We start from the raw sequence: 54,207 nt of genomic DNA, 5'->3' as shown, positions 1-54,207 counted from the left end.
TCGAGGAGGGCGGCCTCCTCGGTGGTGGCGGAGCGGGCGCCGATGGTCTGGCGGGCGCTGTGCAGGGTGATGCCGGCGGAGCGCATCAGCCGGTACAGGCCGGTCGACTCGAGCCGCGCGGTGTCCAGGTCGAGGAGGCCGGCCGGGAGGTAGTTGCACAGGAAGGCCACGGGCTGGCCGTACGTCGAGCGCAGCCGCTCCAGGACCGTGACCTGGCCGCCCTCCGCGAGGCCGAGGGCGGCCGCGACGTCGGCGGAGGCCGGGACGGTCTCGTTGCGCACGACCTGGGTGGCGGGTGCCTGTCCGGCCGCCTCCAGGTCGTCGTAGAGGCTGCTGAGTTCCAGGGGGCGCTTGACCTGGCTGTGCACGACCTGCGTGCCGACCCCGCGCCGCCGCACGAGCAGCCCCTTGTCGACCAGGGACTGAATGGCCTGGCGGACCGTCGGCCGGGACAGCCCGAGGCGTACGGAGAGGTCGATCTCGTTGCCCAGCAGGTTGCCCGGGGCCAGCTGGCCGTGCTCGATGGCCGCCTCCAGCTGCTGGGCCAGCTGGTAGTACAGCGGCACCGGGCTGCCCCGGTCCAGGGCGAAGTCCAGGGAGCTGAGTGCGGGGGTGGTCGCGGCACGTGAGTAGCCGCCGGTCTTCGCCATGGGGTACCTCCCTCGGAGGGTCGGGAGCGGGGGTTCGGAGGTGGGGGTGGCGGGCGGCGGCGTGGCGGTCGTACTCCTCCCGTGCCCGTACGGCCGGCTCGTGGGGCGCCACTCCGTCTCAGACGGTCGTACTCGGTTCCGATGCCGCCGCGAGCAAGGTCTCGATCTCGGCCGCGGTCGGCATCGCGGAGGAGCAGGCGAGGCGGGAGGCGACGTGGGCGCCGGCCGCGCCCGCGTACCGCATGGTCCGCTCCGGTTCCCAGCCGGAGAGCAGCCCGTGGCACAGCGCGCCGCCGAAGGCGTCGCCCGCGCCGAGGCCGTTGACCACCTCGACCGGGACCGGCGGGACCTCGGCCGTCGTACCGTCGCGGTGCACGGCGAGCACTCCCTTGGGCCCCTGCTTCACCACCGCCAGTTCCACGCCCGCCGCCAGCAGCGCCTCGGCGCACGCGTGGGGTTCGCGCACGCCGGTGGCTATCTCGCACTCGTCGAGGGTGCCGACGGCGACGGTCGCGTGCCGGAGTGCTTCGGCGTAGTAGGGCCGGGCCTCCTCCGGATCTCCCCAGGCCGTGTCGCTCCACAGCGCGGGCCGCCAGTCGAGGTCGAACACCGTCGTGCCCGCCTTGTCCCGGCACTTCAGGGCGGCGAGCGTCGCCGAGCGGCTCGGCTCCTGGCTCAGCCCCGTGCCGGTGATCCAGAAGATCCGGGCCGCGCGGATGGCGAAGTAGTCCAGCTCGTCGGTGTGGACGGCCAGGTCGGGGGCGCTCGGCCGGCGGTAGAAGTACAGCGGGAAGTCGTCCGGCGGGAAGAGCTCGCAGAACGTCACCGGGGTGGGCAGGCCGTCCACCGGGGTCACCCAGCGGTCGTCGACCCCGAACTCACGTAGTTGCTGGTGGAGATAGACTCCGAACGGATCGGCACCGGTGCGGGTGATCACCGCGGTGGCGCGCCCGAGCCGGGCCGCCGCGACCGCCACGTTCGCGGCCGAACCGCCGAGGAACTTCCCGAAGGTCTCCACACGTGCCAGGGGCACGCCGGACTGGAGGGGGTAGAGATCGACTCCGATACGGCCCATAGTGATCAGGTCGAAGGACTTGGCTGATCCGGCCATGCGCGACCTCCTCGAGCTGCGGGGGGAGGTGGATCCCGAAGGACCTACCGCCCCCAGGTGTAGGCCGCGGAGGGTGACACTGTCAATAGTTTGTACTTACATTCGGACCTGCTTGTGAAATGATGTCTTAACAAAGTATTGACAGCGGGCAAGCCGAAGGAGTTGGATCCGGACCCAGCGAACAAGCCGTGTTCCCACGGCGTACGACCCGGGTCTTCCGAGGTCCCGGGCCCCTGACAATCCCGTGATTGCCTTTCCCCCGTAGCACAGTGAGGTGCAGGAAAGATGGACCGCATTTCTGGCTTCCGCTCCCGCAGATTCGCCCCCGCCGTGGCTCTCGCCGCGGCCGCGGCCCTGACCCTCGCAGGCTGCTCCAGCAGTTCCGGCGGCAAGAAGGCCGAGGAGAGCGAGGCCGGCGCCTCCGCGGGCAAGGCCACCACGCCCCGGATGACGGTCGCGCTGGTGACCCACCAGTCGCCCGGCGACACCTTCTGGGACATCGTCCGCAAGGGCGCCGAGGCCGCCGCAGCCAAGGACAACATCAAGCTGATCTACTCCGCCGACCCGAACGCGGGCAACCAGGCCAACCTGGTGCAGAACGCGATCGACCAGAAGGTCGACGGCATCGCCATCACCCTCGCCAAGCCGGACGCCCTCAAGGACGTCGTGAGCAAGGCGAAGGCCGCGAACATCCCCGTGGTCGGACTCAACTCCGGTGTGAGCGAATGGAAGAAGCTCGGCCTGATGGAGTTCTTCGGCCAGGACGAGACCGTGGCCGGCGAGGCACTCGGCAACCGGCTGAACGCGGCCGGCGCCAAGAGCGCCGTCTGTGTCGTCCAGGAACAGGGCAACATCGGCCTGACCCAGCGCTGCGACGGCGTGGAGAAGACCTTCTCCGGCAAGCTGCAGACGCTGTTCGTCAACGGCACCGACATGCCGTCCGTGAAGTCGACGATCACCGCCAAGCTCAAGCAGGACAGCTCCATCGACTACATCGTCACCCTCGGCGCCCCCTTCGCGCTGACCGCGACGCAGTCGGTGTCCGAGGCCGGCAGCAAGGCGAAGATCGCCACGTTCGACCTCAACAAGCAGCTGACCAGCGCCATCGATCAGGGCTCCATCGAGTTCGCCGTGGACCAGCAGCCCTACCTCCAGGGCTACCTGGCGATCGACTCCCTGTGGCTCTACAAGAACAACGGCAACTACATGGGCGGCGGTGAACAGCCGGTGCTGACCGGGCCGGCCTTCGTCGACAAGACGAACGTCGACGCCGTGGCCGCGTTCGCCGCGAAGGGCACCCGGTGATGAGTATGACCCAGCATGCCGAGCCGGCGGTGACCACACCGCCGGCCTCCGGCCCGAACAAGACCGACGGCCGGACCTCTCAACGCCCCCTGGCCCTGCGGCTGTTGGCCAGGCCCGAGGTGGGTGTCTTCCTCGGCGCCGCCGCGGTGTACGTGTTCTTCCTGATCGCGGCACCGCCGGTGCGCGACGGCAGCTCGATGTCCACGATCCTGTACCAGTCGTCGACCATCGGCATCATGGCCCTGCCGGTCGCGCTGCTGATGATCGGCGGCGAGTTCGACCTCTCGGCCGGCGTCGCGGTGCTCACCTCGGCGCTCACCGCGAGCATGCTCAGCTACCAACTGACCATGAACGTCTGGGTCGGTGTGATCGCCGCGCTGGTCGTGTCCCTGGCGGTCGGCTTCTTCAACGGCTGGATGGTCGTCAAGACCGGACTGCCCAGCTTCCTGGTCACCCTCGGCACCTTCCTGATCCTCCAGGGTGCCAACCTCGCGGTCACCAAGCTGGTCACCACCAACGTGGCCACCGACGACATCAGCGACATGGCCGGCTTCGACCAGGCGAAGAAGATCTTCGCCTCGTCCTTCGACATCGGCGGCGTCCAGGTGAAGATCACGGTCTTCTACTGGCTGGTCTTCGCGGCCATCGCCACCTGGGTCCTGCTGCGCACCAAGTACGGCAACTGGATCTTCGCGGTCGGCGGCAACAAGGACTCCTCGCGGGCCGTCGGTGTGCCCGTGACCTTCACCAAGATCTCCCTGTTCATGCTGGTCGGTTTCGGCGCCTGGTTCGTCGGCATGCACCAGCTGTTCACCTTCAACACCGTCCAGTCCGGCGAGGGCGTCGGCCAGGAGCTCATCTACATCGCCGCGGCGGTCATCGGCGGCTGTCTGCTGACCGGCGGCTACGGCTCGGCGATCGGCCCGGTCTTCGGTGCCTTCATGTTCGGCATGGTGAACCAGGGCATCGTCTTCGCCGGCTGGAACCCCGACTGGTTCAAGGCGTTCCTCGGCGTGATGCTGCTCGGCGCCGTCCTGATCAATCTGTGGGTCCGCCAGTCGGCGACCCGGAGGTGACCCCCATGACAACCACCAACGGAACCGGCACCCACGGCGCCGTCCTGCCCGAGAGCGACGCCGCGCCCGCCACGGACGCGCCGATCGTCGAACTGCGCGGTGCGGGCAAGTCGTACGGCAACATCCGTGCCCTGCACGGCGTCGACCTCCAGGTGCACCCCGGCAAGGTCACCTGCGTGCTCGGCGACAACGGCGCCGGCAAGTCCACCCTCATCAAGATCATCTCCGGGCTGCACCAGCACACCGAGGGCGACTTCCTCGTCGACGGCACCCCCGTGCGCTTCTCCACCCCGCGCGAGGCCCTCGACAAGGGCATCGCCACCGTCTACCAGGACCTCGCCGTCGTCCCCCTGATGCCGGTCTGGCGCAACTTCTTCCTCGGCTCCGAGATGACCCGCGGCCCCTGGCCCGTCCGCCGCCTCGACATCGAGAGAATGAAGAAGACCGCCGACGAGGAACTGCGCAACATGGGCATCGTCCTCGACGACCTCGAACAGCCCATCGGCACCCTCTCCGGCGGCCAGCGCCAGTGCGTCGCCATCGCCCGCGCCGTCTACTTCGGCGCCCGCGTCCTCATCCTGGACGAGCCCACCGCCGCTCTTGGCGTCAAGCAGTCCGGCGTGGTGCTCAAATACATCGCCGCCGCCCGCGACCGCGGCCTCGGCGTCATCTTCATCACCCACAACCCGCACCACGCCTACATGGTCGGCGACCACTTCAGCGTCCTGCGCCTGGGCACCATGGAACTGTCCGCCGACCGCAGCCAGGTCAGCCTGGACGAGCTCACCAACCACATGGCCGGCGGCACCGAACTCGCCGCCCTCAAACACGAGCTGGCCCAGGTCCGCGGCGTCGACGTCGAGGAACTCCCCGAGGAGAAGGACCTCACCGCACCCGTCGCGACCACCGGCGAAGGGAAGTCCTGACATGGCCTCTGCGCTGGACCGTATCCGGGTCGGCTCGGCACCCGACTCCTGGGGCGTCTGGTTCCCGGACGACCCGGCGCAGGTGCCCTGGGAACGCTTCCTGGACGAGGTCGCCGAGGCCGGCTACTCCTGGATCGAGCTGGGACCGTACGGCTATCTGCCCACCGACCCGGCCCGGTTGACGCACGAGATCGCCCGGCGCGAGCTCAAGGTCTCGGCGGGCACGGTCTTCACCGGCCTGCACCGCGGCCCCTCCGTCTGGGAGGCCACCTGGGAGCACGTCAGCCAGGTCGCCGCGCTCACCCAGGCGATGGGAGCGAAGCACCTCGTCGTCATCCCGTCCTTCTGGCGCGACGACAAGACCGCCGAGATCCTGGAGCCGCCGGAGCTGACCGGCGAGCAGTGGGCCCACCTGACCAAGGGTATGGAGCGGCTGGGCCATGAGGTCAAGGAGACGTACGGCCTCGACATCGTCGTCCACCCGCACGCCGACACCCACCTCGACACCGAGGACCACGTCGAGCGGTTCCTCGACTCGACCGACTCCGACCTGGTCAACCTCTGCCTGGACACGGGGCACTACGCCTACTGCGGCGGCGACAGCGTCAAGCTCATCGAGACGTACGGCGAACGCGTCGGCTACCTCCACCTCAAGCAGGTCGACCCGGAGATCCTCGCCGACGTCGTCAAGAACGGCGTGCCGTTCGGGCCGGCCGTACAGCGCGGAGTGATGTGCGAACCGCCGTCCGGTGTACCGGAGTTGGAGCCGGTCCTGGTGGCCGCGCAGCGGCTCGGCGTGGAGCTGTTCGCGATCGTCGAGCAGGACATGTACCCGTGCGAGCCGGACAAGCCGCTGCCGATCGCCGTGCGTACCCGCAAGTTCCTGAGGTCCTGCGGCGCCTGAAGGGGACGACCATGACCACCCGTGGCACGAGCGAGGAACTCCGCGTCGCCGTCATCGGCACCGGCCGGATGGGCGCCGATCATGTCCGCCGTATCCAACAGGTCACCAGCGGCGCCCGGGTGACCGCCGTGGTCGACGTCGACGCGGAGCGCGCCAAGGCCGTCGCGGCCCGCGTCGACGGCTGCACCGCGTACACCGACCCGGCCTCCGCGATGGCGGCGGCCGACGTCGACGCCGTCCTGGTCGCCTCCCCGGGCCCCGCCCACGAGGCCGCCCTGCTGGTCGCCTTCGAGCGCGGCCTGCCGGTGCTGTGCGAGAAGCCGCTCACCCCCGACGCGGCCTCCGCGCTGCGCGTACTGGAGGCCGAGCGGACGCTGGGCCGGCGGCTGGTCCAGGTCGGCTTCATGCGGCGCTACGACGCCGAGTACGTCAGGCTCAAGGCGCTCCTGGAGACAGGGCAGTTGGGCCGCCCGCTCATGCTGCACAACCGGCACCGCAACGTCGCCAGCCCGCCCGGCTTCACCAGCGCCATGCTCATCAGCGACTCCGTGGCGCACGAGACGGACGTGACCCGCTGGCTGCTCGGCCACGAGATCACGGCCGTCACCGTGTGGCGCCCGACCCCCTCCGCGAGCGCGCCGGACGCCCTCCAGGACCCGCAGTTCGTCGTCTTCGAGACGGACGGCGGAGCGGTGTCCGACGTCGAGATCTTCGTCAACTGCGGCTTCGGCTACCAGGTCCAGGCCGAGATGGTCTGCGAACGCGGCACCGCCCGCGTCGGCGACGGCCACGCCATGGTCACCAACATGGCCGGCCGCTGGGGCGGCACCATCGACCAGGACTACACCGTGCGCTTCGCCGACGCCTACGACCGCGAGATCCAGACCTGGGTCGACGCCACCCGCCGCGGCGAGGTCACCGGCCCGAGCGTCTGGGACGGCTATGCCGCGGCGGCGGTGTGCGAGGCGGGGGTGCGGGCGCTGGATGAGGGCGGCCGGGTGGAGGTCGATCTTGTGGAGAGGCCCGCGCTGTACCGGTGACCGAAGCCGTGGAGGCGGCGACGCCGGCCCGCTCCTTCCGCGGGCGGGCGTGCAGCCTCGTGCCTCAGCGCCCGGCCGTCATCCGGGGCCGTACCTCGAACCCCGCCGCCCGATAGCACGCGTCGATCAGCGTCATCGTCGCCACCGCGTCGTCCGCGTCCAGCGGCAACGGCGTGCCCTCCCGCACCCGGTCCGCGAACGCCTCCAGCTGGTACGTGTACGACGACCGCGTCCCGAGCCGTTCCGTCCGCTCGCCCTCCGGGGTACGCACCACGACCCGGTCGTCGAGGTGCGGCAGCACGAAGTTCGGGGCGCTCGCCTCGCCGCGGGTGCCGATGATCCGGCAGCTCATCTCCAGCTCGTCGTAGGCCATGTGGCAGCGGGCCGACGCGGTGGCGCCCCCCGGGTACTCCAGCTCGGCGTCCAGCCACTCGTCGACGCCGGGGGCGGCCGCGCGCTCGCCGCCGCGCGCGGAGACGAGTCGTGGGGCACCGCCCGCCCAGGGCGCGAGCATCCGTACGGCGTGCAGGCTGTAACAGCCCAGGTCCATCACCGCTCCGCCGGCCAGCGGCAGCGACCAGCGCGGGTCGGAGTCGTCCGGGGCGGGGATGGCGACCAGCGTCTCCACCCGCCGCAGTTCACCGAGCTCGCCGCTCGCGAGGATCTCGTGCAGACGGAGGGTGAGGGGGTGGAAGAGGTAGTGGAAGCCCTCCATGAAGACGGTCCCGGCCTTCTCCGCCGCCTTCCGTACCTCGGCGGCCTCCTCGGCGTTGCTCGCCGAAGGCTTCTCCGTCAGGACGTGCTTGCCGGCCGCGAGGGCCGCGAGGTTCCACGGCCCGTGCAGGCCGTTCGCGAGCGGGTTGTAGACGGCCTCGACCTCGGGGTCGGCGATCAGGTCGGCGTACGAGGTGGCCACCCGCTCCACGCCGTGCGCCGCGGCGAAGGCCTCGGCGCGGGAACGGTCGCGGGCGGCCACCGCGACGAGGCGGTGGCCGGTCGCCCGGGCCGGGTCGACGAGGGCGCGTTCGGTGATGCGTGCCGCGCCCAGTACTCCGATGCGCAGTGGTTCCCGGCCCGGTGTGCTCATGCCTGCCGTACCTCCTCGATCGTCACGGGACGGTGCTCGCCCAGCGACAGTGTGCACGCCTCGGCGATCCAGCCGGCCTCCAGGGCGTCCTCGATCGTGCAGGGGGAGGTGCGGGTGCCGGCCACGACCTCGGTGAACGCGGTCAGTTCGGCGCGGTAGGCCTCGGTGAAGCGGTCCATGAAGAAGTCGTGCGGGGTGCCGGCCGGGAAGGTCACGCCGGGCTCGACCGAGCGCAGCGGCAGCTTGTCCTCCAGGCCCACGGCGATGGAGTCGGTGAAGCCGTGGATCTCCATGCGGACGTCGTAACCCCGGGCGTTGTGGCGGGAGTTGGAGACCACCGCGATCGTGCCGTCGTCCAGGGTGAGGATCGCGCCGGTGGTGTCGGCGTCGCCCGCCTCCTTGATGTAGTCGGCGCCCCGGTTGCCGCCGACGGCGTACACCTCGGTCACCTCGCGGCCGGTCACCCAGCGGATGATGTCGAAGTCGTGCACCGAGCAGTCGCGGAAGATGCCTCCGGAGGCGGCGATGTACGCGGCGGGCGGCGGCGCCGGGTCCAGCGTGGTCGACCGTACGGTGTGCAGCTTGCCCAGCTCGCCGCTCTGCACGGCGGCCCGCGCGGCGACGAACCCGGCGTCGAAGCGGCGGTTGTAGCCGATCTGGATCGGCACGGCACTGCCCTGGACGGACTTCAGCACCTCGACGCCCTCCCGCATGGTGCGGGCGACGGGCTTCTCGCAGAACACGGGCACGCCCGATTCCACGGCGGCGCGGATCAGCGCGGGGTGGGCGTCGGTCGCCGCGGCGACGACGATGCCGTCCACCCCGGCGGCCAGCACGGCCTCGGGGGAGTCCGCGACCTCGGCGCCGAACCGTTCGGCGGCGGTCTTGGCGGCGTCCGCGAAGGGGTCGGCGACGACGAGCGAGGCGACCGCGTCGAGTCCGGAGAGGGTCTCGGCGTGGAAGGCGCCGATGCGGCCGAGGCCGAGGATTCCGATGCGCATGGGGATTGCTGCTCCTTGGGTGCGGATGCCTGAGCGGATGTGGTGCGGGGAGGGGAAGGTCAGTCGAGACCGCCGAGCACGTTCTGGTCCCAGTCGATCACCGAGCCGGTGACCACACCGGACCGGTCCGACAGCAGGAAGACCACGAAGTCGGCGATTTCGTCCGGCTGGCCCAGCTTGCCCATCGGCAGCCGGGCCGCGGCCTGCTCGCGCCAGTCGTCGCCGGCGCCGTGGAAGGCCTTCTGTGTCGCGTCCTCGCCCTCGGTCGCGGTCCAGCCGATGTTCAGGCCGTTGATGCGGACCCGGTCGAAGCGGTGGGCGTGCGCCGCGTTGCGGGTCAGGCCGATCAGTCCGGCCTTCGCGGCGACGTACGGGGCGAGGAACGGCTGTCCGCCGTGTGCCGAGGACGTGATGATGTTGACGACCGTGCCGGGCGCCTTCCGGCCCACCATGTCGGCGACGGCGGCCTGCATGGCGAAGAAGGGCGCCTTGAGGTTGATCGCGATGTGCTGGTCGAACAGTTCGGGCGTGGTGTCCAGGAGCGTGCCCCGTGTGGTGAGGCCGGCCGAGTTCACCAGGCAGTCGACGCGGCCGTACGCCGCGACGACCTGTGCGACGGAGGCCTTGGCCTGCTCGGCGTCGGCCAGGTCGGCCCGTACGAACATGGCCTTGCCGCCCGCGGACGCCAGCTCCGCCACCAGGGCCTCGCCGGGTTCCGGGCGGCGGCCGCTGACGGCGACCACCGCGCCCGCGCGGACGGCGGCCCGCGCGATGGCGGCGCCGACGCCCTGGCTGCCGCCGTTGACCAGGACGACCTTGTCGTCGAGAAGTCCCATAAGTTTCGGGTCCTTTCAGCTTGAGCGGCGCTCGGCGCCGGCCCGCAGTTCGTCCCGCAGGTCCTCGGGCGTCCACGTCTCGCGCAGGGCCCGCCGTACCGCGTCCGCCTGTGACGGCGGGGCGAGGCCCGCGACCGGCGGATCGCTGTCGAGGTTGGTGGGGAAGGGGTAGCTCTCCGCGCTCGCCGCGATCACGTTCTCCAGCCACTCCTGGCTCGCGCCCTCGGCCCGGCGCCTGAGGAGGACGGGGAACACGGCGTTGGCGACCGCCTCGCGGTCCACCGTCTCCATCGCCCGCCCGAACGCCGAGGACACCTGGAGGAGGTTGGCCGTGCGCCGGATGTCCGTGGAGCGGTTGGTGCCGGCGGCGTGGAACAGCGCCGGGTTGAAGAAGGCCGCGTCGCCCTTGGCCAGCGGGAGCTGGATGTGCCGCTCGTCGAAGTACGCCTGGAACTGAGGGAGTCGCCACGCCAGATAGCCGGGCTCGTAGGTCTGCGAGTACGGCAGGTACAGCGTCGGCCCGGACTCGACCGGCATGTCGCAGTGCGCGACCGCGCCCTGGAGGGTGAGCACGGGGGAGAGGCGGTGCACGTGCGCGGGGTAGGCCGCCGCGACCTCGTTGGACAGGAAGCCCAGGTGGTAGTCGCGGTGCGCGGTCTGCGCCGCGCCGCCCGGGTTGACCACGTTGACCTGCGAGGTGACCTGGTAGCCCGGACCGAGCCAGGCGGCCGAGACCAGCGCCAGGAGGTCGTTGGCGTAGTAGTCGGCGAACGCCTCCGGGTCGTACAGGGCCGCCTTCTCCAGGGCGTTCCATACCCGGTCGTTGGCGCCGGGCGCGGCGAAGTGGTCGCCGGCCGTCGCGCCCGAGGCGTGCTGCTCGGCGATCAGCGCGTCGAACACGGCGGATTGCCGGTCGACGACCGCCGGATCCGGGAAGGCGCCCCGGAAGACCACGATGCCGGGACCGTCGGTGAGTGCGCGAACCAGTTCGGCCTGCACCTCACGCCGGTCCTCGGCCTCGCGCAGCCGCGCACCGTCGTAGATCAGGACGTCGCGCTCCACGGAAGCGGCGTACGGGTAGTCGGCGAGGTCCGTCGAGCGCTCGACGAGCCCGCGCAGATCGGCGAGGTCGCAGTCCTGCTCGGACAGCCAGGCACGGCGTTGTACGGAGGTGAAGGACATCGTCGTCCTTTCGGTCGAGGAAGCGGCTCGGTGACAGGGGTGACCCGGCGCTGTCATTCTTGTCAGTACAAACCCCTCGAACAACCGGCAGCGAGCCATCAAAAACCCTTCAAGGAGCCTCACGTGGGCCATCCCTTCCCGATCCGGGAGATCGCACGTCAGGCGGGCCTGAGCGAGGCCACCGTCGACCGGGTCCTCAACGGCAGGGGCGGCGTGCGCGAGAGCACCGCCCGGGAGGTCCAGCAGGCCATCGCCGACCTCGACCGGCAGCGCACCCAGGTTCGCCTGGTCGGCCGTACCTTCATGATCGACATCGTGATGCAGGCACCGGAACGGTTCTCCACCGCCGTCCGCGCCGCCCTGGAGGCCGAGCTGCCGTCCCTGCACCCGGCGGTCGTGCGCTCGCGCTTCCACTTCCGCGAGACCGGCCCGGTCCAGGAGCTCGCCCGGACCCTGGACGGGATCGCCCGGCGCGGCTCCCAGGGCGTGGTCCTCAAGGCCCCCGACGTTCCCGAGGCGACCGCGGCCGTCGGGCGGCTCGTGGAGGCGGGCATCCCCGTCGTCACCCTGGTCACCGACCTGCCCGCCACCGCCCGCCTCGGCTACGTCGGCATCGACAACCGGGCGGCCGGCGCGACCGCCGCGTACCTCATGGGCCAGTGGCTCGGCGACCGCCCCGGCCATGTGCTCACCAGCCTCAGCAGCGGCTTCTTCCGCAACGAGGAGGAGCGCGAGATGGGCTTCCGCAGTGCCATGCGCACCCACCACCCGGAGCACATCCTGGTCGAGATCGCCGAGGGACAGGGCCTGGACGCCACCCAGTACGACCTCGTACGGGCCGCGCTGGAACGCGACGCCGCCATCCGCGCGGTCTACTCGATCGGCGGCGGCAACATCGCGACCCTGCGCGCCTTCGAGGACGCGGGGCGGGAGTGCGCGGTGTTCGTCGCCCACGACCTGGACCACGACAACACCCGGCTGCTGCGCGAGCACCGCCTGTCCGCCGTGCTCCACCACGACCTGCGCCAGGACCTGCGCGAGGCCTGCCGCCTCGTCATGCGCGCCCACGGCGCCCTGCCTCCCGCCGGGCCCACGCTGCCGTCCGCGATCCAGGTGGTCACGCCGTACAACATGCCGCCCCAGGCGACGACCGGCTGACACCGGCGGCCTGGGGCGGGCCGTGCGAGGGGGAGCGTCAGGGCTGCAGGGCAGGCGATCCGGTCGGGGCGACCCGTCCGGCACTGCGGTGGACGCAGATGCCCACGGCCAGCAGCCAGTAGCTGAGGACGGCGCCCATCAGCGCGGTGGTGCCCCAGCCGTTCGCCGCGTAGAAGTCCGCCGGCGTGTTGCCGAAGAACAGGGACGGCACGAAGGCCAGGTTGATCGCGGCGAGGACGTACGCCGACCGGCCGGTCCAGTGGGGCAGCAGCCGGGTGCGGGAGACGGCGTGGCCGAACGCGGTGAGGAACAGCGCCAGCATGACGCGGGAGATCGACCCGTAGAGGACGTACGTGCCGCTGACGTCGATGGTCGGATCGATCGGACGGTCGGCGGCGATGACCGCGCCCGCCTCGAGACCCATGGAGACCAGGGTGATCGTCGCGTAGACCAGTCCGGTGGCGGAGGCCATCGAGCCGACCCACTCGTGGGCGGGGCTCACCCGCCGGACCAGCTCGCGGAAGGCCGTCACGAACACGACCATGAGCGCGAGCGCGACGATCCCGATCAGCAGCCGGGTAAGGACGTTGGCGTCCGGCGGCGGGCCCGAGTAGATGAAGTACAGCGGCACTTCGACGATGAGTGCGGCCGCGGCGGCGATGCCCGCGAGGCCCGTCAGGCGCCTGGCGAAGGTCTCGTTCATGGGTTCCCCCGAGTGTCGGTGGGCGGACTCGGCGTCGGCGGTTGTGCCGACACCCAGAAGCCTGCCGTCCCGGGGGCGCGCCGTCCCTGGGCCCAAGAACCGGATCGTGGGTGGTCCTACGGTCACCCTCCCCGGTGTACGTCCGCCCAGCCACCGCTCTCGGCGGACCGCGCCATCGCGTCCAGTGCGGCAGCGCTCTGCACCGCGTCCGCGAGGGTGGCCCCGTGCGAGGCGCCCTCGGCGATCGAGCTCAGGAAGCGGTACGCCTCGATCACCTTGAGGTCGTCGTAGCCCATGGCGTTGGCCGAACCGGGCTGGAAGGCCTCGTACTCGCCCTCGCCAGGACCCATGTACACCGTGCTGACCGGCTGGTCCTGGTAGCGGTCGCCGCGGCTGACGCCGAGTTCGTTCATCCGGCGGAAGTCCCAGAACACCGCGCCCTTGGTGCCGTGCACCTCGAAGCCGTAGTTGTTCTGCTCGCCGACCGAGACCCGGCAGGCCTCCAGGACACCGCGCGCGCCGGAGTCGAAGCGCAGCAGGCAGTTGACGTAGTCCTCGTTCTCGACCGGGCCGAGCTCGCCGCCGGACGCACGGCTGTGACCGGCCGTCGCGGCGGTGGGCCGGGCCCGCTCCGGGACGAAGACCGCCGTGTCGGCGGTCAGGGAGGCGATGTCGCCGAGCAGGTACCGGGCCAGGTCCACGCCGTGCGAGGCCAGGTCGCCCAGCACTCCGCTGCCGCCCCGCTCCCGCTCGTACCGCCAGGTCAACGCGCCCTCGGGATGGGCCGCGTAGTCGCTGAACAGGCGGACGCGGACGTGCGTGACCGTGCCGATCTCGCCGTCGGCGATCAGCCGCCGGGCCGATTCCACGGCGGGTGCGTTGCGGTAGTTGAAGCCGACCGTGCCCTGCACACCCGCCTTCGCGACGGCGTCGGCGACCGCCCGGGCGTCCGTCACGGTCAGACCGACCGGCTTCTCGATCCAGATGTGCTTGCCGGCCTCGGCCATCGCGACACCGATCTCCCGGTGCAGGAAGTTCGGCGCGGTGATGCTCACGGCCCGCACCCGCGGGTCGGCGACCACCTCGCGCCAGTCCCGGACGGCCGTGGCGAAGCCGAACCGAGCGGCGGCCTCCTCGGCCCGCCCGGGCACCTCGTCGGCGACCGTCACCAGCTCCGGGCGCAGGCCCAGTCGCGGGTAGTGATGCGGGACGCGGGCGTACGCCTGGCTGTGCACCCGGCCCATCCAGCCGAATCCGACGACGGCGACACCGAGCGTATCCACCATGAGCCCCTCTTTGGACCGGTCCATTAACTGTCCAAGCCACCCTGAGCGGGCTTTCGACAGGTGTCAACCCCTTTGACAAGGCAGCGCGTCACATGGAACGGTCCAGAGCATGAGACAGCCGACGATCCGGGACGTGGCCCAGCAGGCCGGCGTCTCCAAGTCGCTGGTCTCGCTCGTGCTGCGCGGCTCCGACCAGGTCCGCCCCGAGAAGCGGGACGCCGTGCTGCGGGCCGTACACGAACTCGGCTACCGCCCCAACGCCGCCGCCCGCAGCCTCAGCGAACAGCGCACCCGCACGGTCGGCGTCCTCCTCAACGACCTGCGCAACCCCTGGTTCATCGACCTGCTCGACGGCCTGAACGCCCTCCTGCACGACCAGGGCCTGCACATGCTGCTGGGCGACGCCCGCCTCAACCGCCGCACCGGCCAGGACCTCGCCCGGCCCTTCCTGGACCTCCAGGCCGACGGCCTGGTCGTGGTCGGCACCCTGCCCGACCCGGCCGCACTCGGGACCGTCGCCGAGCGGATACCGGTCGTCGTCGCGGGCGCCCGCGAGCCCGTCCCGCACGGCGTCGACGTGGTCGCCGGCGACGACGAGCAGGGCGCCCGGCTGGTCACCGAGCACCTCATCGGCCTCGGCCACCGCCGCATCGCGCACATCGCGGGCTACGGAGCCGTGGGCGACCTGCGCCGCCGCAGCTTCGAGGCGGCCATGCGCGCCCACGGCCTCGCCGACCGGGCACTCGTCGAGACCGGCGACATGACGGAGGAGGGCGGGTTCCGGGCCGCCGTACGACTGCTCGGCCGGCCCGGGCGGCCGACCGCGGTCGTCGCCGTCAACGACATCACCGCCGTCGGCGTGCTCTCGGCGGCCGCGGAACTGGGCCTGCGCGTCCCGCACGACCTGTCCGTCACCGGCTACGACGACACGAGCATCGCCCGGCTGCGCCACCTGTGGCTCACCACCGTCGACAACGCCGGCCACGAGGTCGGCCGCCGCGCCGCCCGCTGTCTCCTCGACCGCTTCGAGTCGGCCGGAGGAGCGGGGCGGCTCCACCTGGCCGCCCCGACACTGGAGATCCGCGGCACCACGGCCCCGCCGCTCACAGACTGATCGCGTACACCTTCCGCAGCGTCTCGTGCACCGTCCACGTCGTACGCTCGCCCGCGCGCAGTACGGCCATGTCCCCGGGCCCGACCGTCAGCGTCGGCCCGCCCTCGACCTCCACGGTGGCCGACCCGCTGACCACGACGAACAGCTCGTCCGCCTCGATGTCGGTGACCACACCCGGCGTGATCTGCCAGATCCCACGCAGCTGCCTGCCGTCCTCCGACTCCCAGACCACCTTCCCGGTCACCTCGGGCGTCCCGGACACGATCCGCTCCGGGTCGAGGGGCTCGGGCTCGAGCTCGGCGTCGGGGATACGGAGGACGAAGCTGTGCGTCATGGGGCGACCCTAAGCAGGCGGGAGGGTCTTCGGCTGCCGACAGAGTGTGGGGGATCGGCGCAGGTGGGAGGACACATCGTCGTGGCGTGCGCGGATGTGCGGCGCCGCCGGGCTCGGATGATCGTCGGGCCCGGCGGCCACGTCCGAGCCGCACCAACAGCGGGCGAGGCCATGCTGCATGCTGGCGGGGTGTTCTGCGGTTTCAACGGAGCCGTCCTGGCCGTGCTTCACGGTCGCCGGGCTCACTCGCCGCCATGAGGCCCGATGGCCGCTGATGACGGCGTCGCCGCCTCCGCCCTCGCGCATGGCTACGCCCGGTTCATCGCCGATCGGGCCTCGCAGGGTCGCCGGGACGTCGGGCACGCCCTGGTGGTCGAGGGGCGCTTTGGAGGGTCGCACCGCTCGCGGGCCGTCCTTGTCCTCATCGGAGTGGTGCCGCGATGCTCGCGTGGCCGTCGTGGTGGCGAATGCGGCTATGAAGGCGCGGTGCACGCGGGGCGGCTCGCCTCGGTTTCGTAGGGCTGGTTACGCCGTGGCGGTGGCGGTGGCGGCCTACGTGGTCTCGGTGGGGCCGTGGGTGGCCGGTGCGGGCTGTGGGGTCTGGTGGTTCGGGTGGTGCGCATCGGGTCCTGTGCATGCCGGATGGCCGCCTCCCGGAGGGGGAGGCGGCCGTTCTGGCCTGGCGGATGTGGTTACGCCTTGGCGGTGGTGACCTCCGTGGTTTTGGCGGGGCCGTGGGTGGCCGGTGCGGGCTGTGGGGTCTGGTGGTTCGGGTGGTGCGCATCGGGTCCTGTGCATGCCGGATGGCCGCCTCCCGGAGGGGAGGCGGCCGTTCTGGGCCTGGCGGGTGTGGTTACGCCTTGGCCGTGGTGACCTCCGCGGTTTCGGTGGGGCCGTCCGTGGCCGGTGCGGGCTGCGGGGCGCGGTGCTTCGGGATGAAGGTGGCGAAGAGCAGGGCGAGCAGGGCGGCTCCGGCGCCGATGGCCATGACGACCTTGAAGCCGTTCTCCGAGGGCAGGGGGAAGCCGCCGTAGTCGGTGGTCATCTGGGCGAGGATGACGCCGGCGAGGGCGCTGGCGAAGCTGGTGCCCAGGGAGCGCATCAAGGTGTTGAGGCTGTTGGCGGCGCCGGTCTGGGTGGGGTCGACGGCACCCATGATCAGTGCGGGCAGGGCGCCGTACGTGAAGCCGATGCCGGCGCCGATGATGCAGGACACCAGGACGAGGTGCCAGACCTCGGACATGAGCACGATGTTGAGGGCGTAGCCGGAGGCCACGATCAGTGCGCCGATCATCAGGGTGAGCTTGGGGCCCTTGGCCTTGGTGATGGCGGCGGAGACGGCGGACATGGCCATCATCACCAGGCCCTGCGGGGCCAGGACCAGGCCGACGGTGAGCATGGACTTGCCGAGGCCGTAGCCGGTGGCCTCGGGCAGCTGGAGCAGCTGCGGCAGGACCAGGGACATCGCGAACATCGAGAAGCCGAGCGCGACCGAGGCGAGGTTGGTGAAGAGCACCTGGGGGCGGGCGGTGGTGCGCAGGTCGACCAGGGGCTGGCTGCTGCGCAGCTCGTAGAGGCCCCAGGCGAGCAGGATCACGACCGAGGCCAGGCCGAGGCCCAGGGTGGTGGCGCTGGTCCAGCCCCAGTCGCCGCCCTTGGAGACGGCCAGCAGCAGGGTCACCAGTCCGGCCGACAGACCCAGCGCGCCGACCAGGTCGAAGCGTCCGCCGGCCCGCACCTTGGACTCGGGTACGACCGTCAGCACGAGCAGGAAGGCGACGGCGCCGAGGGTGGCGGAGGTCCAGAACAGGAGGTGCCAGTCCCACTTGTCGGCGATGAAGGCCGCGGAGGGCAGTCCGAGGGCGCCGCCGACGCCGAGGGAGGCGCTCATCATGGCGGTCGACCCGGCGAGCCGCTCGCTGGGCAGTACGTCGCGCATGATGCTGATGCCGAGCGGGATGACACCGGCGGCCAGGCCCTGCAGGGCGCGTCCGGCGATCATCGGGATGACGGAGTCGCTGAGCGCGCAGACGACCGAGCCGGCGATCAGCAGGACGATGCTGACGAGCAGCATGCGGCGCTTGCCGTACATGTCGCCGAGGCGGCCGACCACCGGGGTGGCGACGGCGGCGGCGAGCAGGGTGGCGGTGACCGCCCAGGCCGTGTTCGACGCCGAGGCGTCAAGCAGCTTCGGCAGCTCGGGGACGATCGGGATGACGAGCGTCTGCATCAACGCGACGACGATTCCGGCGAAGGCCAGCACCGCCACGACGGCGTTCGACCTCGGCGGGGCGGGCTTCACCGCCGCGGTGGGTCGGGCAAGGGCGTCGGACATGGCAAGAGCCTCCGTCAGGGCACAAGGGGGTGGGGACCAACTGCATTGCTTGACTTACTCAAGTTAATCGTAATTGATTGACTTAAGCAAGCGGAATCAGGGTGTGGTGCGCGCCACGCCACGGATGGGGCGGGCCTCAGGTGGCCGCGGGTTCCTCCAGCCGGTACGGCTGCACCGGCAGCTCGGCGACGACTTCGAAGCCGCCCTGCGGGCGGTGGCCCATCCGGATGCGGCCGCCGACCGAGTGGGCACGCTCGCGCATGCCCATGAGGCCGTAACCGCCGCCGCCGGGGGAGGAGGAGTCGGACCGTCTCACGGCGTCGGCGTTGACGACCGTGACGACCAGCCGGTCGTGGGTGTAGGCGAGCCGTACCTCGGCCGAGCCGGTCACGGCGTGCTTGGTGACGTTGGTCAGGGCCTCCTGCACGATCCGGTATGCCGTGAGGGCGGCGCCGGCGGACAGGGGACGCGGGTCGCCGTCGGTGGCCAGGCTGACCGCGAGACCGGCGTGCTGGAACGAGGACGCGAGGTCCGGGAGCTGGGCGAGGCCGGGGGTGGGCGCCGGCGGCTTGTCGGCGTCGGACGGGGCGGCCGTACGGCCTCCCGCGCCGGATGGTTGGGCCGTACGGTCTCCCGCACCAGGCGAGTGGGTCGTACGGTCTCCCGCACCAGGCGAGTGGGTCGTACGGTCTCCCGCACCAGGCGAGTGGGTCGTACGGTCTCCCGCATCGGGCGAGTGGGTCGTACCGTCCTGGCCGTCGGCCGGATGGGCCGCACGGTCCTCGGCGTCGGTGGAGGGGATCGGCGGGTCCACCTGGTGCCGCAACAGGCCGACGGTGGACTTGAGTTCGCGCAGCGCCGATGAAGTGGTGCCGGACAGGTCCCGCACGATCCGCTCGGCCTCGTCGGGCCGGGCGGGCAGCATCCGGGCGACCGCTCCGGCCTGGAGGTTCGCCAGGACGAGGTGGTGGGCGACGACGTCGTGCAGATCCCGGGCGATGCGCATGCGCTCCTCGGTGACGCGTCGTCGCGCCTCCTCCTCCCGGGTGCGTTCCGCGTGCTCGGCGCGGGCCTGCACGGCCTCCAGATAGGCGCCGCGCAGCCGGGTCACGGTGCCCAGGGAGGTGGGCAGCAGCAGCCAGGCGGTGGGGCCGAGCAGCTTGAGGACCAGGGGTTCGTTGCCGGGCCCGACGAGGAGGGAGGCGCCGACCAGCAGGGCGATGCCGGTGCCGGCGAAGGTGTTCGCGGTCCTGCGGTCGGTGCGGACGGCCAGCGAGTGCAGCGCGACCATGAGGGGGCCGAGCAGCAGGACCGTGAGGATGTAGCCGAGGGCCGCGACGGCCGTCGCGCAGACGATGGTCACCGCCGTCGTCGTGCGGGGCCGGCAGCGGCGCCACAGCAGCGCGGCGCACGCGACCCCGGTGAGGAGGACGCCGGGCCACCACGGTATGCCGGGGTCGTGGCCCGGGAGCGTGACCAGGCTGCCCGGCAGCGAGCAGGCGAAGAGTGCGGCGGCGAGTCCGGCGTCGACGGCGTGGGGGCGGGCCGAGGGCAGGCGTTGCAGGTTGTCGATCATGGTGTGGGCGTTCCCGTCCGGTGCGGTCACCGCGGTGCGGACCACCACGGGCTCCTGCCGGCCGGGGGCGGCGGCAGGAGCCCGGGCGGGTCCGTCACTCGTCGAAGGTGACGACGACCTTCTCCGCGGCGCCGGGCGTCAGCGCGAGCTCGAAGGCCCGGTCGACGTCGGAGAACGGGACGCTGTGGCTGATCAGCTTCGCGAAGAGGTCCTTGTGCTCGGCGAGCTCCGCCGTGACCTCGAAGATCTCGGTGGGGTAGCCCTGGGAGGCGATGAGGGTGAGTTCGCTGCGGAGCATGCCGCCGAGGTCGATGTCCGAGCCCTTCTTCTGTACGGCGACCATGACCAGCTTGGCCTTCCACTTCGCGGAGTCGACGGCGGCCTGGAAGACGGCGGGGACGCCGGCGGCGTCGATGTAGATGTCGGTGCCGGCGCGGGGCTGGCCGAGGGCGTTGGCGGCCTGGCCGTGCAGTTCGGTGAGGCGCTCGGTGACGTTCTCGGTGGCGGAGTTGATGACGGCGTCGGCGCCGACGGCCAGGGCCTTCTCCAGGCGTGAGGGGATGACGTCGGCGACGACGACGTGCTCGACGCCGCGCAGCTTGAGCCAGATGGTGGCGCCGAGTCCGATGGGTCCGGCGCCGAAGACGACGACCTTGTCGGCGGGCTTGGCCTCGGAGCGGTTGACGCAGTGCCGGGCGACCGCCATCGGCTCGTTCAACGCGGCGACGGCGAAGGGGACGTGGTCGGGGAAGACGGCGACGCTCTTGCCCACCTCGGCGTCCCGTATGAGCAGGTACTCGTCCATGCCGCCGAGGTCGCCGCCGCAGCCGATGATGCCGGTCGGGGCGCCCTGCGGGTTGACGACCACGCGGTTGCCGACCTTCAGGTCCGTGACCTCGGCGCCCACCTCGACGACCTCGCCGGCCGGCTCGTGGCCCAGCGGGATGGCGCGCATCGAGCCCTTGGCATCGACCGGCATGCCGCCCATGTGCAGGAAGAAGGTGTCGGTGCCGCAGATGCCGCAGGCGCGGATCCGGACCAGCGCGTCCTTGGGGCCGGGGACGGGGCGCTCGACGTCCACCACGTCGATCTTGTTCTGGGCGCCGGTCAGGACGGACTTCATCGTGGCCATGGAAGGTCTCACTTTCTGAGGGTGCGGTGTGGCAGGTGTTGCCGGGCTGGTGCGCGGTCTGACGGGCGGGGGAGGGCAGTGACCCGACCGGCGGTCCGCTTGCGGCCCCGGTCCGAGGTCGTCTTGCTTGACTTAGGCAAGCACAAGCGCATTACTTAAGTCAAGCAACCATCTGCATATTGCTTAAGTTAGGCAACTACATCTAAGGTGATCGCATGTCCGTACAGCCGTCCACCGCAGCGCCCGTCTCCGCGAACGTGGCCGAGATCGAGAGCGTCCTCACCCGCGTCACGTACCTCGCCGGACGCGCCCGGCAGCACGAGCGCCTGATGGCGACGGCCGGACTGGAGCTCGACCGGGCCGCCGTGGCCATCCTGCGGCACATCGGGGAGAGCGAGCCGCTGCGTCCCGGAGTGCTGGCCGTGCGTCTGTCGGTGGAGGCGTCCCATGTCACCCGGCAGATACGGCAGTTGGAGCAGGGCGGGTACGTGATCCGGGTCGCCGACCCGGACGACCGGCGCGCCCAGCGCGTCCAGCTCACGGACGCCGGAGCGGCGGCGGTCGAGCGTATCCGTGAGGTGAGCCGCCGGGGCATGGAGATGGCCCTGGCCGACTGGTCCGAGGGGGATCTCGAGCATCTCGCCGCGCTCTTCCGCCGGATGGTCGACGACTTCGTGGCCCGGGCCGAGGACCGGCTCGACCTCCCGCCCGTCGCCCGCTGAACCGCCCCCGGCCGAGGCCGTGAGACGCACTCCCCACACGAATGGTCACGCCATGTACGGGATTACCGGCACGCGGCCTCCCCGCGGGGACGGTCAGCACCTCCTGGTCGTCGTCGACGATCCCGGCGACACCGAACTGCTCGCCACCACGCTCGAGTTGGCCGGCTACCGGGTCGGCACCGCGGGCACCGGCGCCGAGGGCATGGCCCGCCTCGCCCGGCACCGGTTCGACCTCGTGGTGTGGGACACCGGACTGCCGGGCCTGAGGGGGCTCGCCCGGGGCCGCCGGACCCCACCGGCGGACCGCCCACCGCTGCTCTTCCTGGCCAGCTGCGACGCGCTGCACCACCTCGTCCCCGAACTCGGCCCGGGACGGGAGGACTACGTGACCAAGCCCGTCCGCATCCCCGAGGTGCTCGCCCGCGTCCAGGTCCTGCTGCGCGGCCGACGCCCCGCGGCGCCCACGGGCGTGCCCTGCTACGGCGATCTGGTCCTGGACGACGCCACGTGCCGGGCCAGCCGCGGGCCGCGCCCCCTCGACCTCACGCCCGCCGAGTACCGCCTCCTGCACCACCTGCTGGCCAACGCCGAGCATGTGCTGTCGAAGGAGCAGATCTGCCGGCACGTCTGGGGCGAGTACCGCGCCGACCAGGCCATCGAGAAGCTCGTCTCCCGGCTGCGGCGCAAGGTGGACCAGGAGGACCCGAACCTCATTCACACCCGCCGCGGCTTCGGCTACTGGCTGGGCTGCACCTCCCGCTGAACCGGCTCGGAGCGTCCTGTGGGACATTTCTGTGAGAAACCTGTGCCTGCAATACAGCGGACAAAATTGTTGACAATCTTGTTTGGCTAGATTTAGGTTTGACAGGCACTCACTCAGGGAGGGCAACGATGCCGAAAGAAGCCCGTCCGAGCACCGGAGAGCAGGCCAAACAGCACGCGTTCGCGCAGCTGCGGCAGGCGATCCTGCACGGCGACATGGCACCGGCACAGCGGCTGGTGGAGAACGAGCTCGCCGAGCAGTTCGGTGTGACACGGGCCAGCATCCGGGCGGCGCTGATCGATCTGGAGTCCCAGGGACTCGTCGAGCGGATCCGCAACCGCGGCTCGCGGGTGCGGGTGGTGAGCGTGGAGGAAGCGGTCGCCATCACCGAGTGCCGCATGGTCCTCGAAGGACTGTGCGCGGCGAAGGCGGCCGTCGCGGCCAGCGACGAGCAGCTCGCCGAACTGACGGACCTGGGCACGGCGATGACCAAGGCCGTGGCCGACGGCGAACCCGTGACCTACTCCGACCTCAACCACGAACTGCACACCAGGATCCGGGAGTTCTCGGGGCAGCAGACCGCCCTGGAGCTCCTGGAGCGGCTCAACGCCCAACTGGTGCGTCACCGTTTCCAGTTGGCGCTGAGGCCGGGGCGTCCGCAGCAGTCCCTGCATGAGCATCTGGCGATGATCGAAGCGATCAGGGCCAGGGACCCGCAGGCGGCCGAGACGGCCGTCCGCGCCCACCTCACCAGCGTGATCGAGGCGTTGCGCGGCTGAGCCGCGCGAGGCGGGCGCACACCTGTCCACTCCCGGCGAGTGAGCCGAAGGGGCGCGCCGGTGTCGAGAGCCCGACCGCGCGAAGGCCCGAAGGGCCGAGCACGGTCGGCGGCTCGACGGCGGCTGGAGCGCCCCGGAGGCGAACCGCCCGAACAGAGAGCGATGAGAGCAATGACGCACCCAGGCGCGCCCGCCGTCCCACGATCGACACTCGTCATCACCGCGCACGCCGGGGACTTCGTATGGAGAGCGGGCGGAGCCATCGCCCTGGCCGCCTCCCGCGGGGAGAAGGTCACCATCGCCTGTCTGACCTTCGGTGAGCGCGGCGAGTCCGCCAAGGCCTGGCGCGAGGGCAGGAAGCTCGAGGAGATCAAGGCGATACGCCGGGACGAGGCCGAGCGCGCCGCGGCCACCCTGGGCGCCGAGGTCCGCTTCTTCGACGCCGGCGACTATCCGCTGCTCGTCACCCCCGAACTCACCGACCGGCTCGTCGAGGTCTACCGCGACACCCAGCCCGACATCGTGCTCACCCACCCGGCCGAGGACCCGTACAACGGCGACCACCCGGCCGCCAACCGCATGGCCCTGGAAGCCAGAGTCCTCGCCCAGGCCATCGGCTACCCCGGCCCCGGCGAGATCATCGGCGCCCCGCCGGTCTTCTACTTCGAGCCGCACCAGCCCGAGATGAGCGGCTTCAGGCCCGAGGTACTCCTCGACATCACCGAGGTGTGGGAGACCAAGCGACAGGCCATGGAGTGCCTGGGCGCACAGCAGCACCTGTGGGACTACTACACCGACCTGGCCGTCCGCCGTGGCGTCCAGCTCAAGCGGAACGCCGGCCCGAACCTGGGCCTCGCACACAGGACCATGGCCGAGGCGTTCATGCGCCCGTACCCGCAGATCGCGAAGGAGCTGGCATGAGCGGCGTGATCGTCACCAACCCGCCGAAGGCCGAAGCGAAGGACGTCGACGCCCTCGCCCAGTACGGCGTGGCCACCGTCAGTGAGGCCATGGGCCGCACCGGTCTGCTCGGGCCGGAGATCCGCCCGATCCAGCAGGGCGTACGGGTCGCGGGCACCGCGGTCACCGTGCTCAGCTGGCCCGGCGACAACCTCATGATCCACGCCGCCGTGGAGCAGTGCGGCGAGGGCGACATCCTGGTCGTGACCACCACCTCCCCGTCCACCGACGGCATGTTCGGCGAGCTGTTCGCCACCGCGCTCCAGCGGCGCGGCGTGCGCGGCCTGGTCGTCAACGCCGGTATCCGAGACACCCAGGAACTGCGCGAGATGAACTTCCCGGCCTGGTCCCGGGCGGTCTCCGCGCAAGGCACGGTCAAGGCCACCGGCGGCTCGGTCAACGTGCCGGTCGCCGTCGACGGCCAGGTGATCCGCCCCGGCGACGTGATCCTCGCCGACGACGACGGCGTGGTCGTCGTCCCCCGGGAGCGCGTACGCGCCACCGTCGAGGCGTCCGAGGCCCGCGAGGCCAAGGAGGCCATGGCCCGCGCCGCCTTCATCGACGGTCAACTCGGCCTGGACCGCTACGGGTTGCGCGAGACCCTCAAGCGGCTCGGCGTCGAGTACCGGACGTATGAGGAGTACACGGAGGAGCGGTCGTGACCCCCGTGCCGGAGGAGGTGCCCTGTCTGCTGATGCGGGGCGGCACTTCCAAGGGTGCCTACTTCCTGGCCGGCGACCTTCCCGCCGAACCGGCCCTGCGCGACGAGCTGTTGCTGCGGATCATGGGCAGCCCCGACGAGCGGCAGATCGACGGCCTGGGCGGGGCGCACCCGCTGACCAGCAAGGTGGCCGTGGTCTCGCCCTCTGCCGACCCGCGGGCCGACGTCGACTACCTCTTCCTCCAAGTGGCCGTCGACCAGCCCGAGGTGAGTGACCGTCAGAACTGCGGGAACATCCTCGCCGGCATCGGACCGTTCGCCGTCGAACGGAGGCTGGTGGCGGCGGGGGAGGAGGAGACCTCCGTCCGCATCCGCATGGTCAACACCGGTGACCACGCGACGGCGACCTTCCCGACCCCCGGCGGCCGGGTCCGCTACACCGGGAACGCCGAGATCTCGGGCGTGCCCGGCACGGCCGCGCCGGTCGTGATCGAGTTCCCGCCGAGCGCGAACCCGCTGCTGCCCACCGGCCACGTCCGCGACGAGATCGACGGCGTACCCGTGACCTGCGTGGACAACGGCATGCCGACGGTCCTCATCGAGGCCGCCTCGCTCAAGATCACCGGCTACGAGTCGCCCGCCGAACTGGAGGCCGACGAAGAGCTGACCGGCCGGCTCCGCACGATCCGCCTGGAGGCGGGCCGCCTGATGGGCCTTGGTGACGTCACGAACGCCACCGTGCCCAAGCTCTCGTTGCTCGCCCCGCCCAGGGACGGCGGCGCGGTCACCACCCGCACCTTCATCCCGGTGCGCTGCCACACCTCCATCGGGGTGCTGGGCGCGGCCAGTGTCGCCGCCGGACTGCGGATCGACGGCAGCGTGGGGGCCGGCCTCGCGGAACTCGACGCGGGCGGCGACCGCGTCCGCATCGAACATCCCACGGGGTTCCTGGACATCGAGAGCAGCCTCGACGCCACCCCCGACGGCCTGCCCCGCGCCCGCCGTACCGCCGTGGTCCGCACGGCCCGCAAGATCTTCGACGGCACCGTCTTCCCCAGGTCCGCCGAGACGGCACCCCTTCCCCCGCGCACCCAAGGAGGTCAACGATGACCCCGCCGCTCGGCGACATCGCCCACATCGGCCACGCCCAGCTGTTCACCCCGGACCTGGACGCCAGCGTCGCCTTCTTCACCGACTATCTGGGACTGACCGTCAACGGGCAGGACGGCGACACCGTTCACCTGCGGACCTTCGACGACTACGAGCACCACAGCCTGGTCCTCACCGCCCGCGAGCAGCCCGGCCTCGGCCGGCTCGCCCTGCGCACCTCCAGCGAGGAGGCCCTCCAGCGCCGGGTCAAGGCGATCGAGGAGACGGGCGGCACCGGCCACTGGGTCGAGGACGAACCCGGCCTCGGCAAGCTCTACGTCACCACCGACCCGGACGGTCACGAGCACGCCCTGTACTGGGAGAGCGAGCACTACCGGGCCCCCGAGGAGCTGAAGCCCGCGCTGAAGAACCAGCCGCAGGCCAAGCCCAACCGGGGCGTGGGGGTGCGGCGCCTGGACCACATCAACTTCCTCGCCGCCGACGTGCTCGCCAACGCCGAGTTCCAGCAGAACGTTCTCGGTGCCCGGCCCACCGAGCAGATCCGGCTCGACACGGGCACGATCGCGGCGCGCTGGCTGACGTACACGAACAAGTCGTACGACGTCGTCTACACCTCGGACTGGACCGGCTCGGCCGGCCGGCTGCACCACATCGCGTTCGCGACCGACACCCGCGAGGACATCCTGCGCGCGGCGGACCTCGCGATCGACAACGGTGTGTTCATCGAGACGGGCCCGCACAAGCACGCCATCCAGCAGACGTTCTTCCTGTACGTCTACGAGCCCGGCGGCAACCGCATCGAGCTGTGCAACCCTCTCACGCGGCTGGTGCTGGCGCCCGACTGGCCGCTGATCACCTGGACCGAGGAGGAGCGGAAGAAGGGGCAGGCCTGGGGGCTGAAGACCATCGAGTCCTTCCATACGCACGGCACGCCGCCGGTCGCGTAGCGCCCCCGTCTGTCGCCCCGACGCGAAGCTTGATTGTCGATGAGATTGTTGACAAAAACGTTGACGAACATCCTCGCGGGTCTCTAGCGTCGGGGCACCCCGCCCGCACGAGAGGAAAACAAGGATGTCCTCCTCCCCCTCCCCCCTGTCCGCCCGCGGCAGCAGACTGGCCCTTCTGGTCGTCGGCCTGTGCTGGCTGGCCGTCCTCTTCGACGGCCTGGACATGTTCATCTACGGCTCGGTCCTGCCGCACCTGCTGGAGACGAAGACCTTCGGCCTCACCGCCGACACCGCCGGCGACCTCGGCAGCTACGCCACGTTCGGCATGCTGGTCGGCGCCTTGGCCGCCGGCACGATCGCCGACCGGATCGGCCGCAAGAAGCTGATGGTGTCCTGCGTCGTCCTGTTCTCGCTGGCCTCGGCCGTGTGCGCGATCGCCGACAGCGTCGCGGTCTTCGGCCTCGGCCGGACCCTGGCGGGCGTCGGCCTCGGCGGCCTGCTGCCCACCGCGATCAGCATGGTCTCCGACTACGCCCCGCGCGGCCGCGGCGCCATCGTCATCGGCCTGCTGATGACCGCGCACCACGCGGGCGGCATCCTCTCCGCCTACGTGGCCAAGGGGCTGGTGGACCCGGTCGGCTGGCGTGCCGCGTTCTGGGTCTGCGTACTGCCGCTGCTCTTCGCCCCGGTGCTCGCCAGGTTCCTGCCCGAGTCGCTGAGCTTCCTGGTCGCCAAGGGGCGCGGCGACGAGGCCCGTGCGCTGGCCGCCCGCTACGACGTCGAGCTGCCCGCCGCCAAGTCCGCCAAGCCGGGCGCCGCCGACCGCTGGACCAACCTGGTGAACCTGTTCCGCGGCGGCGAGTGGATCCAGACCCTGCTGTACTGGCTGGCCTCCTTCGGCGGTCTGCTGCTGGTCTACGGCGTCGCCACCTGGCTGCCCACCCTGATGCGCGCCGAGGGCTACGAACTGGGCTCCGCCCTGTCCTTCGTGGTCGTCTTCAACCTCGGCGGCATCGTGGGCATGCTCGTCGCCGGCCGGGCCGCGGACCGCTTCGGCGCCCCGCGCATCTCGGCGATCTGGTTCGCGCTGACCGCCGCGGGCGTGTTCCTGCTCAGCGTCCACATGCCGATGACCGCGACCATGGTGGTCGTCTTCCTCACCGGCGTCTTCCTCAACAGCGCCCAGACGATGATCTACGCGACGGTGTCGATCCGCTCGAACGCGGACAACCGCGCCACCGCCGTCGGCTGGACCTCCGGCATGGGCCGCTTCGGTGCCGTCTTCGGCCCGTGGCTCGGCGGCCAGCTCCTGGCCGCGGGCAACGGCGACTGGGGGTTCACCGCCTTCGCCCTCGCCGGACTGTCGTCCATGGTGTTCATCGGCATCGCCGCGGTGCGCGGCGCCCGGCAGACACCGAAGAGCACCGCCGGGCCGGAGCTCGTCAGCGCCCACTGAGCAGGGAGCCTCAGGGAGGGCGGACGCCGGCCACCGCAGCGGAACGCGGGGCCGGCGTCCGGCGTCAGAGGTCGATGACCAGGCCCGGAGTGGCGACGTCCAGGGGACGGGCGAAGGCTTCCGTGGCTGCCTTCGCGGCCTCCACAGGGTCCGTGCCCGGCCACAGGTGCGTGAGCAACAGCCGGGCGGCGTCCGCCTGTCGGGCGTACTGGCCGGCCAGCCGTGCGGTCAGCAGGTACGGCGCGTCGGTGGGGGAGGGGACCCGGTGGACGTACGTGGCTTCGGACAGGAAGAGGTCCGCGCCTTCGGCGAGGCGCGGAATGTCGTCGCTGGGGCCGGTGTCGCCGGTGTAGACGAGCACGGACTCGGGAGTACGCAGCCGGATGCCGGCATTGGGCACGAAGTGCGGCAACAGCCGGGTGTCGGCGGCGAACGGGCCGATCTCCAGCCGCTCGCCGGGGTGGAACCCGTGCACCCGGTAGGCACCGGCGAGCATGCTCGGCTTGTCGAGGGCCAGCACGGCGTCCACGGCGCCGTGGGGCGCGAAGACGGGCAGGGCAGGAGGCGGGGTGTCGCTCAAACCCCGTGCGCGCAGCAGGGGGTTGAGGTCGGCGCAGTGGTCGGGGTGGCCGTGGCTGACCAGGACGGCGTCGACCGCGTCGACCGTGGTGTGCAGGAGCAGCCGGGGCAGCGTGGCGTAACCGGGGTCGACGAGCAGCCGGAATCCCGCGTACTCGACGAGGTAGCCGCTGCACGCCTGGGCGGCGGTGGGCCAGGCGCCGCAGCCGCCGAGAACCGTCAGTCTCATGGCAGAACCCTAACGGCGCTTGCTGGAACGCCGGTTGCTGCTCAGTCCTTGCCCATCTGGTCCTCGGCCGAGAGGTGTTCCACGGTCTTGCCGGTCTCGGTGAAGGTCCGTGTCACATGACCCGAGGAGTACACCCACAGGATGCGCAGCGGGGTGGTGCCGATGTTGCGGAAGAGATGCGGGATCGGCGACGGGATGTAGGTGGTGTCGAACCGCTCCAGCTTGGTCACCTCGCCGTCGACCCACACCTCCGCCTCGCCCTCGAGGACCGTCACGTGCTCGTCGCAGTTGTGCGAGTGCAACGGCGCCCCGGAGCCGACCGGGTACACGCTCATCCCGCTGGTGATCCGGTTCTCCCCGCCCGCCGAGGGCGTGGTGATCAGCGGTGTGGTCAGCACGGCCCCGCCTCGGTCGAGCAGCGGCACCGACGCGACCTTGATGATCGTGGTCATCCGGGATTCCTCTCCATTTCACGCTGTTGCGTCGAACGACGTTAGGTCGCGCCCGCGCGAATGGGTGCCCTCCAGCGTGCAGTTTTACCTTGCACTCCGGGAGGGGTGTGCTTTTCCGGCCCGGCTGTACGGTCGGCTCGCACCGCACGGCTTTCGGATCCGTGCCGGAAACGCGCCGGAAAGAAAAGGCAGGTATCGGCCAGATGAGGCTCCCCGTTCTCAGCGAAGAGGAAATGGACCCCCGCCAGCAGGAGTTGGCCGCCCGCATCGCCGGCCGTCGCGGTGCCGTGCGCGGCCCCTTCCGGGTCTGGCTGCACAGCCCTGAGATGTGTGAGCGCGCGGAGTCCCTCGGCGCCTTCGCCCGCTTCGACTGCAGCCTCCCCGAGCACCTGCGGGAACTCACCCTGTTGATGGCCGCCCGCAACTGGGACGCGCAGTACTCCTGGAACGCCCACGTCCACCAGGCGATCGAGGCCGGCATCCCGGAGGCCGCCGTCAAGGCCGTCGCCGAGAGGCGCGAGGCGGTCTTCGACAACGAGGCGGACCAGGCCTTCTACCAGTTCTGCCGGGAGGTGCTGGAGGAGCACTTCGTCACCGACGAGACCTTCGCCCGCGCCCTCGCGCACTTCGGCCCCAAGGGCCTGGTCGACACCATCGGCGCGCTCGGCAACTTCACCATGCTCGGCATGTGCCTGAACACCTTCCAGGTGGACCTGCAGGCCGACAAGGAGCCCCCGTTCCCGGACGTCCGCGGCTACGGGCGGGTCGTCGCCGACAGCGACGGGCCGCGGCCGTGACAGCCCGCACCGACCTGGTCCCCGGAGCCGTTCTCCGCGTCCGGGGCGTCACCAAGACCTTCGGCGGGGCCGCCGCCCTCAAAGGCGTCGATCTCGACCTGTACCCCGGTGAGATCCACGCGCTGATGGGCATGAACGGCGCCGGCAAGTCGACGCTGGTGCAGGTCCTTTCCGGCGTGCACCAGGCCGACGAAGGCACCATCGAGGTGGCCGGGCAGGCGCACTCCGGGCTGACCGTGCGCAAGGCGCGCAGGCTCGGCATCGCCTGTGTCCCGCAGCGCCGCGAGCTGGCCATGGGGCTGACCGTCGCCGAGAACGTCCTGCTCGGCGACCTGCCCACCCGGGGCCGTACCGTGCGCTGGAAGGCCGTCGAACAGCGGGCCCGCGAGGCACTCTCCGGCCTCGGCATCGACATCGACGTGGCGCGCGTCGCCGGGACCCTCACCGTCGCCGAACAGACCATGGTCGAAGTGGCCCGCGAGGTCCGCCGCGGTGGCCGGATCCTGATCCTCGACGAGCCGACCGCCTGCCTGAGCGCCAAGGACGCGGACCGGATCCGTTCGCTGGTGCGGACGTTGCGGGACGACGGCGTCGCCGTGGTCTACATCTCGCACTACATCGACGAGGTCATGGCCGTCGCCGACCGCCTCACCGTCCTGCGTGACGGTGCCGTGGTGACCAGCGCCCCGGCCGCGGAGATGGACCCCGCCTCGCTGGTGCGCAGCATGGTCGGCCGGGACGTCGTCTCGCGGCGCCCGGAGCGCCCCGCCCCGAAGGACGACAGCGGCCTGACGGTGCGCGGGCTGAGCCACGGCCGGGCCGTCCAGGATTTCACCGTCGAGGTGCGCAAGGGCGAGATCGTCGCCGTCCTCGGGCCCGCCGGAGACGCCCAGTCCCGCCTGTTCGACCTGCTGTCCGGACGGCAGCGCCCGGACGCGGGCCGGCTGTGGGTCGACGGCAGGGCGGTGCCCTTCGGCAGGGTCCCCGCCTCGCTCGCCAGCGGGCTGCGCTGCGTCACCGGCGACCGCCGCGCCCTCGGCCTGGTCCAGGGCCTGACCCTGGACGAGAACCTGATGCTGGCCGGCGACCGCTTCGCCCGCCGCCGACTGCACCGGCGCGGCGAACTCGCCCGCCGCGCCGCCCCGTTGCGCAGCAGCTACGGCGTGGTCGCCCTCAGCGGCAACCCGCCGGTGGGCGCGCTGTCCGGCGGCAACCAGCAGAAGGTCCTGCTGGGCAAGTGGCTGGAGACCGACCCGGTCGCCTGCTTCCTCGAAGACCCCACCAACGGTGTCGACGTCGCCGCCATGGCCGACATCCACACCCTGGTCGACGAGCTCGCCGCGCGCGGCGTGGCCGTGCTGCTGGCCTCCTCCTCCGCCGAGGAGGTCATGCGCCTCGCCGACCGGGTCGTGGTCGTCAGCGCCGGTCGCACGGTCGCCGAGCACGACATCACCGCCATCACCCGCGACGAGCTCGTCGCCACCGCACTCGGAGGTCAGCCGCAGTGAGCCTCAAGACCCCCTCCGCCACCCCGGACCTCGCCGCGGGCCCGCACGAGCGCACCGCGTCCCGGATGTCTCCGCGGGCCCTGCTGCGGGTCCCGCACGGCGGCCTTGTCGTGGTCCTCGTCCTGGTGGCGCTGTTCACCGCCCTCCAGGCGGACTCCTTCACCAGCTCGCAGAACCTGCTCAACGTGCTGCGGCAGATCAGCGTGACCGCCGTCATCGCGGCCGGGCTGACCCTGCTGATGACCGCGGGCGGCATGGACTTCTCCATGGGCAGCAACGCGGCCGTCACCGTGTCGGTGGGTGCGACCCTGCTGCACGACGGCCGCCCCACCGCCGTGACCGTGGTCGTCACGCTCCTCCTCGCCACCTTGATAGGCCTGGTCAACGGCCTGGTCGTGACCTTCACCCGGGTCGCCCCGTTCGTCGCCACCCTCGCCTCCGCGATGCTCCTCGACGGCGTCGCCCTGCTCGTCCTGGACGGCGAGTCGATCACCATCGGCCAGCGGATGTGGGCCCTCGGCAACGACAAGGTGCTCGGCATTCCCTACCTGTGCGTCGTCGCGATCCTCGTACTCGCGGTGATCGGCCTTGCCATGCGGTTCACCACCTTCGGCCGGGACGCCTTCGCGATGGGCGGCAACGAGCACGTGGCCCGCCTCAGCGGCATCAACGTCTCCGGACGCAAGCTCGCCCTGTACGCCCTCGCCGGCGGCCTCGCCGGTCTGGCCGGACTGATGCTGCTGTCGCGGCTCGGCGCCGCCGCCCCCAACACGGGTGGTCTGCAACTGCAGTTGACCGCTGTCGCCGCGGTCGTCATCGGCGGCACCTCGCTGGCCGGGGGCCACGGCACCGTCGTCGGCACCGTCCTCGGCGTGGTCCTGCTCGGCGTCGTCGCCAACGCGCTGAACCTGCTCCAGGTCAACAGCTACTACCAGCTCGTCGTGACCGGCGGAGTGCTGCTTGTCGCGGCGGTCATCAACGAGTTCCAGCGCAAGTCCGCGCCGGGGCATTAGCGCCCCACGCAATCCGCGGCGCCCCACGCAATCCGCGGCGCCCCACGCAATCCGCGGCGCCCCACGCAATCCGCGCAGCGCCAGGCCCCCCATTCGCCCCCTTCTCTTCAAAGACGCAGGAAAGGCCAACCCCATGAAGCCCACCACCCGTTCCCGCCGCACCGCCGCAGCCTCGCTCGTCGGCGCCGCCGCCCTGGTGCTCTCCGGATGCGGCACCGAGGACGACGGGGCGGGTGCCGCAGGCGGCTCGGTCACCCTCGGGTTCGTCAACGGCGCCAACACGCACTTCCACCAGTGTCTGCTCAAGGCCGTCGAGGAGACGGGCAAGGCACGGAAGGCCACGGTCTACTCCGCCAACTCCAAGCAGGACGCGGGCACCGAGCTGTCCAACATCGAGGACATGATCGCCCGGAACGTGGACGCCCTGATCGTCCAGACGGTCAACGTCGACGCCCTGGAAGGCGACATAGCCAAGGCCAAGAGCGCGGGCATCCCGATCTACCTCACCTCGGTGGCCACCTCGGACCTGTCGGACGTGCTGGGCGTCGCCAAGGTCGACCTGAAGAAGCTCGGCGCGCTGGACGCCGGCTGGATCGCGAAGGACGCCGCCGGCAAGGACGTGAAGGTCGGCATCGTCGCCGGTGCCCCCGGCGCCGCCTCCGACCTGATGGTGGGCGGCTTCAAGGACGCGCTGCCCCCGAACGCGAAGGTCGTGGCCAACCAGCCCGGCATGTTCAATCCGGCCAAGGCGCAGGACGTCGCCGAGAACATGATCCAGGCCCAGCCCGACCTGGACTACGCCTTCGTCGCCAACGAGGAGATGGCCTTCGCCGTCCGCAAGGCCTTCGACGCGGCCGGCGCCAAGGACGTCAAGATCGTCTCTGCCAACGGCACCGAGGACGGGATCGCGGCGGTCAAGAGCGGCCAGTTGTCCGCCACGGTGGCGAACTCGGCGATGACGATCGGGCAGACGGCGGTGAAGAACACGATCGGCCTGCTGGACAAGGACAAAACTGTTGACAAGATTGCCGACATTCCTCTTGTCTTGGTCACCAAGGACAACGTGAGCGACGCCCCCCAGTACTGCCCCGAGTAGCGGGCCCCAGAGGGCGGGAGCCCCCGGAGGAAAACATGGATCGCTTGCTCCTCATGCACAGCTTCGTCACCGTCGCGCAGGTCGGCAGTTTCAGTGGGGCCGCCAAGAAGCTGGGTTCGTCCGGCTCGCTGGTGTCACGGCACGTCGCCGAACTGGAACGGCAGGTGGGTGTCCGCCTGGTCAACCGCACGGCCCGGTCCGTCAGCCTCACCGAACCGGGTCAGCGGTACGCGGAATTCGCCGCCCGCATTCTCGACGAAATCGAGGCCGAGGACGCCGGCATAGCCCAACTCCACGACCGCGCCGAGGGAACCCTGAGCATCATCTGCCCGAAATGGATAGGCAGCCTGGACCTCGGCGACGCCATCGCCGCGTTTTCCGCCGCGCATCCGAAAATCCAGGTCCGTTTCGAACTCGGTGGGATGTCCGACCGGACCTACGACTTCCTGGACAGCGGATTCGACGTCGCCTTCCACACCAGGGACCTGCGTGACTCCAGTGTCCGCCTGAAGAAGATCTCCTCGCTGCCGTTCGTCCTGTGCGCCTCGAAGACGTACATCGACCGGCACGGCGCCCTCGCCCACCCGAACGACCTCGCCACCCACGACTGCCTGGTGCACGTGAACGACCCGGTCTGGCGCATCGGTCACGGCCACGCGAGCACCCTGCACAAGATCCGCAACATCGCCTTCTCGTCCAACTCCTACATCGCCCTGCAGAAGGCGGCCGTCCACGGCCGGGGCATCGCCCTGCTCCCGCAGCGCCCGGTCTACGACGACCTGGTCTCGGGCGCCCTCCAGGTGCTGCTTCCCGACCTGGCCGTCCCGGACCGTCCGCTGTACGCGATCCACGGCCCCGGGAAGGACACCCCGCGCAAGGTCAGCGTGTTCCTGGACTTCCTCGCCGAGTGGTTCTCACAGAATCCCATCCCGGCGATCCGGCCCTAAGACCGGTCCGCACCGCAAGAAACGTTTGCGTACCTCGTAGAGCTCGGGCCATTGAGGCTGTCACGTCCCGATACCTACGCTCACGAGGCGACCCGGAAACGAGGCATCCATGGGAATCCAGAGAATCGAATCGGTCACCTACGGCATCGACGACCTCGACGAATGCGTCCGGTTCTTCGACGACTTCGGGCTGTTCCTGGTGGAGCGGACCGACGAGCACGCGGTGTTCGAGACGCTCACCGGCCAGACCCTCCGGCTCGACACCCGGCCGGGTCCGCTGCTGCCGCCCGCGGTGGAGGAGGGGCCCACCCTGCGTGAGGTCGTGTGGGGCGTCGACAGCCCCGAGGAGGTGCACCGGCTGGTGGCCGCGGCCGGCAAGGACCGCGAGGTCCGCGAGAGCGCCGACGGCGTTCACCACACCGTGGACGAGACCGGCTTCGGCGTCGGACTGACCCTGGCCCGGCCCAAGGCCGCACCCCTCACCCCGCGTCCCGCCAACGCCCTCGGCCACGTCAACCGCTGGAACACCGCCCTGGAACCGATCGAGCGGGCCCGTCCGCTGCGCATGTGCCACGTGGCCCTCAACATCCCCAAGCCGGGCAAGGACGACGCGGTCGCGTTCTACACCGAGCGGCTCGGCTTCCGGCCCACCGACGTGGTCGAGCCGATGGGCGTCTTCATGCAGGCCCCGGACGACGACGACCAGCACACCATGCTGCTGTGCCACCGCCCCGACCGGGCCGGGATCAACCACATCGCCTACGAGGTCCCCGGCTTCGACGACGTCATCGAGGGCGGCAACCACATGATCGAGCAGGGCTGGCGGGAGGCCCGCAGGCTCGGCCGCCACACCATCGGCTCGAACGTCTTCCGCTTCCTGCACGCCCCGTGCGGCGGCCGCGTCGAGTACGCCGCCGACATGGACCGGGTCGACGACCGCTACGAGACCCGCGTCCACGAGACCACCCCGCCGCACCACATCTGGGCCCTGCGCACCAACCGCGACCAGGACGCCCCCGCCTCCTGAACCACCACCCGCGGACCGCGAAACAGCCTGAGAGCCAGCCTGGGAGGCACCCACCCATGACCACCGACCACGGCTACCCCGCCGTCCGCATGTACATCGCGGGCGAGTGGTGCCAGGGCGGCACCGGCACCGCCGCCCCGATCGTGAACCCGGCCACCGAGGAGGTGATCGGAGAGGTACCGCTGGCCACGGCCGCCGACCTGGACCGGGCGCTCACCGCCGCCCAAGAGGGCTTCCGCGTCTGGCGCGAGACGCCCGTCGCACGGCGCACCGCGATCCTGCACGCCGCCGCCGGCCTGATCGCCGAGCGCGCCGCCGAGATCGGCCGCGTCATGACCCTGGAGCAGGGCAAGCCCCTGGCCGAGTCGACCGGCGAGGCCCGCCGCACCGCCGGGACCCTGCGCTGGCACGCCGACGACGCCCGCCGCGCGTACGGCCGCATCATCCCCTCGGCCCCCGGCACCGTGCTGAGCGTGCGGCGTGAACCCATCGGCCCCGTCGCCGCGTTCGTCCCGTGGAACTTCCCGGTCGGCGGCCCCAACCGGAAGATCTCCTCCGCGCTGTCGGCCGGCTGCTCGATCGTCATCAAGGGCTCGGAGGAAACCCCCGCCACCGCCGCCGCCCTGGTCCAGTGCTACGCCGACGCGGGCCTCCCGGCCGGTGTCCTCAACCTCGTCTTCGGCGAGCCCGCCGAGGTCTCCGCCCACCTCATCGCCTCCCCGGTCACCCGCCTGGTCGCCTTCACCGGCTCGGTCCCCGTCGGCAAGCTCCTCGCCGCCGAGGCCGGCAAGGTCATGAAGCCCTCCCTGATGGAACTGGGCGGCCACGCCCCGGTGATCGTGTGCGCCGACGCCGACCCGGTGCAGGCCGCCCGCAAGGCCGCGCAGGCCAAGTTCGCCAACGCCGGGCAGGTGTGCACCTCACCGAGCCGCTTCCTGGTCCACGAGAGCCTCTTCGAGGACTTCACCGCCGAGTTCGTGAAGGCCGCCGAGGCGGTCGTCGTCGGTGACGGTCTCGCCGAGGGCACGACCATGGGACCGCTCGCCAACGAACGCCGGCTGAAGGCGATGGAACGCCTCACCGCCGACGCCGTCGCCCGTGGCGGCAAGGTCCTCACCGGCGGCGAACGGCTCGACCGCGCCGGGTACTTCTTCGCGCCGACCGTCCTGACCGACGTACCGGCCAACGCGGAGCTGCTGCACGAGGAGCCGTTCGGACCGCTCGCACCCCTCGTGCCCTTCACCGAACTGGACGAGGCACTCGCGACCGCCAACGCGCTGCCGTTCGGCCTGGCCGCCTACGGTTTCACCCGGTCCGCCGCCACCGCCGAGCGGCTCTGTGGCGAACTGGAGGCCGGGATCCTGTCGATCAACCACTGCGGCGGCTCGGTCCACGAGGCCCCTTCCGGCGGCGTCAAGGACAGCGGCTACGGCCGGGAGGGCGGGCCGGAGGCCCTGGACGCCTATCTGGTCACCAAGCGCGTCTCCCACCTGCTGGCGCCATGAGGTACGCGCGAGTCTCGGTCGACGGCCGGGCGGTGTGGGGCCGCGTCGGGGAGGAGGACGTCGAGCTGCTGTCCGGCTCCCCGCTGGAGGGCGCTCCGGACGTCATCGGTACGGTCCCGCGAGGGGCGGCCGTATGGCTGCCCCCTGTTGTGCCGCCCGTCTTCTACGCCGTCGGCATGAACTACCCCCGGCACATCGAACACGCCGGCGCCGAGACCCCCGACCGCCCCGAGGTCGGCTACCGGGCCAACAACGCGCTGACCGGGCACGGTTCGCCCATCGTGAAGCCCGCCGAGGTCGAGGGCCGGTTCGAGGCCGAGCCCGAACTCGTCGCCGTCATCGGCCGTACGCTGCGGCACGCCACCCGCGAGGAGGCCCGCACGGCCGTCTTCGGCTGGACCATCGGCAACGACGTCAGCGCCCGCACCTGGCAGCACCAGGACCGCACGTTCTGGCGCAGCAAGAACAGCGACACGTTCAAACCGATGGGGCCCTGGATCGAGACGGACGTCGAGGCCCTGGCCCAGACGACGACGCTGTGGGTCAACGGCGAGGAACGGGCCGCGTTCCCCACCGGCGACATGGTCTTCGACCCCTTCGACCACATCGTCGAGATCACCAGGCACATCACCATGCATCCGGGCGACGTGCTGTGGATGGGCGCCGAGTCGACCTGCCAGCTGGAGCCGGGCGACACCGTGGACATCGAGATCAGCGGCATCGGTGTGCTGTCCAACCCCGTACACCTCGAAGGGAATCGAGCATGAGCAAGGAACCGCGCTACATCCACCACGTCAACTTCCCCACCACCGACCCCGACCGGACCGCCGAGTGGTACACGAAGGTCTTCGGGATGAAGCGGATCATGCCCAAGTCCAACACCCGAGTGGTGCTGATGACCCGGGGCAACTTCGACCTCCACTTCACGCCGGTCGAGGAGATGGAGCGCATGGCGCCCTACCACTTCGCCGTCGAGGTCGATGACTGGGACGACTTCCTGGAGCACCTGGGGGAGCTGGGCATCCGGCACACCCGCCCGATCCAGCGCCCCGAGAACCAGTCGAAGTTCTGCTACATCCACGACCCCGACCACACCATGATCGAACTGGTCTGGCACGGCAAGCGCCCCAACTAGTCCAGCCCGTACGGGAGTTGACCTCATGCCCATCGCCGATTCCGACGGCACCTCCATCTACTACGAGCGCCACGGCAGTGGTCCGGCGATCCTGTTCGTGCACGGCAGCGGCGGCCACCACGCCGCCTGGTGGCAGCAAGTGTCCGGACTGCGCGAGGAGTTCACGGTCGTCACCGTCGACCTGCGTGGCTTCGGCAAGTCCGACGCACCCACCTCTCCGCACTCGTCCAGGCCGGAGTTCGACGGACAGGACTTCCCGGGTGACGTCGTCGCCGTCCTCGACCAGGAGGACCTGACCGACGCGATGCTGGTCGGCCAGTCCATCGGCTCCGTCGCCGCCCTGCGCGCCGGGCTGTTGCGCCCCGAGCGCGTCGGCTCGGTCGTCCTCGGCCACTCCCTCGGCGGCATCAGCCACCCCGAGCTGAAGGAGCTGGCCGCCGCCGACCGCGCCGAGGCCGTCAAGCTGCCCGTCATCGACCGCCTGCTGACCAAACGGTTCCAGCAGGAACGCGCCGACCTGACCTTCCTGTTCCAGCAGATGGGCACCTTCAACGTCGCCAGGATGCAGGACCTGCGCAACCTCGACACCGACGGACCCTCCCTGGAGGACATCCAGAACTCGGGCGTCAGGGTCGCCTTCCTGGCGGGTGAGAAGGACGCCGTACTCAGCGTCAAGACCGTCACCCGCGCCCACGAACTGCTGCCGGGCTCCCACCTGGAGATCGTCGAGGGCGCCCCGCACTCCATGTACTGGGAGACGCCGGGCCCCTACAACGCGGCGATCGCCCGCCTGCGCCGCACCCTCACCGCCCGCAAGGAAGCCGCATGAGCCCCGTACCGAAGGAAGCAGCATGAGCAGCCTGACCCTGGACGCCGCCGAGGAGATCATCGCCGCCGCCCACAAGCGCGCCCAGGCGATCGGGAAGGCGGTGAGCGTCGCCGTGGTGGACGCGGGCGGATTCCCGATCGCCATCCGCCGTCCCGACGGGGCCCGCCCGCTCACCCCGGACATCGCCCGCGCCAAGGCCTACACCGCGGCGATCATGCAGCGCCCCGGCACGATGCTGAAGAAATGGCAGGAGAGCCAGCCGGTCTTCTTCTCCCAGCTCTCCCAGCTGCCCGGCGCGGCCATGCCGATCATGGCCACCGAGGGCAGCCTCACCATCAAGAAGGACGGCGAGATCATCGGCGGCCTCGGCATCGCCGGCGGCACCGCCGACGAGGACCAGCAGATCGCCGAGGAGGTCCTCCAATCCCTCGGCTACGAGCTGGAGTTCGCCGCCTGGGGTGTCGCGGGCAAGCCCGCCGGAAAGGACGCGTGAACCATGGCGGACACCTTCAACTACCGCATCGACCACCACGGCAGCCTGGTCCGCCCCGCCGACCTCGCCACGATCGGCGCCCGGCAGGCGGTCGAGGACGCGGTAATCTTCCAGCGCAAGCTGCGCTCCACGGTGGTCACCGACGGTGACTTCCCTCGGGAGGACTTCCGCAGCGCGGTCCTCGACGGAGTCTCAGGGTTTCGGCGCACGGACGAAGCGGGCCCCGACGGCCTGGTCCGCTGGGTCGCGGAGGCCTTGCCCAAGGCCGACGGACCGCTGGTCGCCGACTGGGCCGAGCGGCTCACCTCGCTGACGGCGATCGCGCCGAAGGTCTCGCTGCCCTCCCCGGCCTTTCTTGCCGCCACGACGTATGAACCCGGCCTCGGCCCGTCCTCCGCCCGTGAGCTGGGCGAGGCCCTCGCGGTCGTCATCCACGCGGAGATCGAACTGCTGGTGTCGAAGGGCGTACGGCTGATACAGCTCAACAACCCGCTCTTGCTCGGCCAGTTGGACTCCGCCGGGGGTGTGTTGCCCCTCGAGGACACCCTGGCCGTCGAGGCGCTCGCGGTACGGCTGGACGAGCGCCCCGAGGGCGTCCGTATCGGCGTCTGCCCCGGATGGGAGGCGCCGGCCCGGGTGGACCGTACGGCGGCCGAGCACCTCTACGCCGGGATCCCCGCGGACCGCTGGATCCTGCCGCTTCTCCAGGGCACCGAGGCCGAGCTCGACCTGATCCGGGCGCTGCCCGAGGACCGGGACGTCTGCCTGGGCGTGGTCGACGCGACCGTGCCCGAGCTGGAGGACATCGACACGGTGATGGCCCGCATCGACGCGGTCGGCGCGTTCAAGGACCTGGAGGACGCGGCCGTGTCACCGTCCCGGGGCTTCGCGGACGTGGCGAGCCGGCCGCTGCTGAGCGCCGAGGAGCAGCGCAGGAAGCTGGTCCTGGTGGAGACGCTGGCGCGGTACTGCTGGGGCAACGAGTTCTGACGACGTCTGGAATCCCAGAGGGCCGGGCAGCGACTGCCCGGCCTTTCGTCTCACAGCGGCCCTTCGTCTTGGCAGCGGCCCTTCGTCTCGGCAGCGGCCTTTCGTCTCACAGCACCTCGGCGAACGTCACCGACCGGTCGGTGAGCAGTGGCCACACCGTCTCCACGATCAGTTCCCTGAAGTGCCCGGCGGCCTTGTGCGCCTCGAAGCCGGCCTGGTCGGCGTACTGCTCGTAGAGCACGAAGATGCCGGGCTTGCCCGCCTCCGCGTGCACCTCGTAGGCCAGGTTCGCCGGCTCCGCACGGGTGTGCTCACGCACCTTCAGCAGCGCGGCGCGCACCGTGGCCTCGTCGGCGGGGTCGCAGTAGTAGCGGGCGATGACGGCGTAGGCCATGTGTGTCTCTCCTCGGCGGGTGTGCGGCTCCTGGGGGCCCGGGGCCCTCCGGCCTGCCGATTCCAGCACGGATCAGCCGCCCGCCGACCTGCGCGCGGCGCAAGCAATGCCTGCCGCCGTGGGGCTGGTGGCCCGTCCCGGCATGGTGTGTTGTCGCATCCGGCCCGCACGGCCGCTCTCTGTGCAGACCGCGTCACCGCGGCGGACGAAGGAAGTGATCTTCATGCGTACTGTGGAAGCCCTTTCCGGCGGGGAGTGGGTGACGACCGGCGACTGGATCGACGTCCACGACCCGGCCGACGTCCGCGCCCCGATCGCCCGCGTCCCCGCCCTCGCCGCCAAGGACGTCACCCGCGCCTTCGACCACGCCGAGCGGGCCTTCGCCGGATGGAAGCGCACCAGCCCCTTCGAGCGGGCCCGGATCCTCACCGACGCGGCCCGCCTGATCCGCGAGCGGGTCGAGGAGATCGCCGCCGACGTCACGGCCGAGAACGGCAAGACGCTCACCGAGGCGACCGGCGAGACCCTCAAGGCCGCCGACTTCCTGGAGTACTACGCCGGTCTCGCCCGCCAGGGCTACGGCACCCTCCTGCACGACGTACGCCCGAACCACCGCACCCACACCCAGCGCGAGCCCATCGGCGTGATCCTGGTGATCAGCCCCTGGAACGACCCGCTGATCACTCCGGCCCGCAAGCTCGCCCCGCTGCTCGCGGCCGGCAACGCGGCCGTCTTCAAGCCGGCCACCGAGACCCCGCTGTCGGGCCTGCACTTCGCCCGCGCCCTGCACGAGGCGGGCCTGCCGGCGGGCGTGCTCAACGTGGTGACCGGGCGTACCGCGGAGATCGAGGAGGCCCTTCTCGACGACCCCCGGATCGTCGGCATCACCTTCACCGGCTCCAACGCCGTGGGGGGCCGCATCCGCCGCCGCCTCGCCGACCGCAACGTCCGCTTCCAGGGTGAACTCGGCGGCAAGAACGCCTCCGTCGTCCTCAGGGACGCCGACCTGCCGGCCGCCGCCAAGGCCGTCGTCGCCGCCTCCTTCGGCCAGGCCGGCCAGCGCTGCACCGCCACCAGCCGGGTCGTCGTCGAGCAGCCGGTGTACGAGGAGTTCGCCCGGCTGCTGGTGCTGGAGGTGGCGGCGCTGACGATCGGCCCGGGCAGCGACCCGGCGACCACCCTGTGCCCGCTGTCGAGCCCCAAGCAGCGCGACAGCGTCCTCGCCGACATCGACAAGGCCGTCGAGCAGGGTGCCGTCGTCCTCACCGGCGGCACGGCTGACACCGAGGGCGAGCGCGCGCACGGCTGCTACGTCCGGCCGACCGTCCTCGCCCAGGTCACCCCCGAGACGGCGGTCTGGCGCGAGGAGGTCTTCGGTCCGGTCCTCGCCGTCCGTGCCGTCGACGACTTCACCGCGGCCGTCGACGCCGTCAACGACTCCGACTTCGGCCTCGCCGCCGCCGTCTTCACCCGCGACCTCGCCGCCGCCCACCGCTTCACGGACGAGGCCGAGTGCGGGCAGGTCGCGGTCAACACCACCACCACCGGCTGGGACGTCCACCTGCCCTTCGGCGGCTTCCGCGACTCCGGCACGGCCTACAAGGAGCAGGGCGACGAGGTCCTGCGCTTCTCCACGCGCGTGAAGACCGTCGCCGTCCACTTCGGCGCGTGACGCCCGTACTCCAAGGAGGCACCGCCATGGCTGACGAGACCATCGGCATCGTCGGCGCCGGCATCGTGGGCCTGGCCACCGCCCGGGAGATCGCCCTGCGCTGCCCCGGCACCCGGGTCCTGGTGCTGGACAAGGAGCACGAGGTCGCCGTCCACCAGACCGGCCACAACTCGGGCGTCGTCCACGCCGGCATCTACTACGCGCCCGGCAGCCTCAAGGCCGACCTGTGCGTACGAGGCGTGTCCCTGCTGCGCGAGTACTGCCGCGAGCGCGGACTGCCGTACGAGGAGATCGGCAAGCTCGTCGTCGCCGTCCGCGAGGACGAACTGGACCGCATGGAGAGCCTCTACCGGCGGGCCAGGAACAACCACGTGCCGGACCTGCGGAAGATCTCCAGGGAGGAGATCAAGGAGATCGAGCCCAACGCGGGCGGCATCGCGGCCCTGCACTCCCCGCGCACCGCGATCACCGACTACAAGGCGGTCGCCCGCGCGTTCGCGAGGGACATCGAGACCTCCGGCGGCGAGGTACGCCTCGGCTTCCCCGTCACCTCGATCACCCATGTCCCCGGCGGCATCGAGGTCGCCTCCGGCCAGGACCGGGTCCGCGTCGGCAGGCTGATCCTCTGCGCCGGTCTGCACTCGGACGCCGTGGCCCGGCTCGCCCAGGACAGGCGGGAGCCGCGGATCATCCCGTTCCGGGGCGAGTACATGCTGCTCAGGCCGGAGAAGACGGACCTCGTACGAGGGCTGATCTATCCGGTGCCCGACCCGCGCTACCCGTTCCTCGGCGTGCACTTCACACCCCGCGTCGACGGCTCGGTGGAGGTCGGCCCGAACGCCGTCCTGGCCCTGGCCCGGGAGGGCTACACGCGCGGCCGCGTCTCGCCCAGGGACCTGATCGGTCTCGCCGGCTACCCCGGTTCCTGGAAGATGGCCGCCCGGCACTGGCGTACCGGCATCAGGGAGTACCGCGGTTCGTTCTCCACGGCCGCCTTCATGAAGGACGCGGGGCGGTACGTCCCCGGCGTCGGCGTCGGTGACGTGGTCCGCGGCGGTGCGGGCGTCCGCGCCCAGGCGTTGGACCGGGACGGCACGCTCCTGGACGACTTCCGCATCCACCAGGCCGGCCGGGTCACCGCGGTCCGCAACGCGCCCTCGCCGGCCGCGACGGCCTCGATGGCGATCGCCGGCCACATCGTCGACGCCGTCTTCGGCGAGGCGTGACGACGTGTCGCGCACACAGTAAATGCCCTGCGTGCAGCGGTGTTTCGCGCAACAACAGCTTGCATCCCCAGAGCTCTGCAAGGCCTCCCGTCCCGCCTAGCGTTCCTCCCACACCACACCACCACGCCCCCTGAGAGAAAGAGTTGAAAGCATGTTCGTTGTCGACACCCAGATCCACATCTGGAAGGAAGAGACCCCGGACCGCCCCTGGGTCCCCGGCGCGCGCGAGCGCATCCGCCTCAACGGACACCGCGAGGACCCCTTCTCGTACGAGGAGGCCCTGGAGCTGATGGACGAGGCGGGCGTCAACCGGGCCCTGATCCTGCCGCCGTCCTGGGAGGGTGACCGTATCGACTACGCCCTCGAGGCGTGCGAGGCACACCCGGACCGCTTCGGCATCATGGCCCGCATCCCGCAGAACAAGCCCGAAGAGGGCAAGGCCATGCTCAAGGACTTCGCCGAGAACCCGCACGTCAAGGGCACGCGCCTGACCTTCCACCGGCCGATCGACCGCAACTGGATGATCGACGGCACCAACGACTGGTACTGGCCGATCGCCGAGGAACTCCGCATCCCCACCATGGTGCACGCCCCGATCTGGAAGCGTGAGCTCGGCGAGATCGCCGCCAAGCACCCCGAGCTGAAGATCATCATCGACCACATGGGCATCATGGCCCGCTGCGTCGACGACGCGATCGGCTACTGGGTCCAGGAGACCGCCGACCTGGCCGCCCACCCGAATATCTACGTCAAGGTCTCGGCGCTCCCGGGCTACTCCACGCAGCCCTTCCCGAACAACAACATCCAGAAGTACGTGCGCGAGATGGTCGACAAGATGGGCCCGCAGCGCTGCTTCTACGGCACCGACATCACGCGGCTGCTCGGCCACGGCATCACCTACACCGACACGATCGAGCAGTTCACCAAGCACTGGGACTTCACGCCCGAGGAGCTTGAATGGATCATGGGCCGCGGCATCTCCGAGGTCCTGAACTGGCCGATCGAGGGCTGAGGAAGCACGAGAGATGACCGACACCAACAACCCTCCGGGGGCCGACGGCGGCGATGCTCTCGTCTCCGCCTTCAGCGCCGTCGGCGCCGACTACCTCTTCTGCTCGTCGGGCTCCGAGTGGGCCCCGGTGTGGGAGTCCCTGGCCCGGCGCCACCGGGACGGGCTGCCCTGCCCGCGCTACCTGGACCTGACGCACGAGACCGTGGCCGTGGGCATGGCCACCGGCTACGGACTGGTCGAGCGCAGACCGCAGGGCGTGCTGCTGCACGCGGCCCCCGGCCTGCTCCAGGGCTCGATGGCCGTCCACGGGGCGCTGCTCGCGGGCGTCCCGATGGTGGTCAGCTCCTCGGAGTCGACCACCTACGGCGACGGCCCCGGGCAGGACCCGGGCGGCCAGTGGTACCGCAACCTGTCCGTCGTGGGCGGCCCGCACGGCGTCGCCCAGCCCTTCACCAAGTGGTCCAACGAGGCCGCCAGCGTCCACACCCTGCCCACCATGATCACGCGGTCGGCGGAACTGGCCTGGCGTGCCCCGGCGGGCCCCGCGTACCTGAACATCCCGCTGGAGATCCTCCTGGAGGAGTGGGACGGCCGCGAGGCCAAGCCGATCGTGCCGCCGGGCTCCACGCACAGCTCGCCCGAAGAGGTCGACCCGGTCGCGCAGTTGATCCGCGAGGCCCGCAATCCCGTGATCGTGACCGAGACCTCCGGTCGCGAGGCGGGCGGCTTCGAGGCGCTCGTCGCCTTCGCCGAGGCGTGGCACATCCCGGTCGTCGAACCCGACTCGGCGGTCTGCGGCAACTTCCCGCGCACCCACCCGCTGCACGCCGGCAGCGACATCGGACCGTGGATGGACGAGGCGGACCTGATCCTCCTCGTCAACTGCCGCGCCCCCTTCTACCCGCCGTCGCGCCGCCCCTCCAAGGCACAGATCGTCGTCATCGACGAGGTGCCGCAGCGCCCGCACGTCGTCTACCAAGTCCTGTACGCCGACAGGTACTTGGAAGGAAACGTCGCCAACACCCTGCGCCAGCTCGCCAAGCGGGCCAAGGACCTCGACGAGAGGGCCGTGGCCATGCGCCGTACGGCGCAGGAGGAGCGGCACACCGCCGAACAGGCTGCGATCGCCGCCGCGGAGGCCAAGGCCTCGGTCGGGGCCGAGGGCATCGACCCGGTGCTCGTCGCCGCGACCCTGCGCACGCTGCTGGAGGGCCGGGACGGGATCGTCGTCGACGAGACCATCACCCACAGCCGCATCGTCAAGCGCCATGTGCGGACCGACGCCCCCGACTCGTACTTCTACGTGCAGGGCGGACTCGGCCAGGGCATCGCGGTCGCGCTCGGCGTCAAACTCGCCGCACGCGAGCGCCCGGTGGTGCTCACGATCGGCGACGGCGCGTTCGCCTACAACCCGGTCATCCCGTCGTACGACGCGTCGAAGGCGTACGAACTCCCGCTGCTGATCGTGGTGTTCAACAATCGCGTCTACAAGTCGATGAACCTCAACCACCGCAGGTTCTACCCCGAGGGCGCCGCCGCCGAGACGGGGGAGTGGCTCGGCACCGATCTGCACCGGCTGCCCCGACTCGCCGCGTTCGCCGAGCCGTTCGGCATGCACACCGAGACCGTCGACGCCCCGGACGCCCTCGCGCCCGCGCTGGAGCGCGCCCTCAAGGCCGTCTCCGAGGGCACGACGGCCGTCGTCGACGTCCTCGTCACCCGCTGATCCGGCGCAGGCGAACGAGCCAAGAGACCAGGAGGCACCTGCCACCATGACCGACACACCGACCCCCACGCCGGGCAAGGTACGCCTGAGCGCCGAGGACCTGCGCACCTTTTCCGCCGCGCTCCTGGAGAAGGGCGGCCTCAGCCCGGAGCACGCCGCCACCACCGCCGACGTGTTCGTCTGGGCCGCGCTGCGCGGCGTCGACTCGCACGGCATCGCCCGCGTCCCCGCCTACCTGGAGCTGCTCGCCAAGGGCGTCGCCAACGCGCAGGCCGAGATCAGGGTCGAGTCGACCACGCCGGCCGCCGCCGTCCTGGACGCCGACCGCGCCCCCGGCCCGGTGGCGCTCAGCGCGGCGGCCGAGGAGGCCGTGAGCCGGGCCCGCACCACCGGCATCGCCTCGGTCGGCGTGCGCGGAACCGTGCACACCGGCGCCATCGGCTACTACGTCTCGAAGATCGCCGAACAGGGCATGGTCGGCCTCGGCTTCGTCGCCGGCATGCCCAACATGGGCTACACAGGGGTGAAAGGCCCCGCGGTGGCGACCAGCCCGCTCGCCATCGCCGTACCTACGGATCCGTCGTCGAGCCACGCGCCGCTGCTGCTCGACATGGCGACCGCCACCATCGCGCTCGGCAAGATCCGCCAGGCCAAGGCGAGCGGCACCCCCCTGCCGGAGGGCGCGGCCGCCACCGAGGACGGCACCCCCACCACCGACCCGGCGACGGCCGTCATGCCGTTGCCGCTGGGCGGTGCCAAGGGGTCCGGCATGTCCCTCGCGTTCGAGCTGCTCACCAGCGTGCTCGTCGGGGCGCCGATCTTCGCCGCGTTCCACTCGGACGACCCGGAGGGTCGCAAGCACCGCCAGAACGCCCTGCTCATCGCCGTCGATCCGGCCGCCTTCGGCGGAGCGGAGGGCTTCACCGAGGGGGTCGAGGCGACGCTGTCCGCACTCAAGGGCCTGCCGGTCGCCGACGGCGCCGACGGCGTGCACTACCCGGGCGAGCGCAGCGCCGCCGTGGCCGTGGAGCGGGCCGGGCAGGGGATTCCGGTGGCGCCCAAGGTGTGGCGCGAACTAACGGAGAACGCCGAGAAGTTCGGAATCACCCCGCCCACGCCGGTCGCCTGACAGGAGCGCGGGGATCGATGTCGCCGGCCGTCGGAGGGGACGGTCGGCGGCTTCTGTTTCCTCAGGAGCGGACGGCCTCGCGCACATGGCGGGCGATCAGGGCGTAGGTCTCCCGCGCCTTCTCGTCGTCCGAGCCGTCGTACCCGTGGTCGGCCCCGGCCACGTCGTGATGCCCGACCAGGGAGCCCGTCTTCCGCAGCCGGTCGGCGTAGCTCTCGGCCTCCGCCCGCAGGAGGTCGTACTCGGCCGTGATCACGAGGGCCGGGGCGATGCCGGTCAGGTCCGCGGTGTCGGAGGAGTGGGCGGGCGACACCAGCCGGTCGGCGCGCAGCCGGACGTCGGGGACGTACGACGTGTCGAAGATGTCGGCCATCCAGGGCCGCAGCATCGGCCGGTCGACGGCGGCGCGCTTGTGCCGGGCACCGGTCGCGAGGTCCAGCGGGGGATAGTGCAGGACCTGGAGCGCGATCGCGGGACCGCCCTCCTCCAGGGCCTGGCGCGCCACGGCCGCGGCGAGTCCGCCGCCCGCGCTCTGCCCGCCCACGGTGAGGCGACCGCCGTCCCAGCCGTGTTCGGCGCCGTGCTCGGCGACCCAGCGGACGACCTCGTACGCCTGCCTCGGCGGGGCCGGGAACGGGTGCTGCGGGGCGACCACGTAATCCACGTTGATCACCACGATCCCCGCCTGTGCGGCGAGGAAGCGGCACAGCGGGTCGTCCATCTCCGTGAGGGAGATGACGTAGCCGCCGCCGTGGAAGTTGACGTGCACCGGCGGCGCCGCCTCGCCGGCCTCCTCGGGCGCGGGCAGGTACACCGTCACCCGGGCCTCGGCGACGGACGTGGGTATGGTCAACTCCTTCACGGTGCGCGGGTATTCGGGGAAGCGGGCGTGCGAGGCCGCCGCCGAGCCGCGCCCGCTGGAGCGCCGGTCGGCGAGCAGGGTCATCCGTTGCATCGTCTTGGCGGCGAGGGTGGCCACCGCCGGGCGGGCCAGGAGGGACATGCGGTTCCGTTCGCTGGGACTGCGGCGGCCCGGGGGGAGGGGCTGCACCTGACGCGAGGAATTTACTTGAGTCAGGCAATGCAAAGCTAGGGTGTCGATCTCAGCGGGTGGTCCGCACGCCGTCGAGGGCGACGGACAGCACCCGGTCGCGCTGGGCGTCGTCGTCGAAGGTCGTCGCGGTGATGCCCGAGACCATGCGCAGCAGGTCCACGAAGTCCATGTCCGTGCGCGCCTCGCCGGCCTGCTGGGCCCGGGTGAACAGCGGGCCCCCGGCCGCGTACATGGACGCGCGGCAGGCGGCGAAGATCTCCGACTCGTCGTTGAGTGCCTCCCGCACGGCCCGCTTGGTCACCATGTAGCCCGCGAACCGGTCCAGCCAGGCCGTCAGGGCGTCCCAGGGCTCTCGGTCGGCAACCTCCTCGGCGACCTGGCACAGGGCGTTGACCTCGTCCGCGTAGACGCTCTCGAAGAGATGGCGGCGGGTGGGGAAGTTCCGGTACAGCGTGCCGATGCCGACGCCCGCGCGGCGCGCGATGTCCTCCAGCGAGGCGTCCGCGCCGTGCTCCGCGAAGGCCTCGCGGGCGGCGGCGAGCAGGGCGTCGTAGTTGCGGGCCGCGTCCTTCCGGTGCGGTCGGCGGGCCGCGACGATCTCTCTGACGGGGAACGGCTGGGCGGTCACGGCTGCCTCCCGGGGCTGGCTCGGTTGAAGCGGAGGGATGCCTCCGCTAGAGTGGAGGTGTACCTCCACTTTAGCAGTGCGAGGTGCGTTCGCCGTGGACGCGTGCGGCCGCACGCGTCCTCCTGCCCATACATCCCCTCCGCGACCGCTCACCGCGGCCGCCGGCGTCCCCGTGCCCGCCCGCAGGGCGCACCGGGTCCGCACCGACGACCGCGGTCAGAGGCTTCGGCCGCACCCTGTGTTCGGAGAGGCTCTTCATGCCCCGCAAGTCCACCCGCCTCACCTTCGCGGTCCTCGCGACCGGTGCCGGCGTGTTCTCCATGCTCCAGTCGCTGATCGCGCCGGCCCTGCCGACCGTCCAGCACGCCCTGCACACCTCGCAGTCCACCGCGACCTGGGTGATGACGGCCTATCTGCTGTCCGCCTCGGTCTTCACCCCGATCCTCGGCCGCGTCGGCGACCTGATCGGCAAGAAACGCACCCTCGTCGCCGTCCTGGTGACCGTGGCCGTCGGCTGTCTGCTCGCCGCGCTCGCGCCCAGCATCGGCGTACTGATCGTCGCCCGGGTCGTCCAGGGCGTCGGCGGCGCCCTGTTCCCCCTCTCCTTCGGCATCATCCGGGACGAGTTCGCCCCGTCCGAGGTGAGCGGCAGCATCAGCAACCTGTCCGCCGTCATCGCCGCGGGCGGCGGCGTCGGCATGGTCGCCGCCGGGCCCATCGTCACCGCGCTCGACTACCGGTGGCTGTTCTGGATCCCGGTCGGCATCGTCGCCCTGGCCACGCTCATCGCCGTGCGCTACGTCCCCGAGTCGCCCCGCCGGGCCGAGGGCCAGGTCAACTGGTCCGGCGCCGCACTGCTGTCGGCCTGGCTGGTGGCCCTGCTGCTGCCGCTCAGTCAGGCGGGCGTGTGGGGCTGGGGTTCCGCCCGGGTGCTCGGCCTGTTCGCCGCCGCCGTCGCGCTGTTCGCGCTGTGGCTGTACAGCGAGGCCCGCTCCCGCACCCCGCTGATCGACCTGCGCGTCATGCGACTGCCGGCCGTGTGGACCACCAACACCGCCGCGCTCCTCTTCGGCGCCGGAATGTACTCGATCTGGTCCTTCCTGCCGGGCTTCGTGCAGACGCCCTCGTCGGCCGGGTACGGCTTCGGCGCGAGCGTCACCGCCGCCGGACTGCTCATGCTGCCGATGCTGGTCGCGATGTTCCTGTCCGGTGTGCTCAGCGGCCGACTGGAGCCGGTCCTGGGCGCCAAGACACTCCTGACGACCGGTGCCGCGCTCGGCGCGGTGGCCTGCGGCTTCCTCGCCCTGTGGCACGACGAGCAGTGGCAAGTCGCCCTGGTCGCGGGCCTGTTCGGGCTCGGCATCGGACTCGCCTTCGCCTCCATGGCCAACCTGATCGTGGGCAGCGTCCCCGCCGACCAGACCGGCGCCGCCACCGGCATGAACGCCAACATCCGCACCATCGGCGGATCCATCGGCGCCGCCGTCACCGGCGTCCTGGTCACCGGCCACCTCCAGCCCTCGGGCCTGCCGTACGCCTCCGGCTACACCCACGGCTTCACCCTGCTGGCCCTGCTCTGCCTGGCCGCCGCCCTGGCCGCGCTGCTGGTGCCGACTCGCCGCGGCGGCCGTACGACGGGCAAGGCCCGCGCCGCCCATGAGGTGACAGCCGTGGAGCAGGAGACCGTGGCGCACGGCTGACGCGGGCACAGCGGGTCGGCCCGCCCCCATGGGGTAGGGTTGACCTGCGCGCTCACACGGGTGGTCTCAAGCGGCCGACTGTGGAGAGCGCACCGGGACGTGGCGCAGCTTGGTAGCGCACTTGACTGGGGGTCAAGGGGTCGCAGGTTCAAATCCTGTCGTCCCGACGGTGTGAAGGGTCTTCGCGGGTGAACACCTGCGGGGGCCCTTTTCGTGGTGCTGTCCCGCCGGATCTTGGCCGGCCGTCGCCAGTAGCTCTGCGACCAGGGGGTTTTGGTCGTTTTTTCGCCAAGCGACGGCGACTCGGGTGCGGGCGGCGGGCTTGATGCCGCGGAAGGCGACGCCTTTGAGGCGGATGCGTCGGATGCTCGCCGGAGCGAGGGAGACGCCCAGGCCGGTTCCCACGAGGGCGCACACGGTCTGCCACTCCACTGCGTGCTGGGCCACCTGGGGTGTGAAACCCGCTGCGGTGCAGAGGCTGGTGATCCGGTCGTGCAGTTGCGGGCCGACCGTGCGGGGCAGGAGCACGAAGGGTGATTCCGCCAACTGCGCGATGTTGACAGTCCGTTGGGCGGCCAGAGGGTGAGTGGACGGCAGCACGGCCACGAACGGCTCGCTGAACACCGTCTTGAAGCCGAGCTCCGTTTCGTCGGCGGGGGGTTCGCGCAGCAGACCGATGTCGATGGTCCTGTCGTGCAGGGCGGCGATCTGCGGTGCGGTGGTCATCTCGTGGATGTCCAGGCGCACGTCGGGGAACTGCTGCCGGAAGGTGCGCAGCAGGCCGGGCAGGACGGTCAAAGCGAGGGAGGCGGCGAACCCGATCCGCAGGCGTCCGGCCCGGCCGCTGCCAACGGCGCGGGCGGCGTCCAGGCCGTCCGCGAGGTCGGTGAGGGCCCGCCGTGCGGCGGGCAGCAGCTCGCGGCCTGCCGGGGTGAGGGTGACGCGTCCTGGTTCGCGGCTGAACAGCGCGTGGCCGACCTTGTCCTCCAGTCGGCGGATCTGCTGGCTCAGCGGTGGCTGGGCGATGCCCAGGCGGGCGGCCGCGTGGCCGAAGTGGAGTTCCTCCGCGAGTACGACGAAAGCGTGCAGCTGCGGCAGGGGGAGTTCGGGGCGCTCCATACTCCTAGAGATATCAGACCATGCCTGCAGCTGTATTAGACGTATCAGTGCTGGTCACTTAGCGTTCGGCGCATGACAGAGCGACGTGCGATCCTCAGCGGCTCGACCTTCGAGGAGCGGATCGGATATGCCCGTGCCGTGGTCGACGGAGACTGGGTGCATGTGTCCGGAACGACCGGGTTCGACTACGCCACGATGACGATCTCCGACGACGTGGTGGAGCAGGCCGAGCAGTGCCTGCGCAACGTCGAGGCCGCGCTGGCCGAGGCGAAGTGCACCTTCGCCGACGTGGTGCGGGTCCGCTACCTGCTGCCTGACCGCGAAGACTTCGAGCCCTGCTGGCCGGTTCTGCGCCGCTGCTTCGGCGAAGTTCGGCCGGCCGCCTCGATGCTCGTCTGTGGCCTCGCCGACACCCGCATGAAGATCGAGATCGAGGTGGACGCTCGGCGGGTCTCCGAAGCGCCTGGCGCGCCCGTCGCGCCCGTCGAGGCCTATGAACCCCCCTACTACGTGGCTGTCTTCACCACGGTGCGAACCCAGGACCAGAACGACTACAGCGAGACCAACGCACGCATGGAAGACCTGGTGAAGGACGTCCCCGGGTACCTGGGGATGGACCACGCGCAGACTCCTGGCGGGCTGGGCATCACCGTCGGCTACTTCCGCGACGCCGACGCCCTCACGGAGTGGCGGACCAACGCCGAGCACCGCGCGGCGCAACAGCGCGGGCAAGCCGAGTGGTACGAGAGCTACACGCTGCACGTGGCGAAGGTGGAACGGAGCCACGGGTTCACGCGGGCGGAGGACCCGCGGAGCCCGTCCGCAGGCTGACCGGCCGAGGCCATCTCGGCGACCGCCCCGCCACAAGCTCGCATCGAACGGGTCGGCGGGCCCTGTCGGTCACAGCGCCGGAACAGGGAAGAGCACGGACACCTTCGCGCCCGCTTCCCGAGTCGGCGCCGAGTTCACGGCCCGCACCGTGGTCCGGGTCCGGCTGCCCGCGAAGACGAACAGGCGCAGTACCAGGAAACGCCCGATACCGGCGAGCCCGGCGGCGGTGAGGTAGACGACCTGCTCGTAGAGCACTCCGGCCGACGGCTGCACGAGGTGCAGGACGAGAACCGCGGTGGAGGTCACCACGTAGGCGGCCGTGGCCGACCCCGCGGACTGCCAGTGCTGGCGCCATCCGGCATGCCCTGCCCCGAAGGTGAAGCGTGCGTGGAGCTCCGTGCTGAGCAGCGTGGAGGCGACGGTGATCAGCGCGTTCGCCGCAGCCCAGGGCATCAGGGCGGCGAGCACCGGCACGACGCCGCTGGAAGCCACCCCGACTCCGCCGCCGAGCAGGACGAACCGGGCGAAGGAGGCGAGGGGGCCGGCGGCGGCCGGGGTCCGTCGTGCCGCGGCGGGGTCGGTCGCCGTTCGCTCCTCATCCCGGGCCTGGTCAGTCGTCCCCGGCTTCGGCGAGACCAGCGACTTCATGGGATGTCCCTTCGGATGAGGGAGCTGATGGCCTCCCCGGCCTTTTGGATTACGACCATACGGTAATGAGTCGCGGGGCCTCCTCGCAAGGTTCTGGCAGGCTTGGAATTATGACCGTACTCACATAGGGGTGGGCAGCAGCCTGGATGTGCGGCAGCACTCGCGGGTGTCGAGGCCCTGCATGCGGCGCGGTGGGCTGCTCGCTTGAGTTTCGAAGCGGCGGATCACCTGCGCGAGGAGCGCGGAGTTGTTTTCTCGGCAACGAGAAGGCGGCCTGTGTCGTGTGTGCGGGGGCCCGCTAGTGGTGCTGGTCG

Annotated in this window: 54 protein-coding genes, 1 tRNA gene and 1 pseudogene (2 of these 56 only partly in view); 36 read left to right on the top strand and 20 right to left on the bottom strand. The window is 71.1% G+C overall.

The genetic code is table 11. The annotated features are described in order from the left end of the window. Positions 1 to 650, bottom strand: partial view of a GntR family transcriptional regulator gene (locus tag OG252_RS09520; protein WP_266450562.1) — the 5' portion only. Its footprint begins 136 nt before the window's first position; only the first 650 of its 786 coding nucleotides appear in the window; the start codon lies at positions 648 to 650; its stop codon lies off the left edge, out of view. Positions 651 to 768: 118 nt separating this feature from the next. Continuing rightward, positions 769 to 1,761, bottom strand: a complete 993-nt coding sequence (gene iolC, locus OG252_RS09515; protein ID WP_329335211.1) for a 5-dehydro-2-deoxygluconokinase — start codon at positions 1,759 to 1,761, stop codon at positions 769 to 771. Between the two features lie 285 nt (positions 1,762 to 2,046). On the opposite strand from iolC, the gene OG252_RS09510 reads away from it, so the two are divergent. From OG252_RS09510 to OG252_RS09490, 5 genes are read left to right on the top strand one after another with little or no spacing between them, the layout of a single operon-like run. After that, the gene (locus OG252_RS09510) at positions 2,047 to 3,066 is read left to right on the top strand and encodes a sugar ABC transporter substrate-binding protein (RefSeq protein ID WP_266450565.1); all 1,020 of its coding nucleotides are present in this window, start codon (positions 2,047 to 2,049) and stop codon (positions 3,064 to 3,066) included. Then, positions 3,066 to 4,142: an ABC transporter permease gene (locus OG252_RS09505; RefSeq protein ID WP_266450566.1), complete on the top strand. Its 1,077-nt coding sequence runs from the start codon at positions 3,066 to 3,068 to the stop codon at positions 4,140 to 4,142. The genes OG252_RS09510 and OG252_RS09505 overlap by 1 nt, the downstream gene beginning before the upstream one ends. A gap of 5 nt (positions 4,143 to 4,147) precedes the next feature. Further along, the gene (locus OG252_RS09500; protein WP_266450567.1) at positions 4,148 to 5,068 is read left to right on the top strand and encodes an ATP-binding cassette domain-containing protein; all 921 of its coding nucleotides are present in this window, start codon (positions 4,148 to 4,150) and stop codon (positions 5,066 to 5,068) included. A gap of 1 nt (position 5,069) precedes the next feature. Continuing rightward, a complete protein-coding gene (locus OG252_RS09495) occupies positions 5,070 to 5,972 on the top strand; it encodes a sugar phosphate isomerase/epimerase family protein (protein WP_329335208.1) in 903 nt (300 codons plus the stop codon). A gap of 11 nt (positions 5,973 to 5,983) precedes the next feature. Beyond that, positions 5,984 to 7,012: a Gfo/Idh/MocA family protein gene (locus tag OG252_RS09490; RefSeq protein WP_329335207.1), complete on the top strand. Its 1,029-nt coding sequence runs from the start codon at positions 5,984 to 5,986 to the stop codon at positions 7,010 to 7,012. A gap of 64 nt (positions 7,013 to 7,076) precedes the next feature. On the opposite strand, the gene OG252_RS09485 is transcribed toward OG252_RS09490, so the two are convergent. The 4 genes from OG252_RS09485 to OG252_RS09470 are packed head-to-tail and all read right to left on the bottom strand — an operon-like array spanning position 7,077 to position 11,118. Next, complete coding sequence (locus OG252_RS09485) at positions 7,077 to 8,099, bottom strand: Gfo/Idh/MocA family protein (RefSeq protein ID WP_266450571.1); 1,023 nt, start codon at positions 8,097 to 8,099, stop codon at positions 7,077 to 7,079. Further along, the gene (locus tag OG252_RS09480; RefSeq protein ID WP_266450572.1) at positions 8,096 to 9,100 is read right to left on the bottom strand and encodes a Gfo/Idh/MocA family protein; all 1,005 of its coding nucleotides are present in this window, start codon (positions 9,098 to 9,100) and stop codon (positions 8,096 to 8,098) included. Before OG252_RS09480 ends, OG252_RS09485 begins: the two co-directional genes overlap by 4 nt. 59 nt (positions 9,101 to 9,159) lie before the next feature. Further along, a complete protein-coding gene (locus tag OG252_RS09475) occupies positions 9,160 to 9,936 on the bottom strand; it encodes an SDR family oxidoreductase (RefSeq protein ID WP_266450573.1) in 777 nt (258 codons plus the stop codon). Positions 9,937 to 9,951: 15 nt separating this feature from the next. Then, complete coding sequence (locus OG252_RS09470; protein ID WP_329335204.1) at positions 9,952 to 11,118, bottom strand: phytanoyl-CoA dioxygenase family protein; 1,167 nt, start codon at positions 11,116 to 11,118, stop codon at positions 9,952 to 9,954. 123 nt (positions 11,119 to 11,241) lie between these two features. Here OG252_RS09470 and OG252_RS09465 point away from each other — a divergent pair, with 123 nt between their 5' ends. Then, positions 11,242 to 12,276, top strand: coding sequence for a LacI family DNA-binding transcriptional regulator (locus OG252_RS09465; RefSeq protein WP_266450576.1), 1,035 nt, complete (start codon positions 11,242 to 11,244; stop codon positions 12,274 to 12,276). Positions 12,277 to 12,313: 37 nt separating this feature from the next. Here the strand turns inward: OG252_RS09465 and OG252_RS09460 are convergent, their stop codons facing one another. Further along, the gene (locus OG252_RS09460) at positions 12,314 to 12,979 is read right to left on the bottom strand and encodes a hypothetical protein (protein WP_266450577.1); all 666 of its coding nucleotides are present in this window, start codon (positions 12,977 to 12,979) and stop codon (positions 12,314 to 12,316) included. Positions 12,980 to 13,101: 122 nt separating this feature from the next. After that, positions 13,102 to 14,265, bottom strand: coding sequence for a Gfo/Idh/MocA family protein (locus tag OG252_RS09455; protein ID WP_329335199.1), 1,164 nt, complete (start codon positions 14,263 to 14,265; stop codon positions 13,102 to 13,104). Between the two features lie 109 nt (positions 14,266 to 14,374). On the opposite strand from OG252_RS09455, the gene OG252_RS09450 reads away from it, so the two are divergent. Beyond that, positions 14,375 to 15,379 (top strand): LacI family DNA-binding transcriptional regulator, encoded by a 1,005-nt coding sequence (locus OG252_RS09450; protein WP_329335196.1) that lies wholly within the window; start codon positions 14,375 to 14,377, stop codon positions 15,377 to 15,379. Here the strand turns inward: OG252_RS09450 and OG252_RS09445 are convergent. The 4 genes from OG252_RS09445 to OG252_RS09430 all read right to left on the bottom strand — a co-directional run bounded on the left by OG252_RS09445 (position 15,369) and on the right by OG252_RS09430 (position 20,756). Next, the gene (locus OG252_RS09445; RefSeq protein ID WP_329335194.1) at positions 15,369 to 15,713 is read right to left on the bottom strand and encodes a cupin domain-containing protein; all 345 of its coding nucleotides are present in this window, start codon (positions 15,711 to 15,713) and stop codon (positions 15,369 to 15,371) included. The two genes, OG252_RS09450 and OG252_RS09445, sit on opposite strands and share 11 nt — an antisense overlap. An 853-nt stretch (positions 15,714 to 16,566) precedes the next feature. Continuing rightward, the gene (locus tag OG252_RS09440; RefSeq protein ID WP_329335192.1) at positions 16,567 to 18,048 is read right to left on the bottom strand and encodes an MFS transporter; all 1,482 of its coding nucleotides are present in this window, start codon (positions 18,046 to 18,048) and stop codon (positions 16,567 to 16,569) included. Positions 18,049 to 18,184: 136 nt separating this feature from the next. Continuing rightward, the gene (locus tag OG252_RS09435; protein WP_329345110.1) at positions 18,185 to 19,624 is read right to left on the bottom strand and encodes a sensor histidine kinase; all 1,440 of its coding nucleotides are present in this window, start codon (positions 19,622 to 19,624) and stop codon (positions 18,185 to 18,187) included. Between the two features lie 94 nt (positions 19,625 to 19,718). Then, positions 19,719 to 20,756 carry a zinc-dependent alcohol dehydrogenase gene (locus OG252_RS09430; protein ID WP_266450585.1) on the bottom strand — a complete coding sequence of 346 codons (1,038 nt, stop codon included), beginning with the start codon at positions 20,754 to 20,756 and terminating at the stop codon, positions 19,719 to 19,721. 215 nt (positions 20,757 to 20,971) lie between these two features. Here OG252_RS09430 and OG252_RS09425 point away from each other — a divergent pair, with 215 nt between their 5' ends. The 8 genes from OG252_RS09425 to OG252_RS09390 all read left to right on the top strand — a co-directional run bounded on the left by OG252_RS09425 (position 20,972) and on the right by OG252_RS09390 (position 28,154). Beyond that, positions 20,972 to 21,478 carry a MarR family winged helix-turn-helix transcriptional regulator gene (locus tag OG252_RS09425; protein WP_266450587.1) on the top strand — a complete coding sequence of 169 codons (507 nt, stop codon included), beginning with the start codon at positions 20,972 to 20,974 and terminating at the stop codon, positions 21,476 to 21,478. Positions 21,479 to 21,530: 52 nt separating this feature from the next. Next, positions 21,531 to 22,241 (top strand): response regulator transcription factor, encoded by a 711-nt coding sequence (locus OG252_RS09420; protein ID WP_266450588.1) that lies wholly within the window; start codon positions 21,531 to 21,533, stop codon positions 22,239 to 22,241. Between the two features lie 128 nt (positions 22,242 to 22,369). Beyond that, complete coding sequence (locus OG252_RS09415; protein WP_266450590.1) at positions 22,370 to 23,020, top strand: GntR family transcriptional regulator; 651 nt, start codon at positions 22,370 to 22,372, stop codon at positions 23,018 to 23,020. Between the two features lie 171 nt (positions 23,021 to 23,191). Beyond that, complete coding sequence (locus tag OG252_RS09410) at positions 23,192 to 23,941, top strand: PIG-L deacetylase family protein (RefSeq protein WP_329335188.1); 750 nt, start codon at positions 23,192 to 23,194, stop codon at positions 23,939 to 23,941. Beyond that, a complete protein-coding gene (locus OG252_RS09405; protein WP_329335186.1) occupies positions 23,938 to 24,642 on the top strand; it encodes a 4-carboxy-4-hydroxy-2-oxoadipate aldolase/oxaloacetate decarboxylase in 705 nt (234 codons plus the stop codon). Before OG252_RS09410 ends, OG252_RS09405 begins: the two co-directional genes overlap by 4 nt. Positions 24,643 to 24,674: 32 nt before the next feature. Beyond that, entirely contained in the window at positions 24,675 to 25,751 is a 1,077-nt protein-coding gene (locus OG252_RS09400; protein ID WP_329345109.1) for a 4-oxalomesaconate tautomerase, read from the top strand. Next, complete coding sequence (locus tag OG252_RS09395) at positions 25,748 to 26,698, top strand: catechol 2,3-dioxygenase (protein ID WP_329335184.1); 951 nt, start codon at positions 25,748 to 25,750, stop codon at positions 26,696 to 26,698. Before OG252_RS09400 ends, OG252_RS09395 begins: the two co-directional genes overlap by 4 nt. A gap of 124 nt (positions 26,699 to 26,822) precedes the next feature. Then, positions 26,823 to 28,154 (top strand): MFS transporter, encoded by a 1,332-nt coding sequence (locus OG252_RS09390; protein WP_329335182.1) that lies wholly within the window; start codon positions 26,823 to 26,825, stop codon positions 28,152 to 28,154. Positions 28,155 to 28,218: 64 nt separating this feature from the next. Here OG252_RS09390 and OG252_RS09385 read toward each other — a convergent pair whose 3' ends face one another. Together OG252_RS09385 and OG252_RS09380 are read right to left on the bottom strand one after the other, a co-directional pair. Next, the gene (locus tag OG252_RS09385; RefSeq protein ID WP_329335180.1) at positions 28,219 to 28,962 is read right to left on the bottom strand and encodes an MBL fold metallo-hydrolase; all 744 of its coding nucleotides are present in this window, start codon (positions 28,960 to 28,962) and stop codon (positions 28,219 to 28,221) included. A 41-nt stretch (positions 28,963 to 29,003) separates the two neighbouring features. Continuing rightward, positions 29,004 to 29,414 (bottom strand): cupin domain-containing protein, encoded by a 411-nt coding sequence (locus tag OG252_RS09380; RefSeq protein ID WP_266450601.1) that lies wholly within the window; start codon positions 29,412 to 29,414, stop codon positions 29,004 to 29,006. 233 nt (positions 29,415 to 29,647) lie between these two features. Here OG252_RS09380 and OG252_RS09375 point away from each other — a divergent pair, with 233 nt between their 5' ends. The 12 genes from OG252_RS09375 to OG252_RS09320 all read left to right on the top strand — a co-directional run bounded on the left by OG252_RS09375 (position 29,648) and on the right by OG252_RS09320 (position 40,754). After that, a complete protein-coding gene (locus OG252_RS09375; protein ID WP_329345108.1) occupies positions 29,648 to 30,211 on the top strand; it encodes a carboxymuconolactone decarboxylase family protein in 564 nt (187 codons plus the stop codon). Continuing rightward, on the top strand, positions 30,208 to 31,719 hold the full coding sequence (locus OG252_RS09370; protein ID WP_329335176.1) for a sugar ABC transporter ATP-binding protein: 1,512 nt from the start codon (positions 30,208 to 30,210) through the stop codon (positions 31,717 to 31,719). Before OG252_RS09375 ends, OG252_RS09370 begins: the two co-directional genes overlap by 4 nt. Then, positions 31,716 to 32,732, top strand: coding sequence for an ABC transporter permease (locus OG252_RS09365; protein ID WP_329335174.1), 1,017 nt, complete (start codon positions 31,716 to 31,718; stop codon positions 32,730 to 32,732). Before OG252_RS09370 ends, OG252_RS09365 begins: the two co-directional genes overlap by 4 nt. Positions 32,733 to 32,865: 133 nt before the next feature. Continuing rightward, positions 32,866 to 33,828 (top strand): sugar ABC transporter substrate-binding protein, encoded by a 963-nt coding sequence (locus tag OG252_RS09360; protein WP_329335172.1) that lies wholly within the window; start codon positions 32,866 to 32,868, stop codon positions 33,826 to 33,828. Positions 33,829 to 33,863: 35 nt separating this feature from the next. After that, positions 33,864 to 34,775, top strand: coding sequence for a LysR family transcriptional regulator (locus OG252_RS09355; RefSeq protein ID WP_329335170.1), 912 nt, complete (start codon positions 33,864 to 33,866; stop codon positions 34,773 to 34,775). 109 nt (positions 34,776 to 34,884) lie between these two features. Beyond that, a complete protein-coding gene (locus OG252_RS09350; RefSeq protein ID WP_266450607.1) occupies positions 34,885 to 35,802 on the top strand; it encodes a VOC family protein in 918 nt (305 codons plus the stop codon). Between the two features lie 56 nt (positions 35,803 to 35,858). Then, the gene (locus OG252_RS09345) at positions 35,859 to 37,307 is read left to right on the top strand and encodes an NAD-dependent succinate-semialdehyde dehydrogenase (protein WP_329335167.1); all 1,449 of its coding nucleotides are present in this window, start codon (positions 35,859 to 35,861) and stop codon (positions 37,305 to 37,307) included. After that, a complete protein-coding gene (locus OG252_RS09340) occupies positions 37,304 to 38,074 on the top strand; it encodes a fumarylacetoacetate hydrolase family protein (RefSeq protein WP_329335166.1) in 771 nt (256 codons plus the stop codon). The genes OG252_RS09345 and OG252_RS09340 overlap by 4 nt, the downstream gene beginning before the upstream one ends. Further along, a complete protein-coding gene (locus OG252_RS09335; RefSeq protein ID WP_266450613.1) occupies positions 38,071 to 38,442 on the top strand; it encodes a VOC family protein in 372 nt (123 codons plus the stop codon). Before OG252_RS09340 ends, OG252_RS09335 begins: the two co-directional genes overlap by 4 nt. Before the next feature lie 25 nt (positions 38,443 to 38,467). After that, positions 38,468 to 39,271 (top strand): alpha/beta fold hydrolase, encoded by an 804-nt coding sequence (locus tag OG252_RS09330; RefSeq protein WP_329335163.1) that lies wholly within the window; start codon positions 38,468 to 38,470, stop codon positions 39,269 to 39,271. A gap of 22 nt (positions 39,272 to 39,293) precedes the next feature. Beyond that, positions 39,294 to 39,764 carry a GlcG/HbpS family heme-binding protein gene (locus OG252_RS09325; protein WP_329335161.1) on the top strand — a complete coding sequence of 157 codons (471 nt, stop codon included), beginning with the start codon at positions 39,294 to 39,296 and terminating at the stop codon, positions 39,762 to 39,764. A 3-nt stretch (positions 39,765 to 39,767) separates the two neighbouring features. Then, positions 39,768 to 40,754 carry a methionine synthase II (cobalamin-independent)-like protein gene (locus OG252_RS09320; protein WP_329335159.1) on the top strand — a complete coding sequence of 329 codons (987 nt, stop codon included), beginning with the start codon at positions 39,768 to 39,770 and terminating at the stop codon, positions 40,752 to 40,754. Positions 40,755 to 40,860: 106 nt separating this feature from the next. Here OG252_RS09320 and OG252_RS09315 read toward each other — a convergent pair whose 3' ends face one another. After that, positions 40,861 to 41,148 carry a putative quinol monooxygenase gene (locus OG252_RS09315; RefSeq protein ID WP_266450621.1) on the bottom strand — a complete coding sequence of 96 codons (288 nt, stop codon included), beginning with the start codon at positions 41,146 to 41,148 and terminating at the stop codon, positions 40,861 to 40,863. Positions 41,149 to 41,371: 223 nt separating this feature from the next. Between OG252_RS09315 and OG252_RS09310 the strand changes: the two genes are divergently transcribed. From OG252_RS09310 to OG252_RS09290, 5 genes are all read left to right on the top strand, one after another. Then, positions 41,372 to 42,820, top strand: a complete 1,449-nt coding sequence (locus OG252_RS09310) for an aldehyde dehydrogenase family protein (protein WP_329335156.1) — start codon at positions 41,372 to 41,374, stop codon at positions 42,818 to 42,820. Positions 42,821 to 42,846: 26 nt separating this feature from the next. After that, positions 42,847 to 44,046: an L-2-hydroxyglutarate oxidase gene (gene lhgO / locus OG252_RS09305; protein WP_329335154.1), complete on the top strand. Its 1,200-nt coding sequence runs from the start codon at positions 42,847 to 42,849 to the stop codon at positions 44,044 to 44,046. A 151-nt stretch (positions 44,047 to 44,197) separates the two neighbouring features. Beyond that, the gene (locus OG252_RS09300; protein ID WP_329335152.1) at positions 44,198 to 45,058 is read left to right on the top strand and encodes an amidohydrolase family protein; all 861 of its coding nucleotides are present in this window, start codon (positions 44,198 to 44,200) and stop codon (positions 45,056 to 45,058) included. A 13-nt stretch (positions 45,059 to 45,071) separates the two neighbouring features. Next, the gene (locus OG252_RS09295) at positions 45,072 to 46,784 is read left to right on the top strand and encodes a thiamine pyrophosphate-dependent enzyme (RefSeq protein ID WP_329335150.1); all 1,713 of its coding nucleotides are present in this window, start codon (positions 45,072 to 45,074) and stop codon (positions 46,782 to 46,784) included. A gap of 46 nt (positions 46,785 to 46,830) precedes the next feature. Beyond that, entirely contained in the window at positions 46,831 to 47,913 is a 1,083-nt protein-coding gene (locus OG252_RS09290; RefSeq protein ID WP_329335148.1) for an Ldh family oxidoreductase, read from the top strand. 61 nt (positions 47,914 to 47,974) lie between these two features. Here the strand turns inward: OG252_RS09290 and OG252_RS09285 are convergent, their stop codons facing one another. Both OG252_RS09285 and OG252_RS09280 read right to left on the bottom strand, forming a co-directional pair. Further along, positions 47,975 to 48,916, bottom strand: coding sequence for an alpha/beta hydrolase (locus tag OG252_RS09285; protein WP_266450632.1), 942 nt, complete (start codon positions 48,914 to 48,916; stop codon positions 47,975 to 47,977). 100 nt (positions 48,917 to 49,016) lie between these two features. After that, complete coding sequence (locus OG252_RS09280; protein ID WP_266450634.1) at positions 49,017 to 49,595, bottom strand: TetR/AcrR family transcriptional regulator; 579 nt, start codon at positions 49,593 to 49,595, stop codon at positions 49,017 to 49,019. 257 nt (positions 49,596 to 49,852) lie between these two features. On the opposite strand from OG252_RS09280, the gene OG252_RS09275 reads away from it, so the two are divergent. Both OG252_RS09275 and OG252_RS09270 read left to right on the top strand, forming a co-directional pair. Further along, on the top strand, positions 49,853 to 51,295 hold the full coding sequence (locus OG252_RS09275) for an MFS transporter (RefSeq protein ID WP_266450636.1): 1,443 nt from the start codon (positions 49,853 to 49,855) through the stop codon (positions 51,293 to 51,295). Between the two features lie 93 nt (positions 51,296 to 51,388). After that, positions 51,389 to 51,462 (top strand) — tRNA-Pro (locus OG252_RS09270). Here the strand turns inward: OG252_RS09270 and OG252_RS09265 are convergent. Further along, positions 51,428 to 52,414, bottom strand: coding sequence for a LysR family transcriptional regulator (locus OG252_RS09265; RefSeq protein ID WP_329335144.1), 987 nt, complete (start codon positions 52,412 to 52,414; stop codon positions 51,428 to 51,430). The two genes, OG252_RS09270 and OG252_RS09265, sit on opposite strands and share 35 nt — an antisense overlap. A gap of 72 nt (positions 52,415 to 52,486) precedes the next feature. Here OG252_RS09265 and OG252_RS09260 point away from each other — a divergent pair. Then, a pseudogene (locus OG252_RS09260) lies at positions 52,487 to 52,846 on the top strand (RidA family protein); the annotation flags it as partial. Next, positions 52,832 to 53,245 (top strand): antibiotic biosynthesis monooxygenase family protein, encoded by a 414-nt coding sequence (locus tag OG252_RS09255; protein ID WP_266453070.1) that lies wholly within the window; start codon positions 52,832 to 52,834, stop codon positions 53,243 to 53,245. The pseudogene OG252_RS09260 and the gene OG252_RS09255, both read left to right, overlap by 15 nt. A gap of 69 nt (positions 53,246 to 53,314) precedes the next feature. Here the strand turns inward: OG252_RS09255 and OG252_RS09250 are convergent, their stop codons facing one another. Then, complete coding sequence (locus OG252_RS09250; RefSeq protein ID WP_266450640.1) at positions 53,315 to 53,893, bottom strand: hypothetical protein; 579 nt, start codon at positions 53,891 to 53,893, stop codon at positions 53,315 to 53,317. Positions 53,894 to 54,191: 298 nt separating this feature from the next. Then, positions 54,192 to 54,207, bottom strand: the 3' end of a protein-coding gene (locus OG252_RS09245) for a helix-turn-helix domain-containing protein (protein WP_266450642.1). It continues 677 nt past the right edge of the window; 16 of the gene's 693 nt are visible here — the last part of the coding sequence; its start codon lies off the right edge, out of view; it ends in the stop codon at positions 54,192 to 54,194.

Source organism: Streptomyces sp. NBC_01352 (assembly GCF_036237295.1).
GTDB classification, from domain to species: domain Bacteria; phylum Actinomycetota; class Actinomycetes; order Streptomycetales; family Streptomycetaceae; genus Streptomyces; species Streptomyces plumbiresistens.
Note: the sequence above shows the minus strand (reverse complement) of the source record. Positions and strands in the feature narration are given on the sequence as shown.

What these genes read in the sequence shown, in the direction of transcription:
- OG252_RS09415 (WP_266450590.1), top strand. Translation starts at nt 22,370, where the DNA reads ATGCCGAAAGAAGCCCGTCCGAGCACCGGAGAGCAGGCCAAACAGCAC.
- OG252_RS09345 (WP_329335167.1), top strand. Translation starts at nt 35,859, where the DNA reads ATGACCACCGACCACGGCTACCCCGCCGTCCGCATGTACATCGCGGGC.
- OG252_RS09350 (WP_266450607.1), top strand. Translation starts at nt 34,885, where the DNA reads ATGGGAATCCAGAGAATCGAATCGGTCACCTACGGCATCGACGACCTC.
- OG252_RS09505 (WP_266450566.1), top strand. Translation starts at nt 3,066, where the DNA reads ATGAGTATGACCCAGCATGCCGAGCCGGCGGTGACCACACCGCCGGCC.
- OG252_RS09295 (WP_329335150.1), top strand. Translation starts at nt 45,072, where the DNA reads ATGACCGACACCAACAACCCTCCGGGGGCCGACGGCGGCGATGCTCTC.
- OG252_RS09355 (WP_329335170.1), top strand. Translation starts at nt 33,864, where the DNA reads ATGGATCGCTTGCTCCTCATGCACAGCTTCGTCACCGTCGCGCAGGTC.
- OG252_RS09495 (WP_329335208.1), top strand. Translation starts at nt 5,070, where the DNA reads ATGGCCTCTGCGCTGGACCGTATCCGGGTCGGCTCGGCACCCGACTCC.
- OG252_RS09330 (WP_329335163.1), top strand. Translation starts at nt 38,468, where the DNA reads ATGCCCATCGCCGATTCCGACGGCACCTCCATCTACTACGAGCGCCAC.
- OG252_RS09510 (WP_266450565.1), top strand. Translation starts at nt 2,047, where the DNA reads ATGGACCGCATTTCTGGCTTCCGCTCCCGCAGATTCGCCCCCGCCGTG.
- OG252_RS09445 (WP_329335194.1), bottom strand. Translation starts at nt 15,713, where the DNA reads ATGACGCACAGCTTCGTCCTCCGTATCCCCGACGCCGAGCTCGAGCCC.
- OG252_RS09470 (WP_329335204.1), bottom strand. Translation starts at nt 11,118, where the DNA reads ATGTCCTTCACCTCCGTACAACGCCGTGCCTGGCTGTCCGAGCAGGAC.
- OG252_RS09265 (WP_329335144.1), bottom strand. Translation starts at nt 52,414, where the DNA reads ATGGAGCGCCCCGAACTCCCCCTGCCGCAGCTGCACGCTTTCGTCGTA.
- OG252_RS09360 (WP_329335172.1), top strand. Translation starts at nt 32,866, where the DNA reads ATGAAGCCCACCACCCGTTCCCGCCGCACCGCCGCAGCCTCGCTCGTC.
- OG252_RS09275 (WP_266450636.1), top strand. Translation starts at nt 49,853, where the DNA reads ATGCCCCGCAAGTCCACCCGCCTCACCTTCGCGGTCCTCGCGACCGGT.
- OG252_RS09410 (WP_329335188.1), top strand. Translation starts at nt 23,192, where the DNA reads ATGACGCACCCAGGCGCGCCCGCCGTCCCACGATCGACACTCGTCATC.
- OG252_RS09285 (WP_266450632.1), bottom strand. Translation starts at nt 48,916, where the DNA reads ATGTCCCTCCTGGCCCGCCCGGCGGTGGCCACCCTCGCCGCCAAGACG.
- OG252_RS09340 (WP_329335166.1), top strand. Translation starts at nt 37,304, where the DNA reads ATGAGGTACGCGCGAGTCTCGGTCGACGGCCGGGCGGTGTGGGGCCGC.
- OG252_RS09380 (WP_266450601.1), bottom strand. Translation starts at nt 29,414, where the DNA reads ATGACCACGATCATCAAGGTCGCGTCGGTGCCGCTGCTCGACCGAGGC.
- OG252_RS09455 (WP_329335199.1), bottom strand. Translation starts at nt 14,265, where the DNA reads ATGGTGGATACGCTCGGTGTCGCCGTCGTCGGATTCGGCTGGATGGGC.
- OG252_RS09435 (WP_329345110.1), bottom strand. Translation starts at nt 19,624, where the DNA reads ATGATCGACAACCTGCAACGCCTGCCCTCGGCCCGCCCCCACGCCGTC.
- lhgO (WP_329335154.1), top strand. Translation starts at nt 42,847, where the DNA reads ATGGCTGACGAGACCATCGGCATCGTCGGCGCCGGCATCGTGGGCCTG.
- OG252_RS09485 (WP_266450571.1), bottom strand. Translation starts at nt 8,099, where the DNA reads ATGAGCACACCGGGCCGGGAACCACTGCGCATCGGAGTACTGGGCGCG.
- OG252_RS09255 (WP_266453070.1), top strand. Translation starts at nt 52,832, where the DNA reads ATGAAGATCGAGATCGAGGTGGACGCTCGGCGGGTCTCCGAAGCGCCT.
- iolC (WP_329335211.1), bottom strand. Translation starts at nt 1,761, where the DNA reads ATGGCCGGATCAGCCAAGTCCTTCGACCTGATCACTATGGGCCGTATC.
- OG252_RS09475 (WP_266450573.1), bottom strand. Translation starts at nt 9,936, where the DNA reads ATGGGACTTCTCGACGACAAGGTCGTCCTGGTCAACGGCGGCAGCCAG.
- OG252_RS09375 (WP_329345108.1), top strand. Translation starts at nt 29,648, where the DNA reads ATGGACCCCCGCCAGCAGGAGTTGGCCGCCCGCATCGCCGGCCGTCGC.
- OG252_RS09290 (WP_329335148.1), top strand. Translation starts at nt 46,831, where the DNA reads ATGACCGACACACCGACCCCCACGCCGGGCAAGGTACGCCTGAGCGCC.
- OG252_RS09490 (WP_329335207.1), top strand. Translation starts at nt 5,984, where the DNA reads ATGACCACCCGTGGCACGAGCGAGGAACTCCGCGTCGCCGTCATCGGC.
- OG252_RS09480 (WP_266450572.1), bottom strand. Translation starts at nt 9,100, where the DNA reads ATGCGCATCGGAATCCTCGGCCTCGGCCGCATCGGCGCCTTCCACGCC.
- OG252_RS09430 (WP_266450585.1), bottom strand. Translation starts at nt 20,756, where the DNA reads ATGGCCACGATGAAGTCCGTCCTGACCGGCGCCCAGAACAAGATCGAC.
- OG252_RS09440 (WP_329335192.1), bottom strand. Translation starts at nt 18,048, where the DNA reads ATGTCCGACGCCCTTGCCCGACCCACCGCGGCGGTGAAGCCCGCCCCG.
- OG252_RS09425 (WP_266450587.1), top strand. Translation starts at nt 20,972, where the DNA reads ATGTCCGTACAGCCGTCCACCGCAGCGCCCGTCTCCGCGAACGTGGCC.
- OG252_RS09450 (WP_329335196.1), top strand. Translation starts at nt 14,375, where the DNA reads ATGAGACAGCCGACGATCCGGGACGTGGCCCAGCAGGCCGGCGTCTCC.
- OG252_RS09460 (WP_266450577.1), bottom strand. Translation starts at nt 12,979, where the DNA reads ATGAACGAGACCTTCGCCAGGCGCCTGACGGGCCTCGCGGGCATCGCC.
- OG252_RS09405 (WP_329335186.1), top strand. Translation starts at nt 23,938, where the DNA reads ATGAGCGGCGTGATCGTCACCAACCCGCCGAAGGCCGAAGCGAAGGAC.
- OG252_RS09250 (WP_266450640.1), bottom strand. Translation starts at nt 53,893, where the DNA reads ATGAAGTCGCTGGTCTCGCCGAAGCCGGGGACGACTGACCAGGCCCGG.
- OG252_RS09320 (WP_329335159.1), top strand. Translation starts at nt 39,768, where the DNA reads ATGGCGGACACCTTCAACTACCGCATCGACCACCACGGCAGCCTGGTC.
- OG252_RS09325 (WP_329335161.1), top strand. Translation starts at nt 39,294, where the DNA reads ATGAGCAGCCTGACCCTGGACGCCGCCGAGGAGATCATCGCCGCCGCC.
- OG252_RS09500 (WP_266450567.1), top strand. Translation starts at nt 4,148, where the DNA reads ATGACAACCACCAACGGAACCGGCACCCACGGCGCCGTCCTGCCCGAG.
- OG252_RS09335 (WP_266450613.1), top strand. Translation starts at nt 38,071, where the DNA reads ATGAGCAAGGAACCGCGCTACATCCACCACGTCAACTTCCCCACCACC.
- OG252_RS09420 (WP_266450588.1), top strand. Translation starts at nt 21,531, where the DNA reads ATGTACGGGATTACCGGCACGCGGCCTCCCCGCGGGGACGGTCAGCAC.
- OG252_RS09400 (WP_329345109.1), top strand. Translation starts at nt 24,675, where the DNA reads ATGCGGGGCGGCACTTCCAAGGGTGCCTACTTCCTGGCCGGCGACCTT.
- OG252_RS09385 (WP_329335180.1), bottom strand. Translation starts at nt 28,962, where the DNA reads ATGAGACTGACGGTTCTCGGCGGCTGCGGCGCCTGGCCCACCGCCGCC.
- OG252_RS09310 (WP_329335156.1), top strand. Translation starts at nt 41,372, where the DNA reads ATGCGTACTGTGGAAGCCCTTTCCGGCGGGGAGTGGGTGACGACCGGC.
- OG252_RS09315 (WP_266450621.1), bottom strand. Translation starts at nt 41,148, where the DNA reads ATGGCCTACGCCGTCATCGCCCGCTACTACTGCGACCCCGCCGACGAG.
- OG252_RS09395 (WP_329335184.1), top strand. Translation starts at nt 25,748, where the DNA reads ATGACCCCGCCGCTCGGCGACATCGCCCACATCGGCCACGCCCAGCTG.
- OG252_RS09300 (WP_329335152.1), top strand. Translation starts at nt 44,198, where the DNA reads ATGTTCGTTGTCGACACCCAGATCCACATCTGGAAGGAAGAGACCCCG.
- OG252_RS09390 (WP_329335182.1), top strand. Translation starts at nt 26,823, where the DNA reads ATGTCCTCCTCCCCCTCCCCCCTGTCCGCCCGCGGCAGCAGACTGGCC.